This window comes from Acinetobacter sp. 25-47-122 (assembly GCF_056779695.1).
In genome coordinates, this window is sequence record NZ_JBWYIJ010000005.1 from 57,672 (window position 1) to 115,342 (window position 57,671).

At 39.1% G+C, this 57,671-nt stretch carries 57 protein-coding genes (2 of these 57 cut by a window edge); 45 read left to right on the forward strand and 12 right to left on the reverse strand.

Features of this window, described 5'->3' with window-relative positions; genetic code table 11:
• The 4 genes from AC1M9P_RS05950 to AC1M9P_RS05965 all read left to right on the forward strand — a co-directional run.
• A protein-coding gene (locus AC1M9P_RS05950; protein WP_481586997.1) for an ABC1 kinase family protein crosses the window boundary here: on the forward strand, window positions 1-248 show its 3' end. It extends 1,051 nt beyond the left edge of the window; 248 of the gene's 1,299 nt are visible here — the last part of the coding sequence; its start codon lies beyond the left edge, outside the window; its stop codon occupies window positions 246-248.
• Between the two features lie 119 nt (window positions 249-367).
• Window positions 368-748, forward strand: a complete 381-nt coding sequence (folB, locus tag AC1M9P_RS05955) for a dihydroneopterin aldolase (protein WP_180027650.1) — start codon at window positions 368-370, stop codon at window positions 746-748.
• Window positions 705-1,160 carry a 2-amino-4-hydroxy-6-hydroxymethyldihydropteridine diphosphokinase gene (locus tag AC1M9P_RS05960; protein WP_481586998.1) on the forward strand — a complete coding sequence of 152 codons (456 nt, stop codon included), beginning with the start codon at window positions 705-707 and terminating at the stop codon, window positions 1,158-1,160. Before folB ends, AC1M9P_RS05960 begins: the two co-directional genes overlap by 44 nt.
• A gap of 146 nt (window positions 1,161-1,306) precedes the next feature.
• Window positions 1,307-1,855: a DUF2799 domain-containing protein gene (locus AC1M9P_RS05965; protein ID WP_481586999.1), complete on the forward strand. Its 549-nt coding sequence runs from the start codon at window positions 1,307-1,309 to the stop codon at window positions 1,853-1,855.
• A gap of 29 nt (window positions 1,856-1,884) precedes the next feature.
• Here AC1M9P_RS05965 and coq7 read toward each other — a convergent pair whose 3' ends face one another.
• Together coq7 and AC1M9P_RS05975 are read right to left on the reverse strand one after the other, a co-directional pair.
• Window positions 1,885-2,520 carry a 2-polyprenyl-3-methyl-6-methoxy-1,4-benzoquinone monooxygenase gene (gene coq7 / locus AC1M9P_RS05970; RefSeq protein WP_481587000.1) on the reverse strand — a complete coding sequence of 212 codons (636 nt, stop codon included), beginning with the start codon at window positions 2,518-2,520 and terminating at the stop codon, window positions 1,885-1,887.
• Between the two features lie 4 nt (window positions 2,521-2,524).
• A complete protein-coding gene (locus tag AC1M9P_RS05975; RefSeq protein WP_481587001.1) occupies window positions 2,525-3,844 on the reverse strand; it encodes an MFS transporter in 1,320 nt (439 codons plus the stop codon).
• A gap of 176 nt (window positions 3,845-4,020) precedes the next feature.
• Between AC1M9P_RS05975 and AC1M9P_RS05980 the strand changes: the two genes are divergently transcribed.
• The 10 genes from AC1M9P_RS05980 (at window position 4,021) to gltS (ending at window position 19,988) form a co-directional block, all read left to right on the forward strand.
• Window positions 4,021-6,777 (forward strand): autotransporter assembly complex protein TamA, encoded by a 2,757-nt coding sequence (locus AC1M9P_RS05980; RefSeq protein ID WP_481587002.1) that lies wholly within the window; start codon window positions 4,021-4,023, stop codon window positions 6,775-6,777.
• A gap of 43 nt (window positions 6,778-6,820) precedes the next feature.
• Window positions 6,821-11,332, forward strand: a complete 4,512-nt coding sequence (locus tag AC1M9P_RS05985; RefSeq protein WP_481587003.1) for a translocation/assembly module TamB domain-containing protein — start codon at window positions 6,821-6,823, stop codon at window positions 11,330-11,332.
• A gap of 118 nt (window positions 11,333-11,450) precedes the next feature.
• Entirely contained in the window at window positions 11,451-11,885 is a 435-nt protein-coding gene (locus AC1M9P_RS05990; protein WP_481587004.1) for an I78 family peptidase inhibitor, read from the forward strand.
• Window positions 11,886-11,958: 73 nt separating this feature from the next.
• On the forward strand, window positions 11,959-12,336 hold the full coding sequence (locus AC1M9P_RS05995; protein WP_035267099.1) for a hypothetical protein: 378 nt from the start codon (window positions 11,959-11,961) through the stop codon (window positions 12,334-12,336).
• Window positions 12,337-12,478: 142 nt separating this feature from the next.
• A complete protein-coding gene (locus AC1M9P_RS06000) occupies window positions 12,479-12,748 on the forward strand; it encodes a hypothetical protein (protein WP_035267100.1) in 270 nt (89 codons plus the stop codon).
• A gap of 290 nt (window positions 12,749-13,038) precedes the next feature.
• On the forward strand, window positions 13,039-15,678 hold the full coding sequence (locus tag AC1M9P_RS06005) for a bifunctional aconitate hydratase 2/2-methylisocitrate dehydratase (RefSeq protein WP_481587005.1): 2,640 nt from the start codon (window positions 13,039-13,041) through the stop codon (window positions 15,676-15,678).
• A gap of 121 nt (window positions 15,679-15,799) precedes the next feature.
• On the forward strand, window positions 15,800-17,917 hold the full coding sequence (locus AC1M9P_RS06010) for a hypothetical protein (protein WP_481587006.1): 2,118 nt from the start codon (window positions 15,800-15,802) through the stop codon (window positions 17,915-17,917).
• Entirely contained in the window at window positions 17,910-18,176 is a 267-nt protein-coding gene (locus tag AC1M9P_RS06015) for a hypothetical protein (protein WP_481587007.1), read from the forward strand. Before AC1M9P_RS06010 ends, AC1M9P_RS06015 begins: the two co-directional genes overlap by 8 nt.
• 220 nt (window positions 18,177-18,396) lie before the next feature.
• Complete coding sequence (locus AC1M9P_RS06020) at window positions 18,397-18,642, forward strand: hypothetical protein (RefSeq protein WP_481587008.1); 246 nt, start codon at window positions 18,397-18,399, stop codon at window positions 18,640-18,642.
• A gap of 122 nt (window positions 18,643-18,764) precedes the next feature.
• Window positions 18,765-19,988, forward strand: coding sequence for a sodium/glutamate symporter (gene gltS, locus AC1M9P_RS06025; protein WP_481587009.1), 1,224 nt, complete (start codon window positions 18,765-18,767; stop codon window positions 19,986-19,988).
• Window positions 19,989-20,036: 48 nt separating this feature from the next.
• Here gltS and AC1M9P_RS06030 read toward each other — a convergent pair whose 3' ends face one another.
• Complete coding sequence (locus tag AC1M9P_RS06030; protein ID WP_481587010.1) at window positions 20,037-20,888, reverse strand: alpha/beta hydrolase family protein; 852 nt, start codon at window positions 20,886-20,888, stop codon at window positions 20,037-20,039.
• Window positions 20,889-21,008: 120 nt separating this feature from the next.
• Complete coding sequence (locus AC1M9P_RS06035; protein WP_035264635.1) at window positions 21,009-21,461, reverse strand: DUF441 domain-containing protein; 453 nt, start codon at window positions 21,459-21,461, stop codon at window positions 21,009-21,011.
• A 123-nt stretch (window positions 21,462-21,584) separates the two neighbouring features.
• Here AC1M9P_RS06035 and AC1M9P_RS06040 point away from each other — a divergent pair, with 123 nt between their 5' ends.
• Window positions 21,585-22,313 carry a pseudouridine synthase gene (locus tag AC1M9P_RS06040; protein ID WP_035264632.1) on the forward strand — a complete coding sequence of 243 codons (729 nt, stop codon included), beginning with the start codon at window positions 21,585-21,587 and terminating at the stop codon, window positions 22,311-22,313.
• Window positions 22,314-22,363: 50 nt separating this feature from the next.
• On the opposite strand, the gene AC1M9P_RS06045 is transcribed toward AC1M9P_RS06040, so the two are convergent.
• From AC1M9P_RS06045 to AC1M9P_RS06055, 3 genes are all read right to left on the reverse strand, one after another.
• Window positions 22,364-22,807, reverse strand: coding sequence for a GNAT family N-acetyltransferase (locus tag AC1M9P_RS06045; RefSeq protein ID WP_035264628.1), 444 nt, complete (start codon window positions 22,805-22,807; stop codon window positions 22,364-22,366).
• A gap of 121 nt (window positions 22,808-22,928) precedes the next feature.
• A complete protein-coding gene (locus AC1M9P_RS06050; protein ID WP_092766206.1) occupies window positions 22,929-23,231 on the reverse strand; it encodes a type II toxin-antitoxin system RelB/DinJ family antitoxin in 303 nt (100 codons plus the stop codon).
• Window positions 23,232-23,337: 106 nt separating this feature from the next.
• Window positions 23,338-24,261 carry a pseudouridine synthase gene (locus tag AC1M9P_RS06055; protein WP_481587011.1) on the reverse strand — a complete coding sequence of 308 codons (924 nt, stop codon included), beginning with the start codon at window positions 24,259-24,261 and terminating at the stop codon, window positions 23,338-23,340.
• Window positions 24,262-24,377: 116 nt separating this feature from the next.
• On the opposite strand from AC1M9P_RS06055, the gene tsaE reads away from it, so the two are divergent.
• From tsaE to hfq, 4 genes are all read left to right on the forward strand, one after another.
• Window positions 24,378-24,845: a tRNA (adenosine(37)-N6)-threonylcarbamoyltransferase complex ATPase subunit type 1 TsaE gene (gene tsaE / locus AC1M9P_RS06060; protein ID WP_179998232.1), complete on the forward strand. Its 468-nt coding sequence runs from the start codon at window positions 24,378-24,380 to the stop codon at window positions 24,843-24,845.
• A gap of 8 nt (window positions 24,846-24,853) precedes the next feature.
• Window positions 24,854-26,806: a DNA mismatch repair endonuclease MutL gene (gene mutL, locus AC1M9P_RS06065; protein ID WP_179998231.1), complete on the forward strand. Its 1,953-nt coding sequence runs from the start codon at window positions 24,854-24,856 to the stop codon at window positions 26,804-26,806.
• Between the two features lie 6 nt (window positions 26,807-26,812).
• Window positions 26,813-27,757: a tRNA (adenosine(37)-N6)-dimethylallyltransferase MiaA gene (gene miaA, locus AC1M9P_RS06070; protein WP_481587012.1), complete on the forward strand. Its 945-nt coding sequence runs from the start codon at window positions 26,813-26,815 to the stop codon at window positions 27,755-27,757.
• Between the two features lie 89 nt (window positions 27,758-27,846).
• Entirely contained in the window at window positions 27,847-28,359 is a 513-nt protein-coding gene (gene hfq / locus AC1M9P_RS06075) for an RNA chaperone Hfq (RefSeq protein ID WP_481587013.1), read from the forward strand.
• Between the two features lie 106 nt (window positions 28,360-28,465).
• Here hfq and AC1M9P_RS06080 read toward each other — a convergent pair whose 3' ends face one another.
• Window positions 28,466-29,764, reverse strand: a complete 1,299-nt coding sequence (locus AC1M9P_RS06080) for a peptidylprolyl isomerase (RefSeq protein WP_481587014.1) — start codon at window positions 29,762-29,764, stop codon at window positions 28,466-28,468.
• Window positions 29,764-32,238: an LPS-assembly protein LptD gene (locus tag AC1M9P_RS06085; RefSeq protein WP_481587015.1), complete on the reverse strand. Its 2,475-nt coding sequence runs from the start codon at window positions 32,236-32,238 to the stop codon at window positions 29,764-29,766. The genes AC1M9P_RS06080 and AC1M9P_RS06085 overlap by 1 nt, the downstream gene beginning before the upstream one ends.
• 119 nt (window positions 32,239-32,357) lie before the next feature.
• Between AC1M9P_RS06085 and AC1M9P_RS06090 the strand changes: the two genes are divergently transcribed.
• From AC1M9P_RS06090 to pyrF, 26 genes are all read left to right on the forward strand, one after another.
• Entirely contained in the window at window positions 32,358-33,374 is a 1,017-nt protein-coding gene (locus AC1M9P_RS06090; RefSeq protein ID WP_481587016.1) for an aminoglycoside phosphotransferase family protein, read from the forward strand.
• Window positions 33,371-34,060 (forward strand): N-acetylmuramate alpha-1-phosphate uridylyltransferase MurU, encoded by a 690-nt coding sequence (murU, locus tag AC1M9P_RS06095; protein ID WP_092766212.1) that lies wholly within the window; start codon window positions 33,371-33,373, stop codon window positions 34,058-34,060. The genes AC1M9P_RS06090 and murU overlap by 4 nt, the downstream gene beginning before the upstream one ends.
• Before the next feature lie 85 nt (window positions 34,061-34,145).
• Complete coding sequence (rsmG, locus tag AC1M9P_RS06100; RefSeq protein WP_481587017.1) at window positions 34,146-34,778, forward strand: 16S rRNA (guanine(527)-N(7))-methyltransferase RsmG; 633 nt, start codon at window positions 34,146-34,148, stop codon at window positions 34,776-34,778.
• A gap of 23 nt (window positions 34,779-34,801) precedes the next feature.
• Window positions 34,802-35,584, forward strand: a complete 783-nt coding sequence (locus tag AC1M9P_RS06105; protein ID WP_035264598.1) for a ParA family protein — start codon at window positions 34,802-34,804, stop codon at window positions 35,582-35,584.
• The gene (locus AC1M9P_RS06110) at window positions 35,581-36,471 is read left to right on the forward strand and encodes a ParB/RepB/Spo0J family partition protein (RefSeq protein ID WP_035264597.1); all 891 of its coding nucleotides are present in this window, start codon (window positions 35,581-35,583) and stop codon (window positions 36,469-36,471) included. The genes AC1M9P_RS06105 and AC1M9P_RS06110 overlap by 4 nt, the downstream gene beginning before the upstream one ends.
• A 233-nt stretch (window positions 36,472-36,704) precedes the next feature.
• Window positions 36,705-38,429: a lipid A export permease/ATP-binding protein MsbA gene (msbA, locus tag AC1M9P_RS06115; RefSeq protein WP_180027676.1), complete on the forward strand. Its 1,725-nt coding sequence runs from the start codon at window positions 36,705-36,707 to the stop codon at window positions 38,427-38,429.
• 3 nt (window positions 38,430-38,432) lie between these two features.
• On the forward strand, window positions 38,433-39,443 hold the full coding sequence (gene lpxK, locus AC1M9P_RS06120; RefSeq protein WP_481587018.1) for a tetraacyldisaccharide 4'-kinase: 1,011 nt from the start codon (window positions 38,433-38,435) through the stop codon (window positions 39,441-39,443).
• A 9-nt stretch (window positions 39,444-39,452) separates the two neighbouring features.
• The gene (gene kdsB / locus AC1M9P_RS06125) at window positions 39,453-40,214 is read left to right on the forward strand and encodes a 3-deoxy-manno-octulosonate cytidylyltransferase (RefSeq protein WP_179998221.1); all 762 of its coding nucleotides are present in this window, start codon (window positions 39,453-39,455) and stop codon (window positions 40,212-40,214) included.
• 13 nt (window positions 40,215-40,227) lie between these two features.
• Window positions 40,228-41,205: a DNA polymerase III subunit delta' gene (locus AC1M9P_RS06130; RefSeq protein WP_481587019.1), complete on the forward strand. Its 978-nt coding sequence runs from the start codon at window positions 40,228-40,230 to the stop codon at window positions 41,203-41,205.
• 25 nt (window positions 41,206-41,230) lie between these two features.
• Complete coding sequence (locus AC1M9P_RS06135; protein WP_481587020.1) at window positions 41,231-41,572, forward strand: PilZ domain-containing protein; 342 nt, start codon at window positions 41,231-41,233, stop codon at window positions 41,570-41,572.
• 31 nt (window positions 41,573-41,603) lie between these two features.
• Window positions 41,604-42,377, forward strand: a complete 774-nt coding sequence (locus tag AC1M9P_RS06140) for a TatD family hydrolase (protein WP_481587021.1) — start codon at window positions 41,604-41,606, stop codon at window positions 42,375-42,377.
• A gap of 45 nt (window positions 42,378-42,422) precedes the next feature.
• Entirely contained in the window at window positions 42,423-43,037 is a 615-nt protein-coding gene (locus tag AC1M9P_RS06145; RefSeq protein ID WP_035264575.1) for a TetR/AcrR family transcriptional regulator, read from the forward strand.
• 1 nt (window position 43,038) lies between these two features.
• Window positions 43,039-43,599 carry a pilus assembly FimT family protein gene (locus tag AC1M9P_RS06150; protein ID WP_481587022.1) on the forward strand — a complete coding sequence of 187 codons (561 nt, stop codon included), beginning with the start codon at window positions 43,039-43,041 and terminating at the stop codon, window positions 43,597-43,599.
• Window positions 43,586-43,978, forward strand: a complete 393-nt coding sequence (gene gspI, locus AC1M9P_RS06155) for a type II secretion system minor pseudopilin GspI (RefSeq protein ID WP_481587023.1) — start codon at window positions 43,586-43,588, stop codon at window positions 43,976-43,978. Before AC1M9P_RS06150 ends, gspI begins: the two co-directional genes overlap by 14 nt.
• A complete protein-coding gene (gene gspJ / locus AC1M9P_RS06160) occupies window positions 43,975-44,622 on the forward strand; it encodes a type II secretion system minor pseudopilin GspJ (protein ID WP_481587024.1) in 648 nt (215 codons plus the stop codon). The genes gspI and gspJ overlap by 4 nt, the downstream gene beginning before the upstream one ends.
• 15 nt (window positions 44,623-44,637) lie before the next feature.
• The gene (gspK, locus tag AC1M9P_RS06165) at window positions 44,638-45,594 is read left to right on the forward strand and encodes a type II secretion system minor pseudopilin GspK (protein WP_481587025.1); all 957 of its coding nucleotides are present in this window, start codon (window positions 44,638-44,640) and stop codon (window positions 45,592-45,594) included.
• A gap of 161 nt (window positions 45,595-45,755) precedes the next feature.
• Complete coding sequence (locus tag AC1M9P_RS06170) at window positions 45,756-46,352, forward strand: 6-pyruvoyl trahydropterin synthase family protein (RefSeq protein WP_481587026.1); 597 nt, start codon at window positions 45,756-45,758, stop codon at window positions 46,350-46,352.
• A gap of 28 nt (window positions 46,353-46,380) precedes the next feature.
• Window positions 46,381-47,094 carry a uracil-DNA glycosylase gene (gene ung, locus AC1M9P_RS06175; RefSeq protein ID WP_481587027.1) on the forward strand — a complete coding sequence of 238 codons (714 nt, stop codon included), beginning with the start codon at window positions 46,381-46,383 and terminating at the stop codon, window positions 47,092-47,094.
• Window positions 47,091-48,212, forward strand: coding sequence for an enoyl-CoA hydratase/isomerase family protein (locus AC1M9P_RS06180; protein ID WP_179998211.1), 1,122 nt, complete (start codon window positions 47,091-47,093; stop codon window positions 48,210-48,212). The genes ung and AC1M9P_RS06180 overlap by 4 nt, the downstream gene beginning before the upstream one ends.
• 2 nt (window positions 48,213-48,214) lie before the next feature.
• Complete coding sequence (tadA, locus tag AC1M9P_RS06185) at window positions 48,215-48,739, forward strand: tRNA adenosine(34) deaminase TadA (protein ID WP_481587028.1); 525 nt, start codon at window positions 48,215-48,217, stop codon at window positions 48,737-48,739.
• A 77-nt stretch (window positions 48,740-48,816) separates the two neighbouring features.
• Entirely contained in the window at window positions 48,817-49,248 is a 432-nt protein-coding gene (locus AC1M9P_RS06190; protein ID WP_481587029.1) for an SRPBCC family protein, read from the forward strand.
• 18 nt (window positions 49,249-49,266) lie between these two features.
• Window positions 49,267-49,947: a (d)CMP kinase gene (gene cmk, locus AC1M9P_RS06195; protein WP_481587030.1), complete on the forward strand. Its 681-nt coding sequence runs from the start codon at window positions 49,267-49,269 to the stop codon at window positions 49,945-49,947.
• Window positions 49,948-50,063: 116 nt separating this feature from the next.
• Window positions 50,064-51,740 carry a 30S ribosomal protein S1 gene (gene rpsA / locus AC1M9P_RS06200; protein WP_035264556.1) on the forward strand — a complete coding sequence of 559 codons (1,677 nt, stop codon included), beginning with the start codon at window positions 50,064-50,066 and terminating at the stop codon, window positions 51,738-51,740.
• 162 nt (window positions 51,741-51,902) lie between these two features.
• Window positions 51,903-52,208: an integration host factor subunit beta gene (locus tag AC1M9P_RS06205; protein WP_035264555.1), complete on the forward strand. Its 306-nt coding sequence runs from the start codon at window positions 51,903-51,905 to the stop codon at window positions 52,206-52,208.
• A 20-nt stretch (window positions 52,209-52,228) separates the two neighbouring features.
• Window positions 52,229-52,594: a lipopolysaccharide assembly protein LapA domain-containing protein gene (locus AC1M9P_RS06210; protein WP_035264552.1), complete on the forward strand. Its 366-nt coding sequence runs from the start codon at window positions 52,229-52,231 to the stop codon at window positions 52,592-52,594.
• A 139-nt stretch (window positions 52,595-52,733) separates the two neighbouring features.
• A complete protein-coding gene (pyrF, locus tag AC1M9P_RS06215; protein ID WP_179998209.1) occupies window positions 52,734-53,432 on the forward strand; it encodes an orotidine-5'-phosphate decarboxylase in 699 nt (232 codons plus the stop codon).
• 208 nt (window positions 53,433-53,640) lie between these two features.
• Here the strand turns inward: pyrF and dapC are convergent, their stop codons facing one another.
• The 3 genes in view from dapC to purT are tightly spaced (at most 31 nt apart) and all read right to left on the reverse strand, a layout consistent with a single transcriptional unit that may run on beyond the window.
• Window positions 53,641-54,810, reverse strand: coding sequence for a succinyldiaminopimelate transaminase (gene dapC / locus AC1M9P_RS06220; protein WP_481587031.1), 1,170 nt, complete (start codon window positions 54,808-54,810; stop codon window positions 53,641-53,643).
• Between the two features lie 31 nt (window positions 54,811-54,841).
• Window positions 54,842-57,508, reverse strand: coding sequence for a [protein-PII] uridylyltransferase (glnD, locus tag AC1M9P_RS06225; protein WP_481587032.1), 2,667 nt, complete (start codon window positions 57,506-57,508; stop codon window positions 54,842-54,844).
• A gap of 23 nt (window positions 57,509-57,531) precedes the next feature.
• Window positions 57,532-57,671, reverse strand: partial view of a formate-dependent phosphoribosylglycinamide formyltransferase gene (gene purT / locus AC1M9P_RS06230; protein ID WP_481587033.1) — the 3' end only. It continues 1,078 nt past the right edge of the window; 140 of the gene's 1,218 nt are visible here — the last part of the coding sequence; its start codon lies off the right edge, out of view — the gene reads right to left on this strand; the stop codon is at window positions 57,532-57,534.

The window sequence follows — 57,671 nt, forward strand, 5'->3', positions numbered from 1 at the left end:
TACTCACCGCTGATCCTCAGCAAATTCTGTCATCTAATCCAGCCGACTTAAATGACATCATGATGGATATGGTGGCTGTAGGTGAGCGTCATGGCATCCGTTTTCCACGGGATTTCGCATTGCTGTTTAAACAAATGCTTTATTTTGATCGTTTTATGAGAATTCTTGCGCCGTACACTGATATTTATGCAGATCAGCGCTTACAAATGGTACAAACAATCGATCCTAATCTTTTGTTGAAACATTAAATCTTAAACAAGTGTTAAAATATCACAGCAAATCCTCAATAGAAGAGGATTTGCTTTTATCGCCTCCCGTCAAGCGTGCTATCACTGTTTGATAGTTTACGAAAAGGTCATGATTGAAGATGGATTCCATATTAATTGAAGGATTGAAAGTTGAAACAGTCATCGGATGTTTTGACTGGGAACGGCAAATCATTCAACCATTATTGCTTGATCTTCATATTGCGACTGATTTAGAGCAGGCATCAAATTCAGATCTTCTCGCTGATACTTTAAATTATGCTGAAATTTGTGAAATCGCGACTCAGACGATTCAAAAAGCTCAACCTGAATTAATTGAATTTGCTGCAAAAATTGTCCTCAAAGCTTTGTTTGACCAATATCCAGCAATTGAGTCTATTCAAATTACTGTGCGTAAGCCTGCTATTATTCCACAAGCCAATTCAGTAGGAATTCGTCTTGAAAGACACCGTAATGATTTACGCGCTAGCATTGGCGAGTAATAGCCAACCGCACAATCATCTGGTGAATGCATTAAAACAAATTGCGTCATTAGGTTGTATTACGCGTTCTCCCATCTATGTCATACCTTGTCGAGATGGTGTTGGACAAGATTATTGGAATGCTGCATGTTTATTAGAATCAAAGCAGCAAGTCAATGAAATTACCAATCTTTTAAAAGCGCTCGAAAAAGCTTCTGGTCGAGTCCGTCCGTCACATGATATTTCTTTGGATGTAGATCTCATTGCATGGGGAAATACGCTCCAAAATATGCAATTTAATCCAAAAAAAATGCCATTAGCCCTAGATGTTAAAATTCCAATGTTTGATATTTGGGAAAATCCATTATTTGAGCATGAAGCGCATCATTTTCCTCAAGTGTCACTAGATGGTTCATTTTCTAAAATAAGATGAGTTACGCCGAATAGTCCATCGGTAGCATTGATCAAATATGTCTTTGATACGCAAATAGGCTGTGATGTAACAATAATTGGCTTCTTTTAAATGGGCTAATTTTTATAATACGCCACTTCAAAATAAATAAGCTCCGTATCAAGAAGATGTATAAAATTATTGTGTTAAGCGCAATTTTGGCGTTGCTCTCAGGTTGTGCAACGCTTTCCCCTCAAGAGTGTCGAACTGCTCAATGGTCTGAAATAGGTGAAAAAGATGGAAGCAGTGGTTATTCGAATCGCATTGTTAAACATCAAAAAGCCTGTTCAAAAGTGAATATTGAACCTGATCACAAGTTATATGAACAAGGTTACCAACTTGGGCTTCGTTCATATTGTCAACCCGAAGTTATTTTTGATCGAGCTTTGGAGGGAGGAGGTGGCTATAGGGTTTGCCCATCGGAGTTACATGCTCAATTAGCACCCTTTTATAATGTGGCCGATCAGTACTATCGTTCTAAGAAAGACAAAGATGCAAAAGATAAAGAAATTGAAACATATCGAGACTACTTGCTGGATGACAAAATCACCAAAGAAAAGCGGGAAGAGTATCTTAAGAAAATAAAGTCCTTAAAGCAGGATAAATTGCGGTTAGATTTGAATTTTAATCATGCTGAACGTGAATTAAATAAGTTTAGACGATTCCATCATCTATAAAAAATGCGGCCCATGAGCCGCGTTTTTTTTTAAATATAATAACTTGTTTTGGTCATGAGTTTGGATATACCCGTCATTGCGATTTTGACCGCAGTTGGTAATTCCACACCACCTGCATTTAGTGCAGTATCTCGATGCTGAAGTTCATCCTGATTCATCTGTGTCAAAATTTGACGAGAGCGTTCATCATGCGGTGGGAGTTGGTCAAGATGGTGTTGCAGATGCAGACTCACTTGGCGTTCGGTTTCTGCAACGAAGCCTAAACTGTATTTGTCACCAGCAATACCTGCAATCGCACCCATACCAAAAGAAAGACCATACCATACAGGATTAAGTAGACTTGTATGACTATCTAACTCTTTTAAACGATCTTCACACCATGCTAAATGATCTTGTTCTTCAATCGCGGCATGCTCCATTTCACGACGAACATTAGGCAACTTAGCTGTCAATGCTTGACCGTGATAAAGCGCTTGAGCACAGACTTCACCACTGTGATTAACACGCATGAGTCCAGCAACATGCCTTGCTTCACTCACTGCGAGATGAGTCTCTGCTTGACTTGCTGGATTTTCACGTTGTGAGGTGGTGGTGCCTGGAACCAAACTACGCAGTGCTTGATCAAATGAATGGATAAATTTATCTAGACCTGTGTAGTGACGCATAACCTTAATCCTCTAAATCAATTTGAGCATTTTTTAACATTGGTTTTAAGCGTGTTAATAACCAAATCGTGTACAGAGCACTCAATATTGCTGTAATACTGAATAGAATCTTAATATCAATACTTAAGATACTTAAAATAATAATGGAGAATATAGCAGAAGACACCATGAATACTGCATTCATAATGTTATTAGCAGCCACTACGCGAGCACGATGTGAACACGGTGAATAGGCTTGCATCATGGCATACAGCGGAACAATATAAAAACCACCACTGATCCCCAATAAAGTAACTGCAATCATCACATGGTAATAAATCATACCAGAATTAAACATGTCTGATATGCCAATAAAATCGCCAGTCCTTTCAGGAACAAAGGCTAAACTTGCTGCTAAATAGAAGGCGAAAACGGTTAAGCCTACTGCACCAATAGGCACCATTTTAATATTGACCTCTGAGCCACCAATTTTTCGGCATAATAATGAACCTACACCAATACCCACAGAAAAAAAGGTAAGGAGGAGACTAACCACATTTTCATTGGCATGAAGATTTTGCTGAGTCATTTGAGGAATTTGGGTTAAATAAGTCGCGCCATAAAACCAATACCAAGAATTACCCAATAAAATGGTAAAGATGAGGGGTAAGCTTTTTGCATAACGTATGGTTTGGAAACTTGTTCGAAAGAAATTCCAATCGACATTGATATGATTTTCACGGACTTTTTGTTTGAGAATGAAGCGACTACAACTATAACCAAGTATCGCGATGGTCACGACCGTCAGGCTGATCCAAACTAAGTTACCTTCAGAGTTTGAAATCACTACACCACCCAAGATCATCCCCATCAATATTGCAATGGAAGTACCTGACTGAAATAAAGCATTACCCGACATCAATTCATTTGGTTTTAATATTTCAGGGAGAATGGCGTATTTAATCGGTCCGAAGAAGGTACTGTGTGTACCCATGAGGAACAATGCAAATAACAATAGCCATAAATTGCCGAGTAAAAATCCAGCAGTACCGATCAGCATAATCAAGATTTCAAGCAATTTGATATTACGAATCAAGAAAGAGCGTTCGTATTTGTCTGCAATTTGTCCTGCAGTCGCTGAAAAAATGAAGTAAGGTAGAATAAAGAGAAGTGCAGCTAGATTATTGAGTGTGCTTACGCTTGCGGTCTGTTGTTGAATCCAACCATAGGTAATGACAAGCAATAAGGATTGTTTAAAGACATTATCGTTTAAGGCTCCAAAAAATTGAGTCAAAAACATAGGTAAAAAACGGCGCGAACTCAGTAGATGCTCTTGTTTTTGCATGACAATTCAGCTTTTTTAAAAATTATTAAGAAATGTGATGATTTAGTAACAATATCGGAAAATCATGTATCATATTTTCATCCTAAAAATTTTGAAAATACTAGAAATTTGATTCAGTTAGCTTGAGTGAAAAATCCGTATTTTCTATTTAAAATATAAAGTATTCAGAGCGCAGTATGCCATCGAAAACACAATTTAAAAAATCATTACTTTCCCAATGTGTGCAGCACACATGGATATCAAATGATATCAATAAATGGTTCTATGCAAGTGTTTTTTTAGGTGCGCTTTCTTCACCTGTGTTATTTGCAGCCGACGCAGTGGTTTCAAGTCAGGAGCTTGAGCCTGCGACATCCGTACAAGCCATCGAAAATAATAAACAAAAAATAGAAAACGTTGCGCAACAACAGGGATTGTCAAAAGAGAAAATTGAAAGTATTGATCAAAAAATAGATCAGCTGAGTGGGCAAGATGATTTTAATAGTTATGAAATGCTTCAGCAGCAAGAGCAATTGAGTCCACAAGAGCAATTCAAGCCGATAGAATTTGATGATTTGGAGTTGCTACCTGAGGAAAGTGTGGACCCTCGACTTGCCAATGAAATTTTATCAGTCGCTGAAGAAGCCAAGCAGGAAGCGCAAAATTTCAGATCGGGTCTGACGACTCCAGCCATTCAAGTACAAGATCTACCTGCGAATGACATTTCAGAGGCTGAGTTAACAAAAGCGCCAGTCAACATTGATCAGTTGATGCAAAACATTCAGTCTGATCGTCAGATTGAGGTGTCTGAAAATGTGGAAGGACGTTCATTATCCGTTCAAACCCAAGAACCTGAAAATAAAGAACCAGAAAAAGTAAATGTGTTTAAACGCATTTTCTACAAAATACGTCCTCCACGTCTTAATCAGCCCGCTGCTGTGCCACGTATTACCGCAGATGTTACGGGCGCACCTAAAGCACTCGCGGACAATATCAAAGCAAAGTTATCTTCATTCACAGTTGAGTCATTTTCAGATTTCAATGCTGCCGTCCCGCAACTCCGTAATATGACTGTCCAAGCTGCACAAGCCGTAGGTTATTACGATGCTGAATTTAAGTTTGAAAAAGTCAGTGATAACCGAGTACGTGTCAATGTCACACCTCATAATCCAGTAGTGGTACGAGAACAAAATATTGAATTTACTGGGCCTGGGCAGAATCTTGCTCAATTGCAAGTGATTCGAGTGCTTCCTGATTTGGAGGTGGGTGATATTTTCGATCATGGTAAATACGAAGCGACAAAAGCTCGAATCATTGAAGCGGCGAATAACAACGGTTTCTTTGATTATTATTGGCGAATGCACGATGTCATGTTGGCCCGCCCTCAAAATCAAGCCGATATAAATTTGAAGATGGAAACAGGTGAACGTTATAAGCTGGATGATGTGCAGTTTAGAATGAGTGATCCATCAAAAAAATTACCGATTCGTGAAGATATTTTAAGAACATTAGCTCCTTGGCAAGAAGGTGCAGACTTTACCGCATGGCGTGTAAATGTATTAGCCAACAACTTAACCAATTCACGTTATTTTAACTATAGCCTTGTTGACGCTGTTAAACCTGATCCAATTATTAAGCCGCTTGAACTCGCACCTGATTTGCAGGCTTTAGTGGATGAGCAAAAAATTGATCGAAGTTTATTAACAGGTCAAGAAAAGGCTGAACAACAGGCAAGTTCATCAGAAGAAGTCACGCAGAATGTGGCAGATGAAACTCAATTTGCGGGTGGAAATGAACGTCGTACTTTGCAAGAGCGTAATGATGCTGATAATCAAGCGCAAGCCAAGCAGGAAGAAACCGAGCGTTTACAAGCCTTAGCACGTGAAGAGAAAAAAATCCCTGTCATCGTGACATTGAATGCGGATAAATTAAATAGTGTTGAAGCGGGTATTGGTTATGGTACTGATACAGGTGTGCGCTTACGAAGTCAGTACCGCCGTTCTATTGTGAATGAACGAGGTCATTCGTTTGATGCAAACTTAGAGTTGTCACAAGTCAGACAATCGATTGATGGTCGCTATAATATTCCATATAAACACCCATTAAATGATTATGTCAGTCTAGTTGGTGGTTACGAGCGTGAAGATCGTGATGAAATTGGGAATGGATTAAATCTCATTGTGGAATCCGCCGTTGCCGGAGCTGACAGAATTATTAAAGGTGCGCGTCGTGATTGGCAGCATATTTTTGGTGTGCGTTATCGTCTAGATCGTATGACGATTGAAGGTGATATTCCTGAGACACTTGACCCAGATACCAATTGGGATGAAATCCCAGAGTTTGTCGTTGCAACGGGTAATGATGAGCAGCAATCTTTATTACTTGGTTATGAAGCCACTAAAGTCACCAGTGATAATCGATTAAATCCGACAAAAGGATTTAAACAAAACTACAAAATCCAATTGGGGAGTGAAAGCCTGCTATCCGATGCTGATATGGCGATTGTGAATGCGAACTGGAAATTTTTATATTCACTAGGCAGTAACAATGATCATCAATTCATTGGTGGGGCAAACCTCGGTTATATCATCACAGAAGATTTTCAAAAAGTGCCCTATAACTTGAGATTCTTTGAAGGTGGTGACCAAAGTCTACGAGGCTTTGACTATAAGAGTTTGTCCCCTGTGGAATTTGGATATAAAGTCGGAGGTCAAGCGCGTGCGATTGGGACTTTAGAGTACAATTACCAATTTAAAGAAGGTTGGCGCGCCGCGTTATTTAGTGATTTTGGTAATGCTTATGATGAAAAATTTACCAATGATACTGAATATAGCATAGGAGCAGGAATCCGCTGGAACTCTCCAATTGGTCCAATTCGTCTAGATGTGGCATCGGGGATATCTGATCCTGGTAAACCTATTCGTCTACATTTCTTTATCGGGCCGCAACTTTAATATTTAAGATAATAAAAGTACTCAATCATTTTTTGGAATAAGTATGGCTGAAGACATCGAGCAGCAACCTGAGCAAAACGTGACGCCACAGCGAAGTTTATTACGCCGTGTATTGCTGATCATTTTATTTATTCTGATCTTTTTTGTGGCTTCGCTTGCCGTAATGTTTTCAACAGACAAAGGCAGTAAATTCTTACTTGACCGTGCTTTGTCCACTCAACAGATTATTCAGTATGAATATGAAGGTGGAAATTTACTTCAAGGCATCATTCTAAAAAATGTATTGGTGACGCTGAAATCAGTTGATGTGAAAATTGATAGAGCTGATGTCACTTTGGGTTGGCGTGCCATATTAGATAAAGAAATTCATTTGAATCGTGCCGATGTCCGAAATTTGCGTGTCATTAACAAGTCACCGCCAAGTGATGAGCCATTTAAGTTTAGTGAAATTAAACTCCCTTTTGTTTTACGTGTTGATCATGCCGATATCGATCAATTGGTGATCCAAACTTCAAGTTCTAAAGTGCAATTTAATGACATTATCCTAAACGAAGCACTATGGTCAGGTACTGAGCTTAAGTTTGAAGATTCGCAGTTTGATATGGGTTATTTGTCTGTAAAAAAAGCAACAGGTCAGATGGATTTTAAAGGTAAATATCCGTTAGATGCGCAAGCAGTTGTAAGACTCCCATCTTTAAAGTCGATCAACGTTGAGGATATTTATCTCCATGCAAAAGGCTCTTTAGATACCATTCAAGCGGGCATTGCCACGCGTACCCCTGATTTATTAACAGGTTGGGCAGTGGTACATCCAGTTCGAAAGAATGTACCGATGCAAGGTGCTTTAAACTTTAAAGATTATCACTGGCCTTTAATGCTAGAGCAGGAGCTTTTATCTAAACAAGGAGTTGCTAAGTTTTCTGGAGATATCCAACGTTTGAATTTGGATATTAATACCGATATTTCTGGTAAAAATATTCCTCAAGGGCAATATACTGCGCTGGCGCATACAGATCTCGTCAATCAATTGAATATTTCAAACCTGAATGGTCAATTGATGAACGGGGCGCTAAATCTTGCGGGTGTCGTAGGATGGAAGGATAAAGTCACTTGGGATGTGCAAGGTCGCTTAGATAAAATCAATCCAAAAGATAAAGTGATTCCACAAGTGGTGCAAGATTTTCTGCCAGAACGTTTGGATGCCAAAATCGCCTCAGCTGGTTCGTTAGAGAAGGGATTAGCTCTCACAGCACTTATTGATTTCGACCAATATGAAACATGGAATTTAAATCTTAATCAAGCTGAACAAAAAAATAATAAGCCGAATCCGATGTTGCTAGATGTCGCTTGGAAAAATATTGATCGTGCTGTTCCGTACATTGGTTGGTTAAGTAGTGAATCTGGGGATGTAAAACTTGCTTTAGTTGAAGGTCAACAAAATATTCATGTGGCAACCGTAGTTGGTGCAAATGAAAAAGGAACTTTACCTGCTGGCAAATACAATGCCCAATTAGACCTTAAAGGGAATGATCTTCATGTTCCTTCATTTATCTATCAAGCAGATGGAAAAGGATCTTTACAAGCAAATGCCAAGGTTGAATTACCATCTGATCAAAGACAGTTGAAGTGGAATGCAGTGCTTAATGCAAAAGATTTTAATCCGCAAACCATCAGTGCTGCTGCTCCTGTAAATTTATTAAATGGACAAATTCAAGCCAGTGGCTTTGCTCGCCCTAACCAGCAAATTATTCAGTTAAATCAGATCAATCTTTCAGGTCAACTTGCCAATCAAAATCCACCGGAGACAATTAAGCTGACTGGCTCAAGTACAGCAGCCATTCTTTTACATGATGAAAAGTCGGGTGGTGGTTTTAAAGGCTTCGCAGTAAATTATGATGGTGCATTGCATGCAAGCCAACTGCCACAAGGGGATGGTCAGCTTAAAATACGTGTAGCAGGCACACCTCAGCGCATCAATATTTCCGAATTTAAACATCAGGGTGCTGCGGGTCAGATTAATGCCAACGGTTTAGTCAATTTAGCCAATGGAATCGGATGGGACATTAATGCTTCTTTAATACGCTTTAAGCCTCATTATTTTGTCTCAAGTGTTAAAGGTGAAATTTCAGGCAATGTCAAAACGGATGGTGTTTGGTCAGATCGTTTGAAAAAAATTAATATTGATCGACTCAATCTCGCTGGCATGATCAATAAAAAACCGCTTAGAGCAAAAGGTAATCTTGCTGTTATTCTTAATTCGAATCAGATAGGTTTCCTACCACAACAGTTTGAAGCCAATAATTTGTATTTGGTGTATGCGCAGAATCAGATTCAAGCCGAAGGGAATGCTCAGAATCTTCGCGTTAAGATTGACGCGCCTGCATTATTTGAGCTTTATCCTGGTTTACGTGGTCGTGCGCAAGGTTTTGTTAATGTGCAGTCTCAACCGAGATTGTCAGCAACTGCGAATGTGAAGGTGAATAACTTTGGTTTCAATGATCTTGTCAGTATCAAATCACTCAACATCCAAGGGGAATTACCAACTTCGGATACAGTGCCTACTGCATTAACTGCAAGAATGGACAGTTTAAGAAGTGGCAATCGTGAGATTCAAAACGCTGAAGTCTCGATTGCTGGCACGCGAAAAGCACATTTATTGAAAGTCCAAGCCGCGAACAAGCTGTCTAAATTTTATGTACAACTGGCAGGTGGATTTAATCCTGCGAATGATTGGTTAGGTCAAATTCAAAAAGGTGACTTTGACTCTGCACGCGCGCATTTGAAACAGGCCCAACCTGCACCTGTGATTTATAATACTGCGAAAACAGAATTATTTGTGGGTGCTCATTGCTGGACCAGTAATCAAAGCCAACTTTGCTTTGATCAGCCCTTACGTGTGAGTAAGACCAAAGGTAGCGCCTCATTTGTGAGTCGGAATTTAGATCTTGGTGACTTTGCCGCATTTATGCCTGAAGGTTTCGCAATTACGGGTAAATTGGATGGTTATGCTAAAGCGTCTTGGGGGCAAGGCATTCAACCAAAAATCGATGCCAAACTTGTTACGCGTAATGGTGTTGTCGGTCTAGCAGCTGCCGATCCAGATGATATCAGCACCACGATGAACTACGATGAAGTAAGTCTTATTGCACGAAGTATTCGTGAAGGATTATTACTTCGTGCTGATTTGAAAGCTCCGAATATTGGGACTGGATATGCAAATGTTGTGGTGAATCCATTTGTTGATTCGAAACCAATGCGTGGTGAAGTTGCTCTGAGTCAAGTACAACTGAAAATTTTAAAACCATTCATTTCGGATGTGCGTAAAATCGATGGTAATTTATCCCTTGCGGGTAAAATCAGTGGGACATTGACTCAACCGTTATTTAACGGCGAAATGCGCCTTAAAAATGGTTCCATCAGCATGATTTCGTTACCTGTTAATCTCACGAATATTCAGCTGTATTCATCTATTCGTCAAAACCAAGCGACGATCGATGGCGCTTTCAATAGTGGTCGAGGCGTGGGTAAGTTAACGGGTGATATCGATTGGAAAAATGATCCTAGAATTCGTTTAAAACTCAAAGGTGATAATTTATTTATTCGCCAAGCACCATTAATCACAGCTGTTGTGAACACTGAAATGGATTTAGATGCACGTCCTGTCAGTAAGCAGTTAACTTTGAATGGTAAAGTTGAAGTTCCGCGTGCGCTGATTTCAATGCCAGAATCGAGCGCGTCCGTAGTGCCTTTATCCGCCGATGTTCGAGTGGTACGTGAAGGTGATAATCAACTCGCGGTACTTAAGGCTGCAAAGCCATGGGATATCCGCGCTGACTTAGAATTAAATTTAGGAAACCAAGTGATTTTCCAAGGCTTTAATAGTCGTATTCCATTGCTTGGGCGAATTTACTTAACGCAACGAGGAATAGAAACTGCCATGCGTGCCAATGGTGCGATTGGTGTAAGTAAACGCGTTACCATTGAAGCTTATGGGCAGTCTTTAGAATTAAGTCGTGCAATTGCACGTTTCAATGGCGCATTGTCCAACCCAACCCTTGAGGTTGAAGCAAGTAAACTTATTTCAGGCAGTACAGTTGGGGTGCGTGTTACTGGAACCGCAAGTAGTCCAAATATCCAAGTATTTAATGATGCGGGATTATCTGAACAAGAAGCAATGAATGCCTTGATTACAGGTCGAATCAATGAAGGTTCAAGTAGCTTGAGTCAAGCAGAAGGCTTTAAGTCAGATGTGAACAATACCATTGCTGCAGCGGGGATTAGCTTAGGGCTTGGTGGTACACGTGCTTTGACCAATCAAATTGGACAGACATTTGGGTTAAGTGGTCTTGCTCTTGATGCGCAAGGAACAGGCGATGACACTCAAGTGAGTGTGACAGGTTATCTGACCCCTGATTTATATATCCGTTATGGTGTTGGTGTCTTTACGCCAGTCAATAAATTAACGCTACGATATCAGATGAACCAAAGACTCTATCTGGAAGCAAGTCAGTCTTTAGAAAAAGCCATTGATATTTTCTACAATTGGCGATTCTAAAAGGTAAAAGGGCTTCAATCGAAGCCCTTTTTAATTCAATGTATAAACCGAAATTAAATTTAAGCCCTATTGTTAAAATGCTAGACTTAAAATTTATCGGACAAGAACGAATTAAAAAATGAAAACAATTGCAATATTCATGGCGATGATAGCGGCAACACTCATGGCGGGCTGTCAAACCAATCAAACTGAGCAACTTACTCCAAAAATTGGAATGGCTAATCCTGCAAGCAAATTTTGTGTTCAACAAGGTGGAAAATTAGAAATACGTAATGAGGTAAATGGTCAAGTGGGTTATTGCCAGTTGCCAGATGGTGTTGTGGTAGAAGAATGGGAACTATTTAGACATCATCAAAATATTTGCAAACCTGAAGAAGCGAAAAAATTAGTCGGTATGCATAATCTTGATGATCAACAGATTTTGAATAAAACCAAAGCCAAAATTATTCGCCGTGTCGGACCAAATGATCTGGTTACTATGGATTATCGAAATGATCGTATTACAGTAACCGTGGATGATCAGAATAAAATTATTCGCTCAAGCTGTGGCTAATGAACGAGAAATGTCATTACACGATTTCCTATTCGGTTTAACTCGATTATCATAGCCGCAACAGGAGAGATGTATGAACAAATTCGTGATTCTGGGTGCTGTACTTGGTTCAGCCGTTTTGCTCAGTGCTTGTGAAGAAAAAAAGCCACTAACCCCTGAAGAAGTCTGGCATGGTTACTGTACCAGTATTGGTAATGCTGCACGCTCTATTTTGCTAGACCGTCAAAATGGTATCGAGAAAACTGCAGCGGTCGAACATGCTTCTAAACTGACCGATCCGACGACGAAGAAATTTGTAGATGCTCAAATTGAGAAGGTCTATGCTTATCCTGCGAATCAATTAGAAGTGGATCGTGATGCATTAATGGCTAAATTCAAAAAAGAAGCAACGGATGAGTGTTTAGCCACTCCTTACGATAAAGATAATCTGCCTGACTACAAACAGTTTTAAGGCGCTACAAAAAGATTGATCATAAAAAAGAGGGAAGCGTAAGTTTCCCTTTTTTTGTTGAAATTAATTACAAATTTTAATTAGCATTAAAATAGAAAAGCTTATATAAAAATAAGATAAATAAAACAAAAGGAGCGGAACAATGGAAGTGGTCGCATACCTGAATAATGCCGATCTTCTGCTTGAAGATGCCAATGGTGTTGCTGTAATTAATGGCAGCCATTACGTCCTAAGTCTAGGGGATCGAGTCTATCTTAAAAATATGATCAATGAACATGCCAAAATTTATCAGGTACACATTAGTTTTGCTTGTGCCGAACACCGCATGCTACATGATGATGAAATTCTGGTCAGATTTGAAGGAACACGAGAAAGTCTGCAACAATATTTAGATCGCACAACTGTCCACTAAGGTTGAATAGTCAAAAAAGGATTTAAAAGGCAACATCTTGTTGCCTTTTATTTATTTAAGATCCGTAAAAGCTTCATGTTAATGTCAGAATTGTTCGATAAAACAACATATTGAGCAATGAGTAATCAGAAGAGAGATCATTTAGTAAGAAAATAATGGTCATCACAAAGAAACACTCTTCTTGCATTAACTTTTAACCGGAATTTTAGTAAAATTTAGCAGTCCATATTATTTGCAGGCTTTATAAGCAGGATATTGCAAGTAATTTTTTAAAGAAGAGGAATAACACCGTGCTAGAAGCTTACCGCCAACACGTTGAAGAACGTGCCGCACTCGGAGTCCCACCGAAGCCACTTGATGACGCTCAAACAGCTGCATTAGTTGAATTATTAAAAAATCCACCAGCTGGCGAAGAAGCATTCTTAGTTGATTTGCTTGAAAACCGTGTTCCAGCAGGTGTTGACCAAGCTGCTTACGTAAAAGCTGCTTTCTTGGCTGCTTTGGCGAAAGGTGAAGCGACTTCTCCATTAGTTTCTAAAGAGCGTGCGGTTTACTTACTAGGTACTATGCTTGGTGGTTACAACGTTGCTCCTTTAGTAGAATTATTAGAAGACGCAGCGCTTGGTGCTTTAGCTGCTGAAGCGCTTAAGAAAACACTTCTTGTTTTCGATGCGTTCCATGACGTTGCTGATAAAGCAAAAGCAGGTAACGAAAACGCGAAAGCTGTTCTTCAATCTTGGGCTGACGCTGAATGGTTCACTAGCCGTAAAGACGTTCCAGAAGAAATCAAACTTACAGTTTTCAAAGTTACTGGCGAAACAAATACAGATGACTTGTCTCCAGCTCAAGACGCTTGGAGCCGCCCAGACATTCCGTTACACGCTAACGCAATGTTGAAAAACGAACGTGATGGTATTAAACCAGAAGTTCCAGGTGAAGTTGGTCCATTAAGCCAAATCAAAGACTTAATCGCGAAAGGCAATACTGTAGCTTACGTGGGTGACGTTGTTGGTACAGGTTCATCTCGTAAATCTGCTACAAACTCTGTGCTTTGGTTCTTCGGTGACGAAATCGCTCACATTCCAAACAAGAAAGAAGGCGGTTACTGCTTAGGTTCTAAGATTGCTCCGATTTTCTTCAACACTATGGAAGACGCTGGTGCGTTACCAGTTGAAATCGACGTTGCAAACATGAACATGGGCGACGAAATCACGTTGAAGATTGACAAAGCGACTGCAAAAGTTACAGCGTTCAAAGATGGCGCTCAAATTGCTGAAGCTGAGTTAAAAACTCCAGTACTTCTAGACGAAGTACGTGCGGGTGGTCGTATTAACTTGATCATTGGTCGTGGCTTAACTACTAAAGCACGTGAAGAATTGGGTCTTCCTGCTTCTGACTTGTTCCGTACTCCAGTTCAACCAGCTGCAACTGGCAAAGGCTTCACGCTTGCTCAGAAGATGGTTGGTCGTGCTTGTGGTCTTCCAGAAGGTCAAGGTGTACTTCCAGGTACTTACTGCGAACCTAAGATGACAACTGTTGGTTCTCAAGATACAACAGGTCCAATGACGCGTGACGAATTGAAAGACTTAGCTTGCTTAGGTTTCTCTGCTGACCTCGTAATGCAATCTTTCTGTCATACTGCTGCGTATCCAAAACCAGTTGACGTTCAAATGCAACACACGCTTCCTGATTTCATCATGAACCGTGGTGGTGTTTCTTTACGTCCAGGTGACGGTATTATCCACTCTTGGTTAAACCGTATGCTTCTTCCAGATACAGTTGGTACTGGTGGTGACTCACATACACGTTTCCCAATCGGTATTTCTTTCCCAGCGGGTTCTGGTCTTGTAGCGTTCGCTGCAGCAACTGGTGTTATGCCACTTGATATGCCTGAATCAGTTCTTGTGAAGTTCAAAGGTAAAATGCAACCTGGTATCACTTTACGTGACCTAGTACATGCGATTCCTTACTACGCAATTAAAGAAGGTGACTTAACTGTAGAGAAAAAAGGTAAGAAAAACATCTTCTCTGGTCGTATCTTAGAGATCGACTTATCAGAAATGGAAACTGACTTAACTGTTGAGCAAGCGTTCGAACTTTCTGATGCTTCTGCTGAACGTTCTGCTGCTGGTTGTGCGATCACACTTTCTGAAGAGAAAGTTGCTGAATACCTTCGTTCAAACATCACGATGTTGAAGTGGATGATCTCTGAAGGTTATGGCGATGCTCGTACTATGGCGCGCCGTGTTGAGAACATGGAAAAATGGTTAGCGAACCCATCACTTCTTAAAGCTGATGCTGATGCTGAATACACGAAAGTGTATGAAATCGACCTTGCTGACATCAAAGAACCTATCCTTTGCTGCCCGAACGATCCAGATGATGCAAAACTTCTTTCTGACGTTCAAGGCGACAAAATTGATGAAGTATTCATCGGTTCTTGTATGACAAACATCGGTCACTTCCGTGCAGCTGGTAAACTTTTAGACAAAGTACCTGGTGGTTCTTTATCTACTCGTCTTTGGTTAGCTCCTCCAACTCGTATGGACGAACGCCAATTAATGGAAGAAGGTTTCTACAATACTTATGGTAAAGCTGGCGCGCGTACAGAAATGCCAGGTTGTTCATTATGTATGGGTAACCAAGCACGTGTAGCTCCAAATACAACTGTTGTATCTACTTCTACGCGTAACTTCCCGAACCGTTTAGGTCAAGGTGCGAACGTTTACTTGGCTTCTGCTGAGCTTGCATCTGTTGCTGCGGTACTTGGTAAGTTGCCAACTCCTGAAGAATACCAACAGTATGCTGCTCAAATCGACAGCATGTCTGCGGATATCTACAAGTACTTGAACTTCGATCAAATGAACGACTATACAGACGCTGCTAAAGACGTTGATACGAAGAAAATTGCTGCTGCTCAATTGTCTTAATGAGCTAGGATAAAGAAAAGCCGAAAGGCTTTTCCCTAGCGCAAGAGTAAATCTATGATTTGCTTGAAAATTAAGCGTTAGGCAATATAAGATAAGGGCTGATTTATCAGCCCTTATTTTTATGCAAAATTATTATGAAAATAAATTCGATGCTTTGTTTTTGAATTTTGGTCTAGAACTAGCAAAAGAAAAAATTGTACAAGAACTTTTGTATAAAAGTTCACAACCCAAACATGGAGTTTTTAAAAATAAATTTGATATGTTCTGGCAATCAAGTTTTATTAAATTACTCACTGTTGATGATATAAAAAGTCAAAATTATATTCTCGCATTAAGTCAATATATTCGTTTAAATTCGATTGATAAAAATATTTGTGTAAATTATTTAAAACTTGATGTTCAAAGTTTTATTTTGGGAGTACGTTATTCAGGGATAATACTTCATTCTGCTCATTATTCATGGTGTCTACTAAGGGAAATTGAACAAGAATTTAAAAATGAAACCCTTACTAGTTTTTTTCAGACTGTAGAGTATTTACAATCACAATATACGCATCGATTAGAAATTTATGATGATATTAAGAATAGGCTGAATATCGGTCAAATTACAGCTATGGCTTTTGGCAGTTTATATGCTTATGAGTATTTGATTCCAAATCAAGATTACTTTGATTATTTGCCTTATCAATTTGATAGAAATGAAAATAATTCGGCACAAACAGTGTGGAAAGCTTTTGATGAAATTGTTAAAACATCAAAGAAAAATACTAAAAAATTATCTGAAGAGTCAATTGCATTAGCATTAAAAAATAAACTTATGCCTTTCTTGATTGAAGACGGGATGACACCACAGCTTCTACAGCAATATGAATTATATAAAAAACTTGTGGCAATAAAAGTTGAGATTATTAACTACCAAAGAAATGTACTTGAGTCATTTTGTTTTGACGAAGATGTAAATTATAAACTCAAAAATTGTGAACTAATTTATACAAATGCAAAAAAAGATAAAGATGTTTGGTTTAAAAAACACTCTTTATTATTAAGTTATTGGCTAAGTATAGGTACTAAAAAACTTTTAAACTCAGATGTTGTGTATAGCATTATAAATACTGGTGAGAATTTAGAAGCTAATGCAATTGCTTTATCAAAAGCATTTGGTATCCAAGAACAATTAGAACAGGTCTATGGGATTGTAGACTTCAGTATTAACAATCAAAAACTTGATGCGTATGAAACCATGATTACCATGACTTTATCGCAAGCCCATTATTTAAAAGATCATATTGAAAAATTTATAAGTTTTTTACCTCGTTCTCAAAGTAATTTGCAAGCCTTAATGCGACTCACTATGCATGGTTTTATGATCGGTGAAAATAGAATGCCTTTCAAATTTGCTAGGCAAGAAGACAAGATTAAAAGAATGTCATCTTGGGTAAAAGGTAGTTCAAATTCTGTCAAAAAAAAGAAAATGGAACAAATCTTGAGTTTTTGGACTTGTGACTTGTACAGTGAAGATGATTATTCCACATTTCAACAAAAACCATTTTACAAAATTGATGATTTTGTTTTTCAATTTCCATGGCTAACTGCATTTCAAAATGTAAATTCGATGATGATTAATTATGTGCGCAAGCTACATAAAAATCGTTTGGAGCTTAAAAATGAAACAGATAAGATTGAATTAAACTTAGCTGAGAAATTTAAGAATGTTGGATTTAAGGTAATTTGCCAATATCAACCTCTAGATAGAGAAGTTGGCGAAATTGATCTAATCGCAATATATGAAAATTTTGTCATTGTTGCAGAAGTAAAATCAACTTATATTAAAAGTAGTATTCAAGAAATCTATGAATATCGAAACTTCACGTTAAATAAAGCAGCTTATCAACTATCTAAAAAAGTGACCTACATTAGAAATGAATTTTTGAAGCAATATTTTGAAAATTTAGATGATGTAAAAATTCATTCTTGGATTATAGATACAACATTAGAATTTGATCACCAATATTTTGAAAATCATTTAAAAATATCTATGGATGAAATAATTATATCTTTAAATGGAAAGGCTGATTTTATGAACTCCTTCATAGATGATTCATTTGATCTAGAGAAAGAAGCAAATCCTGTTGATGTTGTACAGTTTATTGATGATATTGAGAATGATAGATTTTGGAAAAATCAACTTGGGAATTATGATAATTATATGAATAGTATGCTGAGTAAATTGAATGTTTAAACAGCCCCGTTTCCTCTGTATCGGTGGCTTCCTTAACGGAATCCAAGTCAAAGACCAAGGCGACAGCTTTAATTGTATGACCAATGGGCAGAATGAAACTTATACGAAGAAGGTCATTTTCCATCAAGAAGCATGGGATCATGACTACTACGTGTTTGAAGATATCACTGATCAACAAGCCAAAGAGTGGGTGTTTCTAAAATATGGAGAAACCGTCATCTACCGAAAAAGAAAGCCCATGAAAAAGCCCCGTAATTAAAAAATTAACGGGGCTAGTCGTACCACTCTCGTGATACTCATATAAGGCTCATCTCATACTGCCTGCATTAAAACACATTCACACAGATTCGTCATGCTGAATCGAATATAAATTCAAATTGACTACTGCGAAAATCTTACAAGCACGTAACCATAAATAAAACAGACAGCAACAATCTAAAAATGTGAAATAAATAGAATAAGCAAAAAATGAACACAGCATGAATATAATGAAAACGCTACTTACCTTAAGTTTAATCAGTCTATCGCTCATTGCATGTTCAAGCGTGGAGATTAAAAATTATGATTCAGAAGAAGATGCATGTTATCAGAAATATAAAGATGAAACAGTAAACATGTCTGAATACGATAAACAGCGCTATTACAATCAGCACCACCTAGGTGTAGTCGAGCCAGATCGAGTTCGCGAATCAATTCGAGAACAAAGAAGAAAACAGGCGCAATAAACCAACAGGGCAGTACAAATAAATGTACTGCCTATAAATCATTGAAAAATTACATTTCAGTAGCTGAATAAAGCAAAATTCTTTGTGAAAATTGATTAAAATTAAAACATTAGGGAAATACAATGAATTTTGAAGTTGATGCCTTTGGCACCATCGTGATTGCCGTATTTTTTCTATTTATTGGGCGCTATCTAGTCAACCGCGTCCAATTCTTTAAAAACTACAATTTACCTGAACCTGTGATTGGCGGTTTGGTCGCAGCAATTACAGCATTCATCTTATTTAAATTCTTTAATATCAGTGCCACATTTGATGCGCAAATTCAAAGCATTTTAATGCTGATGTTCTTTACCTCTGTGGGCTTAGGTGCAGATTTTGTTAAATTAAAAGATGGTGGTAAAGCCCTATTTATATTTTTGTTCTGTGTGATCGGATTTGTGATCGTTCAAAATATTGTTGGGGTGAGTTTAGCGACGGTATTAGGTTTAGATCCGCTCATCGGTTTAATTGTAGGTTCAATCACCTTAACGGGTGGTCATGGCACGGCAGGTGCATGGGGCCAAGTGCTTGAAACCCAGCATGGCATTCAAGGTGCTATTGTATTGGGTATGGCAAGTGCGACCTTTGGTCTGATCATTGGTGGTATCGTTGGTGGTCCAGTTGCTAAATTTTTAATTAAACGTCATCAACTGGCTAACAAAATTGACAATGATCAAAACGAATCACAATTGGATGATCAGTTAAAATCTGCACCATTTGAATATCCAAAAAAGACACGCTTAATTACTGCAAGTAATGCGGTTTCGACGCTTGGTATGTTTGCACTTTGTATATTCACGGCAAACTTAATGACAGATTTTAGTCAGGGTAAATGGTTTGAGCTTCCAACCTTTGTTTGGGCGCTAGGTTCAGGTGTGATTTTGAGAAATCTGCTTGAACATGTATTCAAAGTAAATATCTTTGATCGTGCGATTGACGTGTTTGGAAATGCATCTTTATCACTTTATTTATCTATGGCATTGTTATCACTACAACTGTGGTTATTAGCAGATTTGGCAGGTCCGTTAGTCACGATTCTGATTGTGCAAATGCTGGTATTGATTTTATACACTGCTTTTGTGACATTTAAGGTGATGGGGAGCAACTACGATGCTGCGGTTTTATCAGCAGGTCATTGTGGTTTTGGTATGGGTGCGACGCCAACGGCCATTGCCAATATTCAAGCAGTAACCAATACCTATGGTCCTTCACACAAAGCATTCTTACTTATTCCACTGACAGGTGCTTTTTTCATCGATATTGTAAATGCGATAGTGATCCAGCTTTCGATTGGAATATTGGGATAGAGTAAGTTTAAAAAACCGCCTTTAAGGCGGTTTTTTACTTATGGAGATTTATATATGCAGTTGAGATTCGATCATCGGCCAAATATTTTGATGCGACTGTTTGAACATCAGCATGTGTCCGATCGCTTTATGGCCAAGCTCTTTGGGTTTGAGTTCGATCGCTTCAGTAGGTGCATTAGGATATAAACGAAGTAAATCCTGAACATTTGCTTCGGTTGCAATCTCATCATCACTTGCCCAAATAGCAGTGATAGGAATTCGAATCTCTTGGTGATAGTCTTGATCTAGGGCAACCGTTTTCCCAATCGCATTAATAACATAGCCAGGTTGACTACAAAATTGAGCCCAGTCACGTGCAACATCTTTCGGTAGATTTTCCCCCATACCAATGGCTTGGGTAGGGCCGTAACCGAGCGTCATACGTGCGAGAGGAAAAATACCTTTAAACATCACAGGGGCAAGTAGTTTCGTACGACCTTTGAGCCCTTTTACATGCCCAGTCGAACCTGCTATTGCCACGACTTTTGCAACTTTATCATGGTTGGGGGTGATCCCAATGAGTTGTCCACCAGCGCTGTGACCGACAAGAATAACTTGCTTGGCATGGGTGAGTTGTAAGAGTTGATCAATTGCAGCTGGAATATCCAACTGCCCCCATTGCACAATACTTGCTTTGGATTGCTTCAATGGGCCATAAAGAGAAGCACCAATACCACTAAAATCAAACACCATTACGGCATAGCCTTGTTGGTTAAGCCATTCGCAAAATCGATGATAAAACTTTTGAGTAATTCCAGTGGCAGGGCACACCAAGACAGGAAGGCGCTTTGAATGCTCGGCAGGAAAAAAGGTAGCAGCAAGTTCGTATTGATCCTGACGAATAATTTTAATTTTTTGCATAATTTAAACTGTGCAAGTATCCGTAATCAAAATACTTTACCGCAGTTCTAAAAGATCAAACCAACAAATGATGACTGTTGCGTTTGTGAAATGACTGTTCAGTCGTGAAAGGAACCTGTTTCAAGAAGTGCCAATAATAATGGAAAGTATTCCTGCTGCAATTAAAGGTCCAACAGGGACGCCACGTAAAATAGCCACACCTGCTACAGTACCAATCAGAAGTCCAGCGACAATATTTGGCTGATTCGCCATAAGCGTTACGCCACGACCACCTAACCATGCAACCAATAATCCGATTCCAATGGCTAAAATTGAGTTTAAGCTCAAGAACGACTTGAGAATATCTTTACCCGGAATGGTGCCACTGGCAATTGGCGTAAGAACGCCAATGGTGAGGATAATAATGCCGATATTTAAACCATGCTGTTGAAGCAATGGAAAATACTCGTTTAAAGGGGTGATACGAAAAACAATAAGTACTGCGACTGAAATTGTGACAGCTGTATTTTGACTGAATATTCCACATGCCAATAAAATGATTAGAACGATTAAATTGAGGTCTAATTGAGACATAAAGAAGATCCAGTGCTTATCAGGACAGTACTTGAAAGTTATAATAGTTTAACTGATTTAAAGTCTGCATTCAGATGACATACTTTAAATTTCAACGAATATTGTAAGTAATGGAAGTGATTCATGGTTCTGGAAAAAATGTTACAGTCTCAAGGCTTTGGATCACGAAAATATTGTCAACAATTAATTAAAGCTGGTGCAGTGGTCATTGATGGTACTGTGATCACGGACCCGAAATATAAACTGAAGCTTCAAGGTCTTAGCTTCCACGTGTATAACGAGGAATATACTTATCGTGAAAAAGTTTATATAGCACTCAATAAACCTGTAGGCTATGAATGCTCGCATCAAGCGACGCATCACTTCAGTGTATTTGAATTGATTGATGACATATTGTTGCAAAGGGGAGTGCAAACAGTCGGACGTTTAGATCAAGACACGACTGGTATATTGTTACTTACAGATGATGGACAATTTCTGCAAGCGCTGACTCATCCTAAAAAACATGTTCCTAAAGTTTATCAAATGCATACAGCAGATCCAGTCACTGAGCAGCAAATCATTCAATTGGGTCAAGGTGTAGAGCTTCGCAATGAAACAGGATTGTTTCAAGCAACAGACATTCAACTCATAAGCGAACAACACCTACAATTTACAGTGCATCAAGGCGTTTATCATCAAGTTAAGCGTATGGTTGCTGCTGTGGGAAATCGTGTTGAATCATTGCATCGACTGCAAATTGGACAATTAAAATTAGATCAGCTTGCTGAAGGTGAATATTGCTATCTCACTGAACAGCAAATACTCGCCGCAAAAAATCAAAGTCCTGATGCTCAACTCCTTGAGATTTAAATCATCAATGCTAAAGACTCTATTCTTAAGACGATATGTTGTGTAATGCCTTAGGATAGAAAGCAATGATAGGTTTGGAATTCATTGTCTTTGACGAAGCCCATCTTTTCGTAAAGTTGGTGAGATTGAAAGTTACTTCGTTGTGTCTCTAATGAAATTCGACTGGCTTTTTCGGATTGTGCAAACAAAATTGCAGTGTCAATGAGTTGTTTGGCTGAACCTTGTCTTCTATAAATTGGAGTGACATATACATCATCTAGAATGTAGTAGCTTGAACAAGCATGGGATGAAAAACCTAAATAAAGAATCACGAAGCCAGTGATTACATCATTTTTGATGTGAATAAAAATAACACTTTGTTGGTTTTCGAATCGCTGTTTTAGAAAATCATAGGATTGTTGAATATTGGATGATGCACCATAAAACTGTCGGTATTCATCAAAAAGTACAGCGAGTTGATTGAGATCTTCTGTTGTGGCTTTCCGTACTATCACTATTGAGCTCTCCTCAGATCATTATTTTTAATCTTGTTATGATGAAGAGCTAAACATATTTGCGCAGGGCGCTGTAAATTAAATTGTTTAAAAATACGACAAAGTTAACTTATGTCAAAAATTAATCTTTATCGCTTTCACCCAAAAGTGCATTCAATTCTGCAAAAAAATCGTCGTCATCTAAACTCGAAGTTGTAGTATTGGAATCTTGTTGTTCTTGCTTAAGTTTTTTGAGTTTCAACAATTGATCCATGTTGATCGTTTGATTTTCGATTGCAAAAGGAATGGACTTTGTCAGTACAACTTGTTTGAAAAATAAACGCACTGCTTGCGCTGGTGTAATCCCCAATTGCTTAAAAACTGCAAAGGCTTGTTTTTTTTCTTGTGAGTCAAGTCGGACTTGATAAACTTCTGTTTTTCTCATGAATTAAAACCAAACGACTCTAAATTTAAGTGCTTATTTTAATCTAAGTAAATGTAATTTCAATGTCTGAACGTAAAAATTATATAAATTTGTCATTACAATGAATCTACAATGTCAGTGTTTGCATGCTTTTAAAGTGCATTTCAATATTTAATATCGGATCAATAAATTGAAGCTCATCAGCAAGTAATTGCAACGGAGCACTGAAATCATCCTCAGCTTTATGCGAGATTACCGGATAAAAAGGATCATTTTTGATTGGAATGTTGAGCGCATTGAGGTGAACGCGGAGTTGATGTTGCTTACCGGTCAGTGGTTTCAAAATATAGCGTCCCCACTTTGAATTGTGTTCTATAAGGTCAATTTCAGTGACAGAATTGGTGACACCTTCACTTACTTTCATTATATAAAATGGGTTTCCCTTTTCCATGCGCAATTCAACTGTTCGTGGAAAGACTAAGTCTTTTAAGTAAGGTGCGATGGCTTGATATTTTTTGGATACTTTACGATCTGCAAAAAGTTGTTGATAGACTCCGCGACTTTCAACTTTTTTTGAAAATAAAACAACACCTGCTGTTTCGCGGTCTAAACGATGAATCGGTGTGAGATGAGGATTATCAGTGAACTGCTTTAATCTCACCAATAAGGTTTCTTGAACATATTGACCTGTCGGACTCATGGTTAAAAAATGAGGTTTATCCACCACGAGCAGATCATCGTTTTCGTATAAAATTTTTTCCTTGAACGGAACATGAATTTCGTTTGCTAAAAAACGATAATAAAAAATATGAGAATTGGGTTGATACGCCGAATTGATGGAAAGTGTGTTGCCATCCGCATTGTAAATAAGACGATCTTGAAAACGTTGTTGCCATTCCAGTGCGTCTATATGAGAAAAGGCTTGAATGAGGAAATCATAAATCGTGATCGGGGAGACTTCGAGATTTGGAAGAAATACTTTGCTGGCTGTTACACCATTGATCATCGGTGGCGTAAAACTTGGGACACTTTCTGAATTTGATTTTGGCATAACAAGACAACAGAATAAAAAAATGATCAGATGAATGAGTTTTTGAACAAGTCGAGATAGGCACTGTTCAGGAGCATGCTATTATACCTCTTCAACAGATGTCTAATGTGATCCAGATGCAATATTCTTTTCAACTCAACTTAAATGATGAAGCAGATACTCAAAAATTAGCTGCATGTTTAGGGCAGTGTATTGAAAAGGGTGTCATATACCTCATTGGAGATTTGGGTGCGGGTAAAACCACCCTGACGCGTTATTGGCTTCAAAATTTAGGTCATCGTGGTGCGGTTAAAAGCCCGACTTATACACTGGTTGAACCCTATAAAATCAATCAGCAGGATGTCTTTCATTTTGATTTGTATCGTTTGAATGATCCTTATGAACTTGAGTTGATGGGTATTCGTGATTATCTGGATATTGCTGATGCACTATTCTTGTTTGAATGGCCCTCTAAAGGTGGTGACGAAATTCCAAATGCAGATGTTATCTTGAATATTGAGAAATCTGATGATGAATCAGTACGTCATGTCACGATTTCTTCAAATGATGAAGCTTTACTCGCAAAATTAAAGACACAGTTTTAAATAATTCTATGGCGCATGATCTTAGCTTGAATCGAATTCAAACCTTATCTCCTGCATTAGCAAACCAAATTGCTGCGGGAGAGGTAATTGAACGTCCTGCATCAGTGGTGAAGGAACTTCTAGAAAACTCCATTGATGCAGGTGCGACTGAATTAATCATTCGAGTCGAACAAGGCGGTAGTACGCTGATTGAGATTATCGATAATGGCAAAGGGATTCATCCTGAGGATCTTCCGCTTGCGGTGATGCGGCATGCGACCAGTAAAATTCAAACTGCTGAAGATTTACATGCAATTGTGAGCTTAGGTTTTCGCGGAGAAGCCTTGGCTTCCATTGCTGCTGTTTCGCGCTTGACCTTGACCAGTAGTCGTGATGATTCAGGAATTGGTTATCAGGTCGAAGTAAACGGCACGGCCTTTGATCATCAAGAGATTCAAGCTGTTGCTACTCAGCAAGGCACACACATACGTGTACAAGATTTATTTTTTAATGTGCCAGCAAGACGAAAGTTTTTAAAAAAGCCAAATACGGAATTTGGTCACATTGAAGAAATCGTACGGCGCTTAGCCTTAACGCATTTCGATATTCGGATTGTGCTGGAACATAATGGTGCTATTCGTTTAAATTTGCCTGTCGCAGACAGTGGTCAACTCAGATTTCAACGTGTACAGCAGCTTTTAGGTCGACAATTTACTGAAAATGCGTATTGGATCGATGCTGATAGTGTCAATATGCGCTTATCAGGATGGTTAGGTCATCCTTCTGATGCTCGAGCACAAAGTGATTTGCAGTATGTGTACGTGAATGGTCGTATCGTAAAAGATAAAACAATCTCTCATGCTTTGCGAATGGCCTATGATGGCATCTTGCATGGGCATCAACATGCAGCTTATTTGTTGTTCTTAGAAGTTGATCCTGAATTTATTGATGTGAATGTACATCCGACTAAACATGAGATTCGATTTTTGAATCAACGTGAAGTACACGAATTTGTACGTCATTTTGCCAAAGAAACTTTGTCGCAATTTCAAACTGCGACTGCGGATTTAGCCCAGGCTTTAAAGCTTGATCAAGATGTCATCGCACCATCAGTTCAGCTACCACGTTATCAAGAGCAATTTAATTTGCATCAAAATGCTCAAGCATCGCCCCCTATGTCCCAGACGTTGCAGGAATCGAGTCATGAGGGGTATCTAACAGATTTTAGTGCTAAACAGCCTCAGTCAGTTCAATATAGCGCGCCGAGTCAGTCTTATTCAAATTCTAATATTAGCAATGCACTCAAATCTTATTTGGCACCTTTGAAAGAAACGTCATCTAATTTTGAAGTTCCTTATGATACTGAGATGGAATCAACATCGTCTAAAGTTGACGAGTTTCCTTTGGGGATTGCAATTGCACAACTTCATGGAATTTATATTCTGGCGCAGAATTCTGAAGGCTTGATCATTGTAGATATGCATGCCGCGCACGAGCGGATCTTATTACAGCAAATGAAATCTGCTTGGGATAAACCTGAATTTTGGACATCACAGCAGTTGCTTATTCCAAAAGTGATTTCAATTACACGCATGCAAGCCACGCGTATCGAAGACCTTAAGCCTCAGTTGGCGCGGCTTGGTTTAGAAATTGATCAATATGGCGATGAGCAAGTGATAGTGCGAGGTGTGCCTGCTATTTTGCACAAAGCCGATTTTAATGCATTAATCCCAGAACTTTTGAATGATCTTGATCCCAATGATGAGGCCAGTGCTTTACAACAAAAAAGAGACCATATCTTGGCAGGAATGGCATGTCATGGCGCAGTGCGTGCGCATCGAATGTTAAGTATTTCTGAAATGAATGCACTGTTGAGGCAGATGGAACAAACTGAGTTTGCAAGTCAATGTAATCATGGACGACCAACTTGGAGGGCTTTTCCACTTAGCCAGTTAGATAAATTATTTGCTCGAGGAGAGTAATTGTACATGTCAAATCAAATGCCAGTCATCAACTTAATGGGGCCGACTGCGAGTGGGAAAACTGCTTTGGCATGTGAGCTATATGAACGCGGTAATTTTGAAATTGTTTCGGTAGATTCTGCTTTAATCTACAAGGACATGGATATCGGTTCGGCAAAGCCATCAAAAGAAGAGCAGGAGCGATATCCACATCACCTGATTGATATTATTACACCGCTCGAGGTTTATTCGGCAGCTCAATTCGTTGAAGATGCATCGCTGCTGATTGATGAAATACATTCACGCGGTAAGACCCCAATCTTGGTGGGTGGGACGATGTTGTACTACAAAGCACTATTGGAAGGCTTGGCAACGAATCTCCCTAATGCTGATGAAAAGGTACGTCAACAAATTGAAAATGAAGCCATGGCATTGGGTTGGGAGAGCGTCTACGAAGAGTTAAAACGTGTCGATCCTATGGCAGGTGAGAAGTTTAAAGTGAGTGATCGTCAGCGCATTATACGCGCGCTAGAGGTCTATCGTCTGACAGGTCGACCTATCACTGAGCTTCAAGCAGAACAGCCCAAAAAACAGCCATATCGTTACAATTTTCATAATTATGCGCTGTTACCTGATCGTGTAGAATTACACAAAAGAATTGAACTGCGCCTAAAAATAATGTGGGATATCGGTTTTTTAAATGAGGTGGAGTACCTGATTGAAAAATACGATTTAAGCGATAATTTGCCATCGGCGAGATCTGTTGGATATCGCCAAGCTTTAGATTTTCTTAAAAATAGTGATAGAAGTCTCAAATCTAAGCAAGATATGGAAGACAAGTGTTTGTTTGCAACACGACAACTGGCTAAACGTCAATACACTTGGTTACGTTCTTTGCAAGAAGCGCACAGTTTTCAAACTTTTTTGACGATAAAGCAAGCTCAAGAAGACTTGCGAAACTTATATGGATAAAGCAAAATTTACTCACTATCTTTTTTATAAATTTTAATTGAAAAATAAAGATAGTTTTTTTGCGCTGATTTTATTTTTTGGAGTATAACATGTCTAAAGGTCAAACTTTACAAGATCCGTTCTTAAACTCTCTCCGTAAGGAACGTATTCCAGTTTCAATCTTTTTAGTCAACGGTATTAAATTACAAGGTCATATCGAATCATTTGACCAATACGTTGTATTATTAAAAAACACGGTAAGCCAAATGGTTTACAAACACGCTATTTCAACAGTTGTACCTGCACGTAATCCACGTCCTGCTGGTGCTCCTGCTGGCGCTCCTGCTGGTGCTCAAGGTGGCTTCGGTGGTCAACAAGGCGGCTTCGGTGGTCAAGGTGGCTTCGGTGGTCAAGGCGGCTTTGGTGGCCAAGGTGGCTTTGGCGGTCAAGGTGGCTTTGGCGGTCAAGGTGGCTTCGGTGGCGGTCAAGGTTTTGGCGGTCAAGGTGGCTTCGGTGGTCAAGGTGGCTTTGGTGGTCAAGGTGGCTTTGGTGCGACTTCTACACCAACCTTTGATGGCGAAACAAAATTTGATGATGCTCAAGAAGACGATAACAATCGTTAATTTTTGAGTAATCAAAAAGGCACCTGATGAAGGTGCCTTTTTTTATATGAACAGCCTAAAAATTAAAATTAAAGCCCCCATAGTGGAGGCTCTCAATTAAGAAAAATTAGTTTTGGTTGGGTTGTTTAATTTCAACGTATGTACTTGCGCGAAGTTCTCTTAACCAGCCATCTAACTCTGCATCAAATTGACGGTCACCAAGAATTTGGCGCGCTATGCGTTTTTGCTGTTCCTGAGTCATATCTTGCTGACGTGCATCAGTAACTTGTAAAATGTGCCAACCAAACTGAGTTTCAAAAGGTTCGCTGACTTCGCCAATTTTCGCAGTCTGCATTTTTTTATCAAACTCTGGCACCATCATACCTGGTGAAACCCAACCTAAGCTACCACCATCACGTGCAGAACCTGGATCATTTGAATAAGTTGCAGCAAGGACTGCAAAATCATCACCTGCCTTTACACGGCTATAAATACTGTCAATTGTGTGTTTGGCATTTTCAGGGCTCACCACTTCAGAAGTCTTAATCAGAATGTGGCGAGTTTGGTATTGTGGCACAATTGTCTTTTTCTCGTTTGACTTGCGCTCTAAGAGTTTCAACAAGTGGATGCCATCGCGAGCCTGAATTAAATCAGTGGTGTTGCCCGGTGAAACTAAAGCGATACTCGATGCAAGTTCTTCTGGAATATCTGCGATTGAGCGCGAGCCCATATCTGCGCCTTCAACTTTAATTGTAGATGTAGAAAATTGTTTCTGTATTGCGTCTACATTATTGGAAGTCTGAAGTGCATCTTGAACTTGTTGCGCGACTTGAGTCAGTTCTTGTTGAGAGGCTTCACCTGAAACTCTGAAGTGAATGACGTGAGCTTGAGTACCCACAGCAGCTTGACCTTCCGGCGATTTGAGGAAGTTTTCAACATCTTGGTCGCTGATTTTGATGCGTGACATCACTTGTTGTTGACGTAAGCGCTGAATAGCAAGATCATCAGCGACTTTAGCACGTAGGTTTTCATAAGTGCCCGGAGCCATACGGTCAAGCTTTTGCTGGAAGTCTTCAAGGCTATTACTGTTCGACTGGCGAGCAACATTAAGTACAGCATCATTTAAAGTTTTTTCATCAACTTGAATGCCATAGCGTTTTACTTGTTCAAGTTGCGCATTTTGGATGATAAGTTTATTCAGAGCTTGATTTTCAAGTACCTGAAGTGGTGGTACATCCTGTTTTTGAGCTTTAAGTTGATGTTGTAGCTCAGCGACACCTTGTGCAATGTCACTTTTTAAAATGGCACTTTTGCCAACAATAGCAACGATTTGATCTGATGGGTTTGCATAACTTGACACTGATGCAGAAATAACAAGTGCTAATGCTGAAGCTTTAAAGAGTTGTTTTAAATTTTGCATCTTCATTAATTCGTCCAATTTTGTTTAACTTTATCGAAACCCAAGATTCGATTTTCCAGTAAAGAGCTTAACTTACTGTTTAAGCCACCAAGTCCTTTAAGTGTAAACTCTGCCATTACAGCACGTTTTTGTTTGGTGTCTGGTGCATTAACATCATCTAAGTCATTGTAATAAGAGCGACCATAGACCGAAACACCCCAGCAGCATGACTCATAATTAATCCCTAAAAGGTACTCGCGTGCAACACTGTTGTCTAGATCATATTGCATGTGACCCATCAAATTCCAATTACCTTTCACAGGTTGTATAAAGGATGCTGTAACTTGGTCATAGTGGTCTTGACGATCTTCAAGTCGCTTACGATTAAAATAACCAAAGTTGTATAGGTTACCTTGATCACCTGTGTAATACACTTGTAGATCACGTTGAGCATTATCTCCGTTAGACATCCACATTGAGTTTGCATTCACAGTAAAGTTCTGAGAAAGCTGGCTGGCAATGCTGATCACAGGACCAGTTTGACGCTCAGTATTAAATGGGTCATTTTGACTATTATTCAAAGTCACCTTACGGTCTTCAAAATAGTAACTTTGTCCGATACTGGCACGTAAACGTTCTAATCCGATTGTATCAAAGAGGCTGTAACTTACCCCGAGTGATAAGAAGTTATTATCTTCTAGGCGGTCATGACCGTAAAAGCGACGTGGATTAAAGAGTTGATCGTAATTCAGGGACGCTGCGGTTGAGTCAAAGTTCGGTGAACTGTTTTGATTTCTGTGTGGTGCATAAGCATAGAATGCACGTGGTGTGATGGTTTGTAAGAATTTTCCATCTTTTTCAAAGATAAGACCAGCATCTAAAGTAAACTCTGGAACTATAACTGCATTGTCTTTGGTATTTTTTCTTTGTTCTTCGGTGATACGATCAATCGTATTTTGATCAAAGAAGGTATTTATAGAGCGAACTGATGCTTGAGGTATAAAGAATGACCACTGATTGCGGAAGTTATATCGAGCAGAAAACTCATTATAAAGACGTGTACCACTTGGTTGATAAATGGTGTCCATATTTGAGTTGTCTGAAGCATTTAAGTCATTAATATCTTTTTGGAAATATGCTGTATCGTTATTAAATTCATATTCCAGTCCTTGCGGATTACCAGTGATATAATTGACAAGCAATTGCGGTAGTCGTGCATAGGGGCGATCAACATCATCAACATCAGGGTCTAGCGTCTGGAAGTCTTCAACTTTGAGTTGCGCGCGTAACCCTGGAATTCCATTCGCGTAATTAAGATCCCAAGCGCGGCGTTGGTTTAACTCTGTTCTTGTATTCGGATTGCTGTCTAGATCGGCAAAGAAGTCTTTATCAGAAACATAGTTATATTCTAAATTGGTCGTCCATTGGTCATTGATTTTCCAATTGTGCAAGAGGTGTAAATCTTTGCGATCTTCATCATCATATTTACGATCTTGTGCTAAATAACCACCCCAAATACGACCGCCACCATATTGTTCAGTCAGATATCTGAACTCACCCTCAGCCATCAATCCACGACCGCCAATGAAACGTGGAGTGATAGTCGCATCATAATTGGGTGCTAAATTGAGATAAATTGGCGCTTCAAGTTCTAAACCACCATCGTTTGTATAACCAAAACCTGGGTTTAATAAGCCAGTGGTACGACGATCATCAATAGGGAAATTGAAATATGGCACAGCCAGCACTGGTGTGTTTTTAATATATAGTTTAGTGCCTTTGGTCACGCCACGCCCAGTGTCTTGATTTAACTCAATCGAATTGGCTTGAATCTTCCATGTTGGGCTTTGCTCAGGTGGACACGTGCTATAAGTTGCATTCTGAAGGAGTAAAATATTGGGTGAGGTGCGCTCAATATTTTCTGCACGACCATGCCCATGTGTCGCTTCTGAAATATAAAAGCTGTTATTGAGGCGTCCCGTTTGGGTTTTTAAATTGTAGTCAATTTGATCACTTTGAGCCAATAAACCGGCTTGTGCTAACTGTACATTGCCAGAAGCTTTGGCATGGGTTTGAGTGTTGTCAATTTTAATCTTATCTGCACGAACCATACGACCTTGTTGATCGATGATGACATTGCCTTCTAATTCTGAGTCACCATTTGGATTGTAATATGCACGATCAGCGGTGATGATCGATGTTGCTTGCTCAGGATCAACTGCTTTAGTATCAGGGCTGATTGGTGTCAACCAAGTTTGAGCACAAAATTTCGAGCTTGGGGAGAACGTGCTACGTTGTTGCGCTTCGGCTGAATTTTTATTGACATAATATTGATCAAAGAAGCGCTGACCAGGGTAGCTTTCTTTAATTGCAGTTTGAAGTGCTTGATTGTCCACCTCAGTTGTACTGTCTTTTGAGTCGGCATAACTTGAGACTGTGCTACCACACAATAAGGTTAAAATAGCAGTCGCCAAAGGGCTGAAAGTAAACTGATGCTTCATTTATATCATTAACCAAGTATGCAAATTGCAATTAATTATTGTCGCATCATAGAGAAAAAACGGATTAGTGGCTACACTTAGCACTTTAAATATTCAGCCTGTACTAGAATTTATAGCAAATGAATACACAACGTGAACAATTGATACATACGTGGGTGCAATCTGTACTTCAATCAGAGCAGTTCGAAATAAAATATTTAGCAGGCGATGCCAGTTTCCGTCGCTATGCGCGAATCACCTTGAATAATAAATCATTTATGTTAATGGATGCACCTCCAGAAAAAGAAGATTGTGTACCTTTTGTGACGATTGATGAATTCTTCGATCGTCATGGTGTTCGTGTTCCACATATTGTTGCAAAGGATTTAGAGCAAGGGTTGTTGCTTCTTGAAGATTTTGGAGATGAGCTTTTAGCGAACCATTTAAACGATGACACGGTAGATCAGCATTATTTACAGAGTTTTAAACAACTCATTCAATTACAGTCTATTCATGGTGTGGATCAGTTTCCAGAATATAGTTACGAAAAATTAATCAGTGAAATGGAGTTATTCACAGATTGGTTGCTTCCATCATTAAATATTCGATTAAATGCTGATGAACAAGGTTTGATTAAGCGTACTTTTGCGATATTGGCAAATGCGGCTTTAGCTCAACCACAAGTGATTGTTCATCGAGACTTTCACAGTCGTAATCTCATGTTGTTGAATGATGAACAAGAACAAGGCGTAATTGATTTTCAAGATGCGGTAATCGGTGCGGATACCTACGACTTGATTTCAATTACACGTGATGCATACGTGCAATGGCCTCCAGCACGCGTAAAACAATGGTTTAAAATTTTCTATGAATTATTACCAGATGATTCAAAAATTGATCGTGATTTAGAGCGCTTTATTAAAGATGCTGACTTCATGGCGATTCAACGTCATTTGAAGATTTTAGGTATTTTTGTGCGATTATTTGAACGTGATGGAAAATCGGGCTATCTAAAAGACCTGCCTCGTGTCATGTGGTATTTACTCGAAGAGTCGAAGCCTTACGCTGAACTCACTCCATTTATTCAATGGATTGAAGATAAAGTACTACATGCATTTGAAGCCAAGTATGGTCACTATGAGGTGGTAGCTGCATGAAAGCTATGATTTTAGCAGCGGGTCTGGGTAACCGTATGCGCCCCTTAACGCTTTATAAACCAAAGCCATTGTTGGAAGTGGGTGGAAAGCCTTTAATTGTATGGCATATTGAAAAATTAAAGTCGATTGGTGTTAGTGAAATTATTATTAATTCGGCATGGCTGGCAGACAAATTGATCGGTGCTTTAGGTGATGGTTCTCAGTTTGGTGTGAACATTCGCTGGACGCGTGAAGATGAGGGTTTGGAAACAGCTGGTGGAATCATCAATGCTTTGCCCTTATTGGGTGAAGAACCATTTATCCTCGTCAATGGGGATGTGTGGACTCAGTTTGATTTTGCTCAGTTGCTTGAGCTTGATTTACAAGAAGATCTAGCACACTTGGTACTTGTGCCAAATCCGCTACAACACCCTCAAGGTGATTTCACACTATTAGATGGTCGTGCTTATACTTTTGAGCAAGAAAAAGAGGGCGAAAATCTGACTTATAGTGGTATTGCGGTGATTCATCCTCGTTTATTCGAAGGTCTAGAGTGGGGTAAGCGTCCTTTAGCACCTTTGCTTAAAGATGCTATGCACAACCACAGAATTTCTGCTGCAAAAATGGCAGAAACATGGGTGGATGTGGGTACTCCAGAAAGGTTGATGCAGTTGGATCAGCAAATTCGAGAAGGACAATTTAACTAACTGAGTATTCACTAAGCGTTAAATAGTGTTCCACGATGCATAAAACGGTATACTTTGATTAATTTTATTGAGATGTTTACTGTTTATGCATCCTTTTTTTCATGAGTTACAACAAGGTAGTCAAAAACTAGGTTTATCACTCAGTGATGAGGCGTTGAATTTATTATTAAAATATCAAGATGCGCTTGTATTGTGGAATAAGGCGTACAACTTGACCGCGATTCGTGATCCTAAAGAAATGTTAGTTAAACATTTGTTGGATAGCCTCAGTATCTTGAAAGACTTGCCTGAAGGACGATTGCTTGATATTGGTACTGGTGGTGGTATGCCGGGGATGATTATCGCCCTATGTCAACCTGATCGAAACTGTGTGCTTCTGGATTCGAATGGGAAAAAAATTCGTTTTCTCAAACAGTTTATTGCTGATTTAAAACTAAAAAATGTTGTGGCAGTTCAAACTCGAGTAGAGAATGAAGAGAGTATTAATGAACTGGGTAAATTTGATGTAATTACCAGTCGTGCTTTCGCCTCACTGACAGATTTTATTACAGCTTCTCGTCCTTTTATGCATGAAAACAGTATTATTGCTTCAATGAAAGGTTTAGTTCCTGCTGAGGAAATTGAAAACCATAAAGATGAGTTGAGTTGCGAAATTATTGAGCTTCACGTTCCACGTTTAGATGAACAACGTCATTTATTGCTACTTAAACAAATTTAAAAATTCTAGGGATTGGGGTTACCATGGCTCAAATTATTGCTATTGCGAACCAAAAAGGTGGCGTAGGTAAAACCACGACTGCTGTAAATTTGGCTGCATCATTAGCAGTGCTTAAAAAGCGAGTATTGTTGATTGATATGGACTCTCAAGGCAATGCCACTATGGGTTCGGGTATTCAAAAGAATGATCTCTTATACTCAGTAACTGATGTTTTACTGGGCGAAGTGCCAATTGAAACGGCCATCACTAAAGCTGAAGTTGGATATCGCGTACTTGGCTCCAATCGTGATTTAGCAGGTGTTGAATTAGCCATTGCTGAGCAAGACGGTCGTGAATTTATTCTGCGTGATGCGATCCAACAAATTGAAGATAAGTTTGATTACATCATTGTGGATTGTGCACCAAGCTTAAGTTTGATCACGGTAAATGCATTGGCTGCTGTTAAAAGCGTGATCATTCCAATGCAGTGTGAATATTATGCCTTGGAAGGCTTGGCAGATTTAACACAAACGATTGATCGTATTCAACAAGCGTTAAATCCTGATTTAGAAATCATTGGTGTATTGCGTACCATGTACGATGCTCGAAATGCGCTGACACGTGATGTGTCGGATGAGTTGGAGCAGTATTTTGGTAAAAAATTATACGAAACGGTTATTCCTCGAAATGTGCGTTTAGCGGAAGCGCCAGCACATGGGTTGCCGATTATTTATTTTGAAAAAAGTTCTAAGGGTGCAGTGGCTTATTTGAATCTTGCTGCTGAAATGTTAAAAAAAACCAAAGTGAAAAAAGGAAGTAAAGCATGACCGTGAAGAAAAGAGGCTTAGCAAAGGGTCGTGGCTTAGATGCGTTATTGGGCTCTATTCAAAAAGAAAAATTACAATTAGAAGCACAGTCATTAGATCATGGTCAGCTCAAACAAGTAGATGTCAAACTTCTTAAACGTGGTAATTATCAGCCGCGACGCTTTATTCATGAAGAAGACCTTCAGGAATTAGCATCTTCTATTAAAAAGCATGGCATCATGCAGCCGATTGTCATTCGTCCAATTGAGGATGATGTACATCAATATGAAATTATTGCAGGGGAGCGCCGTTGGCGAGCAGCTCAAATCGCTGGACTAAATGAAGTTCCTGCAATTGTTCGTGATTTGTCAGATCAAGTTGCAATTGCGTTGGCATTAATTGAAAACATTCAACGCCAAGATTTAAATCCAATTGATCAAGCTATGGCATTGCAGCGTTTTCATGAAGAGTTTGGATTAAGTCACCAAGAAATTGCTGAAACGGTGGGCAAGGCACGTACTACAGTAAGTAATTTATTGCGCTTATTAAGCTTAGCGGATCCGATTAAAGACCATATCCAACAAGGTCAATTAGATATGGGGCATGCGCGTGCAATATTGACTTTGCGTGCAAAAGACCAAATTGAAATTGCAAAAATTGTCATTGAAAAAAACCTTTCTGTTCGTCAAACAGAACAGTTAGTGCGTGATTTTAATGCACCAAAACAGGATAAGCCAAAACCATCAATTTCAGCTGATTTAGAGCAACTGACTCAGCGTCTTTCTGAACGTTTCAGTGCAGATGTTAAAATTGATCACAATAAGCAAGGTAAAGGTAAGCTTGTGATTCATTACCATTCACTTGATGAATTAGATGGTATTCTAAATATCTGTTTAGATGAAAAATAATTAATTTAAAAACTGTAAATGTGATGTATTTGGATGAGTTTGAGATTTAAGTCATTTAGGTCTCAATACTCCACTTGAGCTAAGGTTTACTTTGATCATTCCATACAATCAGGCCATTGATTTTAGAGTGGGGCAGACTTTAGCATTCGATGTTCGAATTATGTATGATTAAATTGCAAACGTGCTGAATCTGTTTAGGTGTTTAAGGATACCGTACCAATTAGAGGTTGTGAGTGAAGCAAGATTTTAAAGTTTATATGCGTTTGTTGAGTTACTTAAAACAGTACTGGACGATTGCATTGATTGTTGTATTTGGTTTTGTGCTGAATGCCGCGACTGAAGTTTCTGTTGCGAAATTATTAGAGCATATTATCAATGCCATTCAAGAACAGGATCGAAGTTTCACGAACTTATTCCCATTTTTGGTTGTTGTTTTGATGTTTGTACGAGGAGTGGGGCTATTTCTAGGTGGATACTACACTTCGGTGATTTCTCGAAATCTAATTTTTAATATTCGCCAAGAAGTTTTTGCTAAATTAATGCGATTACCGTCGCAATATTATTTAGATAACACTAGTGGTCATATTACTGCCAAAATTATGTACAACGTTGAACAGCTGACTGCTGCCTCAACGGAGTCATTAAGAACCTTATTACAACAAGGTTTGATCACCATTGCGCTGTTAGGATATTTGTTCTATTCCAACTGGCGCTTGACTTTATGTATTTTGATTTTTGCGCCTTTAATCGGTTTTTTGATTAGAAAAGCTGCTAAACGTATGCGTAAGCTGTCTACTCAAGTGCAAGATACGATGGGTGATGTAAACCATGTAGTGCAAGAAACCGTGAATGGTAATTTAGTTGTTAAAGGGTTTGGTGGACAGGCATACGAGCAAACTCGTTTTAAAGAAACCTCACTCGAAAACTTGCGTCGTGGTTTAAAAATGGTTGCAGTACAACAATTAAATAGTCCTGTTGTACAACTTATTATGGCGATCGCTTTAAGTATTGTGATTTGGATTGCTTTAAGACCTGAGATATTACAGGATACTTCAGCGGGTCAGTTTGTTGCGTATATTACTGCAGCCGGTATGTTGAGTAAGCCGATTAAAGCTTTAACCGATATCAATGAAAAATTACAGCGAGGAATGGCTGCAGCACATTCAGTATTTGAATTATTGGATATGCCTGAAGAAAAAAACGAAGGGCAGTTAAAACCACAACTCAAAGGCAATATTGAATTTAATCAGGCAAATTTAACATACAGCGATGGTTTTCACGCGATCCATGATTTCAATTTAAATGTTAAGGCTGGACAGACTGTAGCGTTGGTGGGGCGTTCGGGGGCTGGTAAGTCTTCTTTAGTCAACTTATTGGTTCGTTTTCAAGAATTAAGTTCAGGGTCAATCAAATTTGACGGCCATGATATTCAAGATATTGAAGTTACAGCGTTACGCTCACAAGTGGCCATGGTCAATCAGCAAGTCGTGCTGTTTAACCGAACTGTTCGTGAAAATATTGCTTATGGACAGTTACAAGATGCTTCGGAAGAGCAGATTATTGCTGCTGCGAAAGCTGCTTATGCCCATGACTTTATTATGGCACTGCCTCAAGGCTATGACACACCATTAGGTGCTCAAGGTTTAAATTTATCTGGTGGACAAAGACAGCGTATTGCAATTGCTCGCGCAATCTTAAAAAATGCTCCGATTTTAATTCTTGATGAAGCGACAAGCGCATTAGACAATGAGTCTGAATACTTCATTCAACGTGCTTTTGATGCAGCTATGCAGGATCGGACAACGATTGTCATTGCACATCGATTATCAACGATTGAGAATGCAGATCTTATTGTGGTAATGGATAAAGGTCGAATATTAGAGCAGGGAACACATCAGGAATTACTCGATTTGCGTGGTGCATATTTCCAACTGCATCAACGTAATTTTGAGGAATAAGTTATGTCTATTGCGCAGGTCATTCAAAACGCTTGGAATAAGCAATCCAAGTGGTTGATTGTATTGCGACCCCTGTCATTGCTTTATCGATTAGGATTTTCCCTGAACAAAGCCTTGTATCAACGTGGTATAAAACCTATTTATACTGCACCAGTTCCTGTCATGGTCATTGGCAATATAACAGTAGGTGGTAGTGGTAAAACACCGTTATTAATTCAATTGGTTAAATATCTTCAACAAAAAAATATTCGAGTTGGAGTAATTAGTCGAGGCTATGGTGGTAAAGGTCCTTTTCCTGCAAGCGTGAATCTCGACTCTGAGCCAAATGAAGTGGGTGATGAACCCTGTTTAATTGTGCAATCTACTGGCGTGCCGATGGTCGTAGGTGGGCAACGACATAAAAGTATAGAGTTACTTCTCTCTCAGCATCAACTTGATTTGATCATTAGTGATGATGGTTTGCAACATTGGGCACTTGATCGTCAATTAGAATGGATTGTGCTGGATAACAATCGTGGTTTGGGTAATCAGAAACTGTTGCCAGAAGGCTTTTTGCGTGAGCCAGTAGCACGGTTATGCAGTGGTACAGTAATTGAGCATGCTGAACAACCAAGCTCAAATCTGTATATGCAATTACAAGTCGCAGCGCCGTACTTGTTAAATCCAGTCGAAGATCAAGTTGAATATTTTGCCACTGATTTGAATTATTATGCGGTTGTTGGTATTGGGTTCCCGCAACGGTTTTATAAAACCCTTGAAAGTATGGGCTTAAAGCATTTTCAGTGCCATGAATTTCCTGATCATTATGATTATCAGATTGATGATTTACAATTTGAAGATTCAAATCCAATCATCACCACTGAAAAAGATGCTGTGAAACTCCTCCCTTTGTTAAAACAACATCCAGAATTTCGTCGTGAAATTTGGGTGGTTCCTGTTGAAGCAGTTTTATCATCAGCTTGTTATGATTTGCTGGATCAACAGCTTGCAAAACTCGGTATCGTAAACACATAAGGAATATCCATGAAACATATTGTAATACCTGCTCGCTTTGCAAGTTCGCGTTTACCTGGAAAACCACTCCTTAAAATACACGGGCGTGAAATGATTTTACGTGTGGTAGATCAGGCGCGAAAAGTGACTGGGTTTGATGATTTATGTGTTGCTACTGATGATCAAAGAATTGTTGATCTTTGTAAGGCAGAACAAATTGATGTTGTGTTGACCAGTGCAGAACACCCTTCTGGAACCGACCGATTGAGTGAAGTTGCACGAATCAAAGGTTGGGCGAGTGAAGATATTATTGTAAATGTGCAAGGTGATGAACCATTATTGCCTGCATCTTTAGTCCAACAGGTTGCTTCTTTGTTAGAGCAAAAGCCTGAATGTTCAATGTCCACTTTGTGTGAAGTGATCAAAGAATTAGAAGAATTTAAGCGCGATAGTATTGTGAAAGTCGTCATGAGTAAGTTCAATGAAGCGCTTTATTTCAGTCGTGCAACCATTCCATATGATCGTGATGGATCAAAGCAACAAACTCAGATACTACATCGAAATGCTTACCGACATCTTGGTTTATATGCCTATCGAGTGAAGTTGCTGCAAGAGTACGTGACATGGGATCAGGGAGATCTCGAGGTTTTAGAAAGCCTTGAGCAACTGCGTGTTTTAGAAAATGGTCATCGAATCGCAATTGATGTGGCAGAGGTGAGCTTACCACCAGGTGTGGATACGCAACAAGATTTAGACCGTCTTAATGCAATGCCTATTTCTCATTTCCAATAATATAGATTAGTCAATGACTCAGACTCAGCATGTTTATCCTTGGCAACTTAATGTATGGAACACACTGACTCAGCGGTTTCCTCAAGTTGGTCATGGATTACTTTTTTATGGCAAAAAAGGCTGTGGTAAAGAAGCTTTTACCCAACAATTTGTTGCTTGGCTGCTATGTTTAGATAAGCAGCCAAATCAACCTTGTGGTCAGTGTTCGAGTTGTTTGTGGTTAAAATCAGATACTCATCCAAATTATGTTTACGTCACGACGGATGAGGATAATAAGAAACAAAACGCTAAAATTAAAATTGAAAAAATTCGTGAATTACAGCCATTCGTGCAACAAACTGTCGATGGTTGGCGGGTTATTTTGATTGAGCCGGCGGAAGCGCTCAATATAGCATCGTCAAATGCTTTATTGAAAACACTTGAAGAACCAGGTGAGCGTGTTGTGATTATTCTTTTGGCGGATCATTATTTAAAATTACCAGCCACTATACGAAGTCGCCTACAACATTACGCCTTAGATCGGTTGACTGATGATCAAGCCAATGCGTATTTGAATGAGCACTTGAATGCGGAGCAGCAGACTTTGGGAAAACTGTTGCTTAACCTGTCGAATGGTATGCCTTTAGCTGCTATTGAGTTGGCTTCAAGTGAATGGTTAACTCTGCGAAGTGCGTTTATAAATGATTGGTATCATTTAGTCAGTCAAAAAAATATGCCAATGCAGTACGCTTCTAATTGGAATAAGCAACTCAACTTTTCCGAGTTGATTGTTATGTTTGAGTACTTATTAGCTGATCTTGTTGCCTATAAAATGGAACAAAATGTAAAAAATAGCGATTTAGACTTTAGTTTGTTGGCTGAGCAATATCAATTAGAGCAATTATTTGATATTTATAACGATGTGCATCAAGCAAAACAAATGGTTGAGCAGAATGTTCAATCAAATTTAATTGTTGATCAGCTTTTTATAAAATTAATGAATGTTCAATAATCATGTTTGAATACAGGGGATAGAGATGCAGCCACGTCCGGGCGGTTTATTACAAGTCAATATTAATGATCGCGAAACTTTGCAATCCAGTTATATGCCTTTTGTTGAGGGTGGTGGATTATTTATTCCAACCAAACATCCAGTCAAAATGGGTGAAGAGATTTTTATCTTGGCAACACTTCCTAATCAAACCCAAAAAATACCAATTACGGGTAAGGTGATTTGGATTTCCTATAAGCAATCGGGTATTAAACCACAAGGTTTTGGATTGCAGTTAACTGGAGATAAAGGAGCCTATTACAAAATGGAAGCAGAAAAAATACTCGCTGGAAGTATGTCAACAGCACGCGCAAGCTTTACAATGTAGGCTCTGACTTAAAAAATTAAAAGGTGTCCTTGTGTTTGTAGATACACACTGTCATTTAAACATGCTCAATCTTGAACCTTACGAGGGAAATATCGATTTAGCAATTCAGCAAGCGATTGATGCTGGTGTCACAAAAATGATGGGGATATCCGTTGATTTGGATGATCATATTATTCTGTCAGAAATTGCAGCTCGACACGAAGGAGTAGGCTACAGTGTTGGGGTACACCCATGTGAAGATCCAGCAGTCATGCAGCGTGCTACTGTTGAAACTTTGGTTGAATTGGCGAGTAAAGATAAGGTCTGGGCAATTGGTGAAACGGGTCTAGATTATTATCACAGTACTGAATTTGTTAAAGAACAAAAAGAATGTTTTGCACGGCATATTCAAGCTTCACAGATGGTGAAAAAGCCAGTGGTTGTACACACACGCTCATCTAAAAACGATACGATTGATATTATAAGAGCTGAAAAGTCGACACACGGAATTTTGCATTGTTTTACTGAGGATTGGGATACGGCAAAAGCAGTTCTAGATTGTGGTTATTACATTTCATTTTCAGGAATAGTATCGTTTAAAAATGCTCAGGATCTACGTGATGTGGCTAGGCAAGTTCCATTAGATCGACTATTAATTGAGACTGATAGCCCTTATTTAGCGCCAATGCCATATAGAGGAAAGTCTAATGAACCAAAGTATGTCCCATATGTAGCCAAAGCATTAAGTGATGTATATGATAAGTCAGTCGAGGAGATTGCCTTTATTACAACGCAAAATTTCGAGAATCTTCTACGAATGCAGTAAAAATTTAATACGGAAAATAGAAAGAAGAGAGTTTATAGAGTGAAGATGGATCGTCAGGCTCAGTTTAGAGCGAGAGAAGCATTAATATTTCAGGTCGCAGAACAACTTCTTTTGGAAAACGGCGAAGCGGGCATGACATTAGATGCATTGGCCGCTGAGTTGGATTTGGCAAAAGGAACACTCTATAAGCACTTCCAAAGTAAAGATGAATTGTACATGTTGCTTATTATTCGTAATGAGCGCATGTTATTAGAAATGGTTCGAGATACTGAAAAAGGCTTTCCTGAACATTTAGCTTTTTTTATGTTGCATCATTTGCATCATCCAGAACGTACTGTACTCTTTCATCAAATTGAAGAACGATTGTCTACAACTGGCCAGGGTATTAATCATTTATTTAATGAAATGTATCAGATCCGCAAAAGTAGACTCAGAATTATCATTCGTATGACAGAAAATCATCTAGCATCCATTCAAAGTAAGATGAGTTCTCGGGATTATTTAGCATCCATTTGGTCGATTACTCATGGTGGTGCTGCGATATTAAACTCGAGTTTCTATCAACGCTATTTAGGTTGTCGAGATACGCTAAGGGTTGCTTTAATTGATCAAGCGTTGATGATGCCTAAACAGATTAATTTGACAGAATCAGTGGCCTAATATGCAATCTCTAGATCACCGTCAAGGCGGATTTACTTTAATCGAATTGATGGTGGTCATTGTGATCATCAGCATCATGGCAGCATTGGTGGTGATGAATATTGGTGGGATTGATCAACGTAAGGCAATGCAAGCTAGAGAAGCTTTAATATTAGATTTAAAACGTATTCAACGAGAGGCTGTTGATCAATCGTTAGTGGTTGCATTGGTGCCACAATGGAATGGTGATCAGTTTCGCTATACATTTCAAAAATATAATGATTTAACTCGTCCTGAGCAGACGCTTGTATCGAACAATAATCGTCAACCTTCTACTTGGGTTGAAATGCCAGAGTTTTCTGCGAGAGAGCTACCTGCTAAGGTTTCATTTCAAATTGAAAGTAGCGAGTATAGTTTTGAAAATGCAACGAATGCAGACTTGATGAATAATAATGCACCGAAATTAATTTGGTTGGGCAATGGCGAGGTTAAACCTGTCACAATTCAAATGTATTATGAACACAAAGCAATTGGTGATCTTATTCAAATAGATTACTTGGGTAAAATCGATGCGGGCGCTTAAAGGATTTACCTTGATTGAGGTTGTGGTGGCTTTGGCTATTTTCGCTGTAGCAGCAATGTCATTGACGAAGGTAGCTATGCAGTACACACAGGCGACTGCGAATGCAATTTTGCGAACAAAAGCACAATTCGTTGCACAAAATGAAGTCGCTGCAATGCAAATTAGTGGTGAATGGTTAGAGGGAACTCAATCGAAGCAAATTACCTCTCAAGGGTTAAGTTGGCAAATTGATAAAAAATCAGAAGCGACCATTAGCCCAGATGTTCAGAAAATAGAAGTGCAAGTGAGTCTATATAACAATGATTTAGGTAAAGTTGAATCAGGTGTCACCACCATGATGTTTTATAACTATCCTCTCAGAGAGCAATCCAACTCATGATCAAGAGTAAACAACAAGGTTTTACCTTGGTAGAGCTTTTGGTTGCAATAGCCATCTTTGCAGTATTGTCTGCTTTGGGATGGAAAATTTTTGATTATTTGAATAAAGTCAAAGATCGAAATGCGGTGCATGAACAGCAACTTCTCAGTTTGCAAGATAGTTATTTACAAATGCAAAGAGATGCTTTGCAAATTGTACCGCTGACTGCAAATATCGCAGGACAAATTCAACCTGCACTTTTACTGGATGATCAGTCTTTACAATTTAGTAAGGCAGGGGTCACAGACCCGCTGAAACAGGGTTTGTCTCCATTTGAGAGAATAGAATATCGTTATAATGCACAAGATCGAAAAGTTTATCGTTTAAAGTATCCCAATCTGAATGTTCTTCAAACAACCCAACCTTTATCCAGTACGATCCTAGAGAATGTGGATGAGTTTCAAATCACAATTTTGAACCCGAATGAATTGAATTCGTGGCCGGATACATCAACAATAAGTTCTAATAGTAATGATGTTCAAGATGGTGTTGCTCGGCTATTGCCTAAAGGTATGCGAATTAGATTTAAACAACAAGATGTTGAATACGAGTGGATTTTTAGTTTGCTTAATACTGACTATTTAAAACCGGCATCTAGTCAATAATCATTAGGAAAATGCATGAAGCAGCAAAAAGGAATCGCCCTGATTACGATTTTGATGTTAGTCGCTTTGGCAACTATCATTGCTGCGACGATTGCCCATCGTCAATACAATACCAGTGAAAATACGGCCTATGTGATTCGTCAAAACCAAGCACTGTATTATGCAAAAAGTGCTGAAGCTTTTTTCTCGGAATTATTGGTTCAAGATGCCAAGTCCAATTCAAAATCAGATAATCTTCAAGAAACTTGGGCTCAACCGATGCCACCATTTCCAATTGATGGTGGTTATGTCGCAGGGCGAATTATTGATGAAACGGGTAAGTTTAATTTAAACAGTTTGGTCAAAGATGATGGTGTGTCGAATGATAATGCGGTGAATTACTTTAAGGGATTATTAACAAAGCTTGGTTTACCAGAAGAATTGAGTGAAGCGGTAATTGATTGGCAAGATCAAGATGATTTGACGATTGGCGCGATGGGGGGAGAGAGTAATTATTATTTAAGTTTAACGCGTCCTTATTTGCCAGCGAATGGTCCTTTTCATAGCGTTGAAGAGTTGAAGCAAGTGCGAGGATTTGAAGGTGATAAGTTTTTATTGATAAAACCTTATGTTACAGCGATTCCTTTAAAAGAAATTAAAATTAATATTAATACAGCACCAGCGATGATTATTGCTGCTATAGACCCTAGTTTGGATGTGCAAAATGTACAGCGTGATTTGGATCAAAAAAAAGCCAATGGTGAATTTTTTGAGTCCGTAGATCAGCTCTGGGAACTTAACACTCTAAGTCAGTTAAGTGAAGAAGCTAAAAGCACAGCAAAAAATAATTTTGATGTTAAATCTGCATTCTATCGAGCAGATATTGAAATCATGCTATCTGATCGAAAGCGATATTTTTCGAGTTATCTGATGCGTGATGAAGAAAAGGTTTATGTCTTCTCAAGAAGTTTGGCACCTCTTCAAACCAATTGATTAAATTGCTAAACTATTAATTTAAACAAATTGAATGATGGCTTTTTATTTTTTTGTTTTTAATACGTTTTGCCAATTGCTTAAAACGTTAAAATTAATGATGAGTTGTGTGAATATGCACTATAATCATTTTAATCCATGATTTTTTATTGCTCTGACATATGTTAATTCGAAAATTATTTAAGTTTGAAAACGCGCATATTGTGCGAAATTGCACATCAGACCGCTGTAAGCGTTCAATTCATGGTCATAGCTATAAAGTCGAATTATTATTGAAAGCCTCAAAGCTAGATCATGGTCAAATGGTCTATGATTTTGGTTTGCTGAAAGGTGTGATCAAAGAACTTTATGATAGTTTTGATCATGCGATTTGTTTTTGGCAAGAGGATTCAGCTGAATATATTCAAGCATGTAAAACTTTTAGTGCGCGTTGGGTTTCATTACCCGTTTCACCTTCTGCTGAACAATTTTCTCGAATTTTCTTTTATTTGGCAGAACAAGTACTGAAATCAACAATCACGCAAAATGGTGAAGGTGATGTTGAAGTCTATTCAGTGATCGTGCATGAAACTGACACAGGCTATGCGCAAAGTTTTGCTGAAGATATCGTAAATGAACAGATGGGCTTATTGGAGCTGGATCAAATCGTATTCTCAGAACAAATTCAAAATGAATGGTCTGATCCTAAAATGTACGAACAATTGAAACAAGGCTTCACTTTTAAGAACCCAAGTGTAGATTTACAAGTAAAACTTTAAAGCTGTGATTGATTTAGGGATGAACACAATGCAACTCACCGAACAAGAATTAAGTCAACTGAATCAAGTTCGGTTAGAGGATGGTTGGAAGTATGCTTTAGCAGATTTTTTGCTCAGCGATAAAATGGATCAGCTGAAGGCTTTTCTCAAATCTGAATTACAGGCGAATAAGGTGATATACCCACCTAATTCCCTTATTTTTAATGCGTTCAACACCACACCCTTAGATCGTGTAAAGGTCGTGATTCTCGGTCAAGATCCTTATCATGGTCCAAATCAAGCACATGGATTGAGTTTTTCAGTGCAAAAGGGTGTTGCATTACCGCCGTCTTTGCGTAATATCTATCACGAACTCAGCACTGACCTTGGAATAGCGCCTGCCAAGCATGGTGATTTAACCCAATGGGCTGAAGAGGGTGTCTTGTTGCTGAACAGTGTATTGACTGTTGAAGCGGGCCAGCCAACTTCACACCAAAAGAAAGGTTGGGAAGATTTCACCGATGCTGCGATAGATGTTCTAAATGAGCAACGTGAAAAGATCGTTTTCATTCTTTGGGGTGCTTACGCGCATAAGAAAGGTCAACGAATTGACCAAAGTAAGCATTTGGTCTTAAAAGCAGCACATCCATCACCATTGGCAGCAAACCGAGGTGGTTTTTTTGGGTGTAAAGTTTTTTCAAAAACAAATAATTATCTTAAACAAAATGGCATTGAGCCAATTAAATGGCAGCTGGAAGCATGACAATATCTCCTGAGACGAATCAATATCATCCTGACTTAATTGTTGAAGAAGCACAGAATGGATGGAGAGTGGTTCGATTAAATCGTCCAAAATCTTTACATGCACTTGATGAATCTATTGTGACGGCTTTATTGGCTGTTTTTGAAAAGTTTCATCATGATGATGCCGTTAAAGCGATCTGGTTTGATTCAACAACACCTAAAGCTTTTTGTGCCGGCGGGGATGTGCGCAAACTCCGTCAGTTGGTCATCAATAATGAAGTTGATGCGGCAAATAAATTTTTTGAACAAGAATACGCGCTAGATCTTTTGTTGCATGACTACGCTAAGCCGATAGTCGTTTGGGGTGAAGGTTATGTGATGGGCGGTGGGCTTGGTCTATTTATGGCTGCGCCATTTAGACTGGTTACACCTTATTCGCGCCTTGCAATGCCAGAAGTAAATATTGGTTTATATCCAGATGTTGGTGCTAGTCGTTTCTTGGCAGATCGTGGTCCAATAGGTCTATTTACAGGTTTAACTGGATCGATCATGACTGCGGCAGGAGCTTATGGTATTGGTTGGGCGACTCATATTTGTGATGCTCAGCGCGATGTTGTTTTACAAAAGTTGATCAATATCGATTGGGATCATTATCCTGCTGGCGATTTTAGGGCATTAGATGACACTTTAAATAGTTTGCATCGACCAGTTTCTCCAGGGCCACTGCAAATCTCGTTAGATGTGATTCACAGTGTCTGTCGTGGTGCAAACTTTGAAAATGACTACGAGGCAATCATCGGTTTGAGTGATGCACGTAGTGATTGGCTAAGACAAGCGAGTGAAAATCTTGCAAAAGGCTCACCGAGTACGGCTGCGATTACCTGGTTGTTATGGCAATGGGGGCGTCAAGTTCATCCTTGGCAAGAAGTATTTGAGCTTGAAACTCAAATTTCTGATTGGAAAATTAGACATCCTGATTTTGTTGAAGGCGTGCGTGCACGTTTAGTGGATAAAGATTTATCTCCTGAATGGACACCTGCAGAATCTATGTCCTTAAAAGGAATTTTAGGTGCGCACCCACCGGTCACAAATATCGAGAGCTGGAATAACTTGTTAAAACAGTACGGTATTATCTAATTTTGTCTGAAATTCAATTTGATGCCGAAGATCTAAAATGGATGCAGCGTGCCTATGAGCAGGCTGCATTGGCAGCTCAATTGGGAGAAATCCCTGTTGGAGCTGTCATTGTGAGTCAGGGAAAAGTGATTGGTGAAGGATATAATCAACCCATCCTGAGTCATGATCCAACTGCTCATGCAGAAGTGGTCGCACTTCGCCAAGCATGTAATCAAATTCAGAACTATCGTCTACCAGAAGATGCAACCCTTTATGTAACCCTTGAGCCATGCACGATGTGTGTGGGGGCTTTAATTCATGCTCGAGTTCGTCGTGTTGTATTTGGTACTTTAGAGCCTAAAGCGGGTTCTCTAGTCAGTGCGCGACAGTTATTAAATAATCAAGGTTATTACAACCATATATTTGAATTTGAAGGGGGCTGCATGCAATCAGCGTGTGCTCATCAGCTTTCAGAATTTTTTAAATTCAGACGTGAACAAAAAAAACAACAGCGTGTACGACAAAAAATAGAAAATAATCAGGAATGATTGCTATTGTTGATTGTGGAAAAATTGACATAATGTATTGTCAGTATGAAGCGGACTCAATGAAAAGGAATAAAAAAATGAATTCAATCCAAGTTAAACAAGAATTTAACCAGCCTATAGATCGTGTATTTGAAGTTTTGTCAAAACATGCGACTTATAATGATGTATTTGCACCGATTCAGGTTGTACGCATTAAAGATGCAGCTGATCCAAGTCGTCCTGATGGGATTGGATCAGTACGAAAAATGGGATTAGGCCCAATAAAGCCAATTCAAGAACAAATTACTGTACTAGAACTAAATAAGCGTATTGAATACAAACTTATCAAGAATCCATTAATCAAACATCATCTCGGAATTATTGAATTCAAAGAGCTTTCATCAGCTAAAACTTTAGTCACATACACGATCGAATTACAGGCAAGAGCACCATTTGTGAGCAAATTAATTCTTGCACAACTCAAACTTGCTATTACACTTGGCTTTAAGAAATTAGCAAAACGCCTCTAAGGCGAAGTTGGTAAAGTAATGACAATTCAAATTATCACGATCGATGGACCAAGCGGTTCAGGCAAAGGAACTTTGGCAGCTAAATTGGCACAGCATTACCAGTTTCATTTACTGGATTCTGGAGCCTTGTATCGTTTGTTGGGATTGTCATTACATCAACTGAATTTAATTGATTCAATTCACAATCCAGATGTGTTGGTTAAATGCGTAGAAATAGCGACTCATCTCGATATTCGATTTGTTAGTGATCATTTAAAAACAAAAATTTTACTTAACGGGCATGATGTAACGGATGAAATTCGCACTGAAAAAGTCGGTGAGTTTGCATCCAAGGTTGCAGTTGTACCTGAATTAAGACAGGCATTATTCGAAAGACAACGTGCATTTGCTCAAGCACCAGGTCTTGTTGCCGATGGCCGTGATATGGCGACTTCAATCTTCCCAGAAGCCCAAGCAAAAATATATTTGACGGCTTCTGCTGAGTCTCGTGCTGAGCGACGTGTAAAGCAGTTGCAGGCCATGGGGCAAAATGTTAAAATAAGCGACATTTTATCTAATATCCAAGCACGTGATAAGCGTGATATGGAAAGAACCGTTGCGCCGCTTAAGCCGGCTGAAGGGGCTTACATTATCGATAGTTCAGATCTGGACATTGACGCTGTATTTAACCTGATGACCGCATATATTGATGCGCAATAAGATAAATTAATGAATATTAGTGGAAGCATAGCTTGATCAGTTCTATATGGACTATGTCGATACTTAACTAAACCGGCCTTGTCTGATCCAAGACCGCTGACTTTTCTAGGTATATCATGACCGAATCTTTTGCAGCCCTCTTTGAAGCAAGCGAATTAAACCTCAACGTTGAAAAGGGTGCAGTCATCCAAGGTATCGTTGTTAGCATCGATTCTGACTGGGTAACTGTAGATACTGGCCTTAAATCTGAAGGCGTAGTAGCTCGCTCTGAATTCTTAAACGAACAACGTGAACTTGAAGTTAACGTTGGTGACACAGTTGACGTAGTTGTTGAAGCGCTTGACAACGGTATGGGTCAAACAGTTTTATCACGTGAAAAAGCTAAACGTGCTGAAACTTGGACTAAACTTGAAAAAATCTTTGAAGACGGCGAGATCGTTACTGGTGTTATCTCTGGTAAGGTTAAAGGCGGTTTCACTGTTGACATCGGTCCAGTACGTGCGTTCTTACCAGGTTCTTTGGTAGACACTCGTCCTATCCGTGACACTACTCACCTTGAAGGTAAAGAGTTAGAGTTCAAAGTTATCAAACTTGACGCTAAACGTAACAACGTTGTTGTATCACGTCGTGCTGTTATGGAAGCTGAATCTTCAGCTGACCGTGAAGCTCTTCTTTCTCAACTTGAAGAAGGTCAAACAGTTACTGGTACAATCAAAAACCTTACTGACTACGGTGCTTTCGTTGACCTTGGCGGTATTGATGGTCTTCTTCACATCACTGACATGGCTTGGAAACGTATCAAGCATCCATCAGAAGTTGTTGAAGTTGGTCAAGAAGTTACTGTTAAAGTACTTAAATTTGACAAAGAGCGTAACCGTGTATCATTAGGTCTTAAACAACTTGGTGAAGATCCATGGTTAGCGATCATGAACCGTTACCCTAAAGGTTCTATCGTTAAAGCGCGTGTAACTAACTTAACTGATTACGGTTGCTTCGCTGAAATCGCTGAAGGCGTTGAAGGCTTAGTACACGTTTCAGAAATGGACCACACAAACAAGAACATCCACCCATCTAAAGTTGTTCAGATTGGTGATGAAGTTGATGTTATGGTTCTTGAAGTTGATGAAGAGCGTCGTCGTATTTCTCTTGGTATCAAACAAACTCGTGCTAACCCATGGGAAGAGTTTGCTAAGGCTCACGACAAAGGTGAAAAAGTTTCAGGTACAATCAAGTCTATCACTGACTTCGGTATCTTCATTGGTTTACCAGGCGGTATCGATGGTCTAGTTCACTTATCTGACATTTCTTGGAATGAACAAGGCGAAGAAGCGATTCGTCGTTACAAGAAAGGTGACACTGTTGAAGCGGTTATCCTTTCTGTAGACGCTGAAGGCAACCGTATTAGCCTTGGTATCAAGCAAATGAACAGCGATCCGTTCAACGATTTCTTAGCTGCTAACGAACGTGGTGCTCTTGTTAAAGGTACTGTAGTTGCAGTTGATGCTCGTGGCGCAACAATTAAGTTGGCTGACGAAGTTGAAGCTTCTCTTAAAGCTTCAGAAATCAACCGTGACCGCGTTGAAGATGCAACTAAATTCTTAGAAGTTGGTCAAGAAGTTGAAGCTAAGATCATCAATGTTGATCGCAAATCACGCGCAATCAACTTGTCTATCAAAGCGAAAGACGAAGCTGAAGAGAAAGAAGCTGTTGCTAACTTGAAAACTGCTTCTGCAGGTCAAGACAACGGTCCTAAGACAATTGGTGATTTGATCAAAGCTCAAATGAACCACTAAGTCTTTCGTGTTGAATGTATTGTTAATGTAATTTAACTAATACTTTTTACACAAATACTGTAAACGGTAGCGTAGTATTGACTTACTGCGCTACCGTTTTGTATTTAAACAGGTTATTATCTCGCTATGCACAGAGTAGCTTGATAATTAAAGAGGTCGCAGATGACTACTGAAGCACTTAATAAGTCTGACTTAATAGAACGTATTTCTATCAAAAACCCTCATTTGGCTGAGCCATTGGTCGAAGAAGCTGTTAAAATTATGATCGATCAAATGATTGAGTCATTATCAGCTGATAATCGTATTGAAATTCGTGGGTTTGGAAGTTTTGCTTTACATCATCGCGAACCGCGAGTTGGGCGTAATCCTAAAACAGGTAAGTCAGTTGAAGTGGCTGCTAAAGCTGTACCTCATTTCAAACCAGGTAAAGCACTAAGAGATGCTGTAAACGAATCAGCAGGAAAATAATAAATTACTCAGGGGTGGTTATGCGTTACGTATTAGTTGCACTGTTAGTTGTAATCTTTGGATATGCATTGGCATTGGTTCTGCAAAATGGTACAGAACTGACTGTTGATCTTCTATTCACTCAAGTACCGGCAATGAGATTAGGTTTATTGCTTTTGTTGACTCTGGCACTTGGGATCATCGTTGGATTATTGCTCGGAGTTCAAGTTTTCCGTGTATTCCAAAATAGTTGGGAAATTAAGCGTCTTCGCAAAGATATTGAATATCTTCGTAAAGAACAAATCCAAAATGCTCAGTTAGCTGCTGCAGAAGCTGCTGCAAATGTACGTCATGAAAAGACAGTATTAGATGTGCATTCAGATCCGCGTAACTCAAATCCGCTGTAATTTATAAATATTTAAAAAACCTCTAAAATTTATTTTAGAGGTTTTTTTTATTGAAAATAAACTGTTGAATTTTATGCTGAGTTTTTGAAAGTTAATTTTGCAGCTTAAGTTGAACATCTTTATAATGACGCAACTTTAGATGGACGGAAGAACAACCTTGAGTATCATTGTTGCTTTAGATGCAAAAAGCCAATACGACGCATTGAAAATGGCTGAAAATTTGGATCCTAAACTTTGTCGCGTAAAGGTGGGTAAAGAACTTTTTACACATGAAGGTCCGACTGTTGTAAAAGCATTGCATGATCAGGGTTTTGAAGTATTTTTAGATTTAAAATTTCATGATATTCCAAATACTACAGCACAAGCCGTTTGCGCTGCTGCAGATCAAGGGGTATGGATGGTTAATGTTCACGCATCTGGTGGACGAAAAATGATGGAAACTTGTGTAGAAAGATTAAAATCAGGTAACTATCAAACACAGTTGATTGCAGTCACCGTATTAACTTCAATGGGGCGAGAAGATCTACGTGATCTTGGTTTGGATATTGAGCCTTTTGAACATGTAAAACGTCTAGCGACCTTGACTCAAGAAAGTGGCTTGGATGGTGTTGTATGTTCTGCGCAAGAAGCAAAAATGTTACGCGAAACTTTAGGTCAGAACTTTGCTCTCGTCACTCCGGGAATTCGTCCGGAAGGTTCTGCAGCGGATGATCAAAAACGTATTGTTACACCTAAGCAAGCAATGTTAGATGGTTCTACACACTTGGTGATTGGTCGTCCGATTACTAAATCAGAAAATCCAAATCAGACTTTAAGAGACATTCTGGCTACTTTGTAATTTTCCAATTAAAGTCATTAAGTATTTTAAAACGCCATGAAAATTCATGGCGTTTTTTTGACTAATTTTTAAAATGAATGATGTTTTCAAAGTTAACCTCACATTTTCTTTAGGGGAGCTATAGTCCAATATTTGGACTAGCATTTACTCATCAATAAAATAAATAAGCCCTCTAAAAAGAGGGCTTAAAGTTAAAGATTATGCACGATTAGAGAATTGCTTTTAAGCGTTTAACAACTTCTTTACATTGGTCTAAATCTGCGACCAGTGCCAAACGAACATGGTTTTCACCTGGGTTGCCTTGTTCAGTATCACGAGATAAATAACGACCCGGTAAGACTTTGATATGTGCTTTTTCCATCAGCATTTTGGCAAAAGTTTCATCATTATCGACCTTTAACCAATAATAGAAACCCGCATCAGGCTTTTTCAGTGGTAGCAAATGACCTAATTCTTGTTGGAATAAATCAAATTTAGCACGGTATTGTTTACGGTTTTCTTCAACATGTGCTTCATCATTCCATGCAGCAATCGATGCCAATTGATGTTGTACTGGCATTGCAGCACCGTGGTAAGTGCGGAATTTTAAATAAGGTTTTAATAGACTAGCATCACCTGCAACGAAGCCAGATCGCATACCTGGTAAATTAGAACGTTTAGACAGAGAGTGGAATACGATACAGTTTTTATAGTCATCACGACCTAGTTCAGCACAAACTTCGAGTAATCCTACAGGGGCTTCATCAAACCATAGTTCTGAATAGCATTCATCAGATGCGATGACAAAATTGTATTGATCAGAGAGCGCAATTAATTTTTTGAACTGTTCTTTTGAAAGCACAGCACCTGTCGGATTTCCGGGGGTGCAGATAAAGAGCAAAGCTGTCTTCTCCCATACTTCTGCAGGGACAGCATCGAAGTCGCCAAGGTAACCATTTTCTTCAGTACAGTTGATGAAATAGGGTTGAGCGCCAGCGAGTAAAGCTGCACCTTCGTAAATTTGATAAAAGGGATTCGGCATAACTACATAAGGCGCTTCATCACGATTGATCAGCGCTTGTACGAATGAGAAAATTCCTTCACGTGTGCCAGTCACAGGTAAAATATGATCTTCTGCGCTAATAGCATTTAATTTGAAACGGCGTGTGAGCCATTGCGAAATACTTTCACGTAATTCTGGTAAGCCTTTACTGTTTGGGTATGTCGAAAGATGATTGAAGTTATCGACAATAGCTTGTTTTACGAATTCAGGTGCAGGATGTTTTGGCTCACCAATTGACAATGGAATTAACGGAAGATTTGCAGGTTTTACATCCTGAAAAAGTTTATTCAACTTTTCAAATGGATAAGGATGTAATAGGTTTAAACTAGAGTTCATGAAACAGTTACCGTCGGGTTAAATCTAAATTTTAATGATGATTACAGACCTGATTTGAAGCCTCATCTAATGCTGCTTTTAATTGTTCAGCAAAAGCCTGAGCTTCAGTTAAATTCATAGGTTCGCCATTCTTTTTGGTTACAAAGAAAATATCTTCTGCGCGCTCACCCAAGGTGGCGATTTTCGCGGAATGGATATCGAGACCTTGCATCATAAATAAGCCACCGATACGGGCAAGTAATCCAGGCTGATCGAGGGTAGAGATCTCGACCATATTTTGCTGTAGCGCCTCGTTCAACGTAATATCAATTGTGTTTTCGATATCAAAATGACGAAGTTGGCGTGGTATACGGCGTTGCATTAAACCTGGATAATTTTGTGAATCTGTTAATGCGTGCACCAATGATTCTTTTACCGTATTTTCACGTTCTGGATCTGTCACTAATGTGCCAAAACGATCAAGCACCACGTAGGTGTCTAAGCTAAAGGATTTAGTTGCTGTAATAATGCGTGCATCTTGTACATCTAGATTCATACGATCTAGAACTGCAACAGTGGTGGCAAAAAGATTAGGTTGATCTTGAGTGTAAATAAAAATCTGCACAGCATCTTGCGCTGATTTACGGTGCGCGCGCATCATCACCAATGGTGCTGAATTATCACCATGATCTAGGATTGCACGTGTATGCCATGCGACTTCATCTGCAGTTTCTTTGAGGAAGTATTCGTCACCAAGTTCTTGCCAAACTTTTTCAACAGCTTCTAAAGCATAATCATTGACAAGTAATTCACTTGCTGCAAATTTGGTATCTTCGATCAGCATTTGGTAATCGACAGGACGTCCCAAACCACTACGAATAACGTCACGAGCATTGGTATATAACTGACGCATGAGCGATGCTCGCCATGTGTTCCAAAGCTTAGGATTGGTTGCGTTAATGTCAGCCACTGTAAGCGTATACAGATAGTCTAAGTGTTCCATATCACCTAGCTTCTCGGCAAAATCTTTTACAACATCTGGATCAGAAATATCTTTTTTCTGCGCAGTCATCGACATCAATAGATGATTTTGGATTAACCACGCAACAAGATTACACTCACGCTCAGTAAAACCGTGCTTGCTACAGAACTCAATGGCATCAACCGCGCCCAATTCACTATGGTCTCCACCACGACCTTTGGCGATATCATGGAACAAAGCAGCGAGGAATACGATGTCTCGGCGCACCAGACGCTGGAATACCGAACTTACGACAGGAAAATCTTTAGCAAATTCTGGCGCTTTAAAACGATTTAAATTACGTAAGAGTAGGAGCGTATGTGCATCTACAGTATAGATATGGAATAAATCGTATTGCATAAGGCCCATGATTTGCCCAAATGCAGGAATATAGTTGCCGAGTACACCATAACGTTTCATTGCAAGCAATGTTTCATATAAGTTATTTGGTGATCGGATGATCGCCATAAACAAGGCTTGATTAATTGGATTGTCTCTATACGCTTGATCAATGCGTTTTGCAGCTAAAGTGAGTAATCGTAGTGTACGCGCTCGAATCCCATCAATATCAGGTCGATTTGCTAGGATATAGAAAATCTCAAGGATGGCTGTAGGCTTCTCTGCAAAAATTTTATGGTGTTGAACTGCGAGTTTACCATCCACCAATTTGAAGTTTTCATTCACTTCCTCAATTTTACGCTCATAGTTGGGTAAACGAGGCGTGATGACAGACTCATTAAAATAGGCGAGTAGCATTTCATTCAGGGTTGAAACCTGCTGAGCTGCTCGATAGTAGCGTTTCATGAACTGTTCAATTGGATAATTGATATGTTCACCTTCGACTTTGTGGTAACCAAATTTTGCTGCGATATCGCGTTGGTAATCAAACAATAGTCGGTTTTCATCACGCTTAGTTAAGCGGTGTAAATGATGACGAATTTCCCAGAGAAAATTCTCAGCATCTTCGAGAACCCCAAGTTCAAACTCAGAAATGAAACCTAAATGTACAAGATCGTATATACGATTTACTCGGAAATGCCGTTTTGCAATCCAACCAATTTGGTTAATGTCTCGAATGCCGCCCGGTGCATTTTTGATATCAGGTTCTAAATTACTTTCAGTGTTGTTGTGCTGAGCGTAGCGTTTGGCTTGTTCTTCCATCTTGGCATCAAAGAAGGTTTTATCCGTCCAAGTTTGTGAAACAACACGACGAGGCCATTTCGCTAAGTGTTCATTGCCAATAATTAAACGAGACTCAATGAGAGATGTAGCTACCGTTAAGTCATTCATGGCCTGTTCAAAGCACTGTTGAATGGTTCTTACACTTACGCCAGGTTTAAAATTGCCAACATCCCATAGAGAGGAAATAAAAATGGTAATGGCATTTTCTTGTTCTTGTGTAAGATCATCTTCTGAAAGGATCAGAATGTCGACATCAGAGTAGGGCATCATTTCACGACGACCATAACCTCCTACAGCGAACAAGCCTAGATCTGTTTGATCTAACTCAGCATGCTGCCAAAGGAATTTAAGCGCCTCATCAATCAGATTTGATCGAGTGAGGATGATCTCACGTATCGCCTTACCATGTTCAAACTCATGTTGTAATTGATTTTCAACATCTGAGCGCCATTGATTAATTGCCTTGATGTCGTGATTACTCGAAACATAGTTTGCTAATGGAGACGTATTGATCATGAAATGATGGCCTACCTAATGAATTATTTATTTTGATTTACAATTACTTTTGAAGCTGCTTCAGTCGCTAATTCGCGTGCAATGTCAGTTGTTTCAGCACGTGCAGTTGAGACCCCCATACGGCGACGTTTAAAACCTTCAGGTTTGCCAAAAAGACGTAAAT

Bases quoted from the DNA above. Each gene is read 5' to 3' on its own strand.
- hfq (WP_481587013.1), top strand. From the start codon at position 27,847: ATGTCTAAAGGTCAAACTTTACAAGATCCGTTCTTAAACTCTCTCCGT.
- dapC (WP_481587031.1), bottom strand. From the start codon at position 54,810: ATGAACTCTAGTTTAAACCTATTACATCCTTATCCATTTGAAAAGTTG.
- AC1M9P_RS05990 (WP_481587004.1), top strand. From the start codon at position 11,451: ATGAAAACAATTGCAATATTCATGGCGATGATAGCGGCAACACTCATG.
- AC1M9P_RS06080 (WP_481587014.1), bottom strand. From the start codon at position 29,764: ATGAAGATGCAAAATTTAAAACAACTCTTTAAAGCTTCAGCATTAGCA.
- gspJ (WP_481587024.1), top strand. From the start codon at position 43,975: ATGATCAAGAGTAAACAACAAGGTTTTACCTTGGTAGAGCTTTTGGTT.
- AC1M9P_RS05975 (WP_481587001.1), bottom strand. From the start codon at position 3,844: ATGCAAAAACAAGAGCATCTACTGAGTTCGCGCCGTTTTTTACCTATG.
- AC1M9P_RS06050 (WP_092766206.1), bottom strand. From the start codon at position 23,231: ATGAGAAAAACAGAAGTTTATCAAGTCCGACTTGACTCACAAGAAAAA.
- lpxK (WP_481587018.1), top strand. From the start codon at position 38,433: ATGTCTATTGCGCAGGTCATTCAAAACGCTTGGAATAAGCAATCCAAG.
- AC1M9P_RS06170 (WP_481587026.1), top strand. From the start codon at position 45,756: ATGTTAATTCGAAAATTATTTAAGTTTGAAAACGCGCATATTGTGCGA.
- rpsA (WP_035264556.1), top strand. From the start codon at position 50,064: ATGACCGAATCTTTTGCAGCCCTCTTTGAAGCAAGCGAATTAAACCTC.
- AC1M9P_RS06150 (WP_481587022.1), top strand. From the start codon at position 43,039: ATGCAATCTCTAGATCACCGTCAAGGCGGATTTACTTTAATCGAATTG.
- AC1M9P_RS06205 (WP_035264555.1), top strand. From the start codon at position 51,903: ATGACTACTGAAGCACTTAATAAGTCTGACTTAATAGAACGTATTTCT.
- folB (WP_180027650.1), top strand. From the start codon at position 368: ATGGATTCCATATTAATTGAAGGATTGAAAGTTGAAACAGTCATCGGA.
- AC1M9P_RS06210 (WP_035264552.1), top strand. From the start codon at position 52,229: ATGCGTTACGTATTAGTTGCACTGTTAGTTGTAATCTTTGGATATGCA.
- AC1M9P_RS06020 (WP_481587008.1), top strand. From the start codon at position 18,397: ATGAATATAATGAAAACGCTACTTACCTTAAGTTTAATCAGTCTATCG.
- AC1M9P_RS06000 (WP_035267100.1), top strand. From the start codon at position 12,479: ATGGAAGTGGTCGCATACCTGAATAATGCCGATCTTCTGCTTGAAGAT.
- AC1M9P_RS05965 (WP_481586999.1), top strand. From the start codon at position 1,307: ATGTATAAAATTATTGTGTTAAGCGCAATTTTGGCGTTGCTCTCAGGT.
- murU (WP_092766212.1), top strand. From the start codon at position 33,371: ATGAAAGCTATGATTTTAGCAGCGGGTCTGGGTAACCGTATGCGCCCC.
- AC1M9P_RS06030 (WP_481587010.1), bottom strand. From the start codon at position 20,888: ATGCAAAAAATTAAAATTATTCGTCAGGATCAATACGAACTTGCTGCT.
- pyrF (WP_179998209.1), top strand. From the start codon at position 52,734: ATGGACGGAAGAACAACCTTGAGTATCATTGTTGCTTTAGATGCAAAA.
- AC1M9P_RS06015 (WP_481587007.1), top strand. From the start codon at position 17,910: ATGTTTAAACAGCCCCGTTTCCTCTGTATCGGTGGCTTCCTTAACGGA.
- AC1M9P_RS06190 (WP_481587029.1), top strand. From the start codon at position 48,817: ATGAATTCAATCCAAGTTAAACAAGAATTTAACCAGCCTATAGATCGT.
- AC1M9P_RS06090 (WP_481587016.1), top strand. From the start codon at position 32,358: ATGAATACACAACGTGAACAATTGATACATACGTGGGTGCAATCTGTA.
- miaA (WP_481587012.1), top strand. From the start codon at position 26,813: ATGTCAAATCAAATGCCAGTCATCAACTTAATGGGGCCGACTGCGAGT.
- mutL (WP_179998231.1), top strand. From the start codon at position 24,854: ATGGCGCATGATCTTAGCTTGAATCGAATTCAAACCTTATCTCCTGCA.
- gltS (WP_481587009.1), top strand. From the start codon at position 18,765: ATGAATTTTGAAGTTGATGCCTTTGGCACCATCGTGATTGCCGTATTT.
- AC1M9P_RS06110 (WP_035264597.1), top strand. From the start codon at position 35,581: ATGACCGTGAAGAAAAGAGGCTTAGCAAAGGGTCGTGGCTTAGATGCG.
- tsaE (WP_179998232.1), top strand. From the start codon at position 24,378: ATGCAATATTCTTTTCAACTCAACTTAAATGATGAAGCAGATACTCAA.
- AC1M9P_RS06180 (WP_179998211.1), top strand. From the start codon at position 47,091: ATGACAATATCTCCTGAGACGAATCAATATCATCCTGACTTAATTGTT.
- AC1M9P_RS05985 (WP_481587003.1), top strand. From the start codon at position 6,821: ATGGCTGAAGACATCGAGCAGCAACCTGAGCAAAACGTGACGCCACAG.
- AC1M9P_RS06040 (WP_035264632.1), top strand. From the start codon at position 21,585: ATGGTTCTGGAAAAAATGTTACAGTCTCAAGGCTTTGGATCACGAAAA.
- gspK (WP_481587025.1), top strand. From the start codon at position 44,638: ATGAAGCAGCAAAAAGGAATCGCCCTGATTACGATTTTGATGTTAGTC.
- AC1M9P_RS05995 (WP_035267099.1), top strand. From the start codon at position 11,959: ATGAACAAATTCGTGATTCTGGGTGCTGTACTTGGTTCAGCCGTTTTG.
- coq7 (WP_481587000.1), bottom strand. From the start codon at position 2,520: ATGCGTCACTACACAGGTCTAGATAAATTTATCCATTCATTTGATCAA.
- AC1M9P_RS06035 (WP_035264635.1), bottom strand. From the start codon at position 21,461: ATGTCTCAATTAGACCTCAATTTAATCGTTCTAATCATTTTATTGGCA.
- AC1M9P_RS06145 (WP_035264575.1), top strand. From the start codon at position 42,423: ATGGATCGTCAGGCTCAGTTTAGAGCGAGAGAAGCATTAATATTTCAG.
- gspI (WP_481587023.1), top strand. From the start codon at position 43,586: ATGCGGGCGCTTAAAGGATTTACCTTGATTGAGGTTGTGGTGGCTTTG.
- AC1M9P_RS05980 (WP_481587002.1), top strand. From the start codon at position 4,021: ATGCCATCGAAAACACAATTTAAAAAATCATTACTTTCCCAATGTGTG.
- rsmG (WP_481587017.1), top strand. From the start codon at position 34,146: ATGCATCCTTTTTTTCATGAGTTACAACAAGGTAGTCAAAAACTAGGT.
- kdsB (WP_179998221.1), top strand. From the start codon at position 39,453: ATGAAACATATTGTAATACCTGCTCGCTTTGCAAGTTCGCGTTTACCT.
- AC1M9P_RS06135 (WP_481587020.1), top strand. From the start codon at position 41,231: ATGCAGCCACGTCCGGGCGGTTTATTACAAGTCAATATTAATGATCGC.
- AC1M9P_RS06055 (WP_481587011.1), bottom strand. From the start codon at position 24,261: ATGCCAAAATCAAATTCAGAAAGTGTCCCAAGTTTTACGCCACCGATG.
- AC1M9P_RS06105 (WP_035264598.1), top strand. From the start codon at position 34,802: ATGGCTCAAATTATTGCTATTGCGAACCAAAAAGGTGGCGTAGGTAAA.
- AC1M9P_RS06085 (WP_481587015.1), bottom strand. From the start codon at position 32,238: ATGAAGCATCAGTTTACTTTCAGCCCTTTGGCGACTGCTATTTTAACC.
- cmk (WP_481587030.1), top strand. From the start codon at position 49,267: ATGACAATTCAAATTATCACGATCGATGGACCAAGCGGTTCAGGCAAA.
- ung (WP_481587027.1), top strand. From the start codon at position 46,381: ATGCAACTCACCGAACAAGAATTAAGTCAACTGAATCAAGTTCGGTTA.
- AC1M9P_RS06130 (WP_481587019.1), top strand. From the start codon at position 40,228: ATGACTCAGACTCAGCATGTTTATCCTTGGCAACTTAATGTATGGAAC.
- AC1M9P_RS06010 (WP_481587006.1), top strand. From the start codon at position 15,800: ATGCAAAATTATTATGAAAATAAATTCGATGCTTTGTTTTTGAATTTT.
- glnD (WP_481587032.1), bottom strand. From the start codon at position 57,508: ATGATCAATACGTCTCCATTAGCAAACTATGTTTCGAGTAATCACGAC.